Genomic DNA, 54268 nt, shown 5'->3' with positions numbered 1-54268 from the left:
CCGGGCTGGACACGGAGGGCGCCCACCGGCTCGTGAAGATCCGCGACAGCGCCTTCCACGGGACCGAACTGGCGCAGAGGTTGCGGCTTCAGGGCGTCAGCCGGCTCGTGTTGGCCGGCGTGTCCGGGCAGAACTGCGTCGCGCGGACCGGGGCCGACGCGTTCGGACACGACTTCAGGGTCGCCTACGCCCGGGAAGCCATCGGCTCCACCGACACCGATCGGGGATGGCAGGCGCTGGAGCTGCTCCGGGACGAACAACGCCAGCCCATGCTCACCCTCGACGAGCTGCGCGAATGGGTCCGCTGATCCATCCGTCGTCCCGGCCCCGGGGCACCGGGTATCCCACCGCGGTTACGGCGAGGGCTTGCCTCCGTTGACGTTGAGCGTCTCGCCCGCCACGTAGCTGGACTCGGCGGACGCCAGGAAAACGTACGCCGGTGCCAGCTCCACGGGCTGCCCGGCGCGCCCCAGCGGGGTGTCCTGGCCGAACGAGGGGAGCTTGTCCTTCGGCTGGCCGTCGGACACCTGCAACGGGGTCCAGATGGGCCCGGGTGCCACGGCATTCACCCGGATCCCGCGGGGCGCCAGCTGCTGCGCGAGGCCCTTGCTGAAGTTGTTGATGGCCGCCTTGGTGGAGGCGTAGTCCAGGAGGTTGGGCGAGGGGTCGTAGGCCTGGATCGACGTCGTGTTGATGATGGACGCGCCCTCGGGCAGGTGCTTGAGCGCGGCCCGGGTGATCGTGAACATGGCCACGATGTTGACCGTGAACGACTGCATCACCTGTTCCTCGTCGAGGTCCTCCAGGTTGTCGATACTGATCTGTTTCCCGGCGTTGTTGACCAGCACGTCCAGCCCGCCGAGCGCCTGGGCGGCCTCGTCGGCCAGTCCCGCCCGGTAGTCGGCGTCCATCAGGTCCCCCGGGAAGCCGATCCCGATCCGTCCCTCGGCCTCGATGAGCGAGATGATGGCGCGCGCGTCCTGCTCCTCGGCCGGCAGGTAGGCGATCGCGACGTCGGCGCCCTCGCGGGCGAAGGCAATGGCCACGGCCGCGCCGATGCCGGAATCACCGCCGGTCACCAGCGCCTTGCGCCCGCGCAGCCGTCCCGTGCCGACGTAGGACGTCTCGCCGTGGTCCGCGCGCGGCTCCAGCTTGGCGTCGAGACCGGGTTCGGGCTGGTCCTGCTTGGGCGGGGAGATCTTCGGGTGGCGCTCGACCGGATTGTCCAGCGTGAGTTGGCCGCCGTCGTTCTCCCGCGTATTGGGCGTGCGCATGTCGTCCATGGAGGATCTCCTCGTGGGTCGTGGCGTTGCTGCTGGCCAATCCGACGCTAGGTGAAAGCCACGCCGCAGGCAACGGATGGGGTCGGTCAGCGACCGGAAGTCTCCCATTGGACGTCGGCGGCGTCCTTGTCGGGGCGCCACCCCCGCCAGACCGCGTGCCGCAGCCGGCCGGAGTCCGTGCGTTCGGCGTACCTGACCTCCCCGACCAGACTGGGACTGACCCAGACCGCGTCGCGCCGGTCCGCATCCGGGACGCCGTCGGCCGCGGGCGTCTTGCGCTCCAGCCGCGCCAGGCGCTTCGCGGCGTCGCGCAGGTCCGCGTCGCTGAAGCCCGTGCCCACGCGGCCCGCGTAGGTCAGCGAGCCGCCGTCGTTCACGGCCACCAGCAGCGATCCGATGCCCCCGGACCGGCCGCCCGCGCCGCGCCGCCAGCCGATAACGACCACCTCCTGGTGCGACTCGTTCTTGATCTTGACCCAGTTGCGGCTGCGCCTGCCGGGCGTGTAGGTCCCGTCGGCCTTCTTGGCGATGACGCCCTCGAGCCCGAGCTCCAGGCTCGATTCGATCGCGTCCTCCACGGCGCCGGTGTGCGCGTCCGGCAGGTGGACGTGTTTTCCGGGCACGACGGCGGCAAACAGCTCGCGGCGCCGGTCGCGGTAGCCGGTGCGCATCAGAGCGCGCGGTGTGCCACCGCCGTCGACGCCGTCGCCCTCCGCGGGAAGCCGCAGCGCGTCGAAGACCATGAGGTGGACGGGCACCTTCTCCGCGGCCGCCGCGATCTCCCGGTCGGTGGCGAGCTTCATGCGCGACTGCAGCAGGCCGAAGCTGGGGCGGTGCTTGCCGTTCAGGGCGACGATCTCCCCGTCGAACACCGCGCCCTCCAGGTCCGCTCCCCCGGCCCCCAGCCCGGCGAGTTCCTGGAGTTCCGGGTACAGCCGCGTCATGTCGTTGCCGTTGCGGCTGACCAGCGTCACCCGGCCGCCGCAGACGCCGGCGATCGCGCGCACGCCGTCCCATTTCATCTCAAAGGCCCAGTCCTCGTCGGGATCCAGTCGCCCGGCCTTCCCAGCCGTGGCCAACATCGGTTCCGGCAGCTCCCCCGGGTCCGCCTCCACCGCCTCCGCGTCTTCCGGCCGCGCGCCGGACGGGGCGGAGGCGGTTCTTCCCCGGGTGCCGCGGACGCCGCCTCCCGCATGGTGCCGCCCCGGGTGCCGCTGCGCGGTCTGCCCGGGCTTCGCCCCCGGTTCAGGCTGCTCCTTCATCAGGTGGATGAGCCAGTTCTTCTTGTCTCCCATCCCCGGGGCGTTGATGAGCGCGTAGCGGCGCGGGACCCCGCCGAACCCGCCGTCCGAGCGGCCGTGGAGCACCACGATGACCTCCTTGCCCTCCCGCCACTTCTCCAGTTCGTAGGTGCCGGCGTCCCAGATGGTCACGTCCCCGGCCCCGTACTCGCCCTTGGGGATGCTGCCCTCGAAGCCGCCATAGTCCAGCGGGTGGTCCTCCGTCATCACGGCCAGCCGGTTCTCGCTGGGATCGAGCGGCGGGCCCTTGGGAACGGCCCACGAGACCAGGACGCCGGAGTGCTCCAGCCGGAAGTCCCAGTGCAGCCGCCGGGCGTGGTGCTCCTGGACCACGAACGTCGCCAGCTCCCCTTCCGCCAGTTCCCGCGCCGCCGGGGGCTCCGCGGGAACGGGTTCGGGCGTCTTCGCGGCGTCGCGCATCCCGCGGTACGTGGCCAGCCGGTCTGCCAGCGTCCCGTCGGACCCGCCGGCACCGGCCCGGCCGGTTCCGGACCCGCCGGCGCCGGGGTCGTCGCCGTCCGACGCGCGCCCGGCGGCCGCCCCGTGCCAGCCCTGGTCCGCGATCGGATCGAGTCCGCCGGCCACCCGCTCGAGGACTTCGTCGAGGTCCAGTTGCCGCAGCTTCGGGTCTTGGATCTCCTCCCAGGTCCTCGGCGCCGCGACGGTCGGGTGCGATCGGCCGCGCAGCGAGTACGGGCAGATGGTCGTCTTGTTCCCGTTGTTCTGGCTCCAGTCCACCAGCACCTTGCCTGTCCGCAGGACCTTCTTCATCGAAGAGACCACGAGGTCCGGGTGGTCCGTCTCGAGCGAGCGCGCCAATTCGTGGGCCACCTCGGACACCTGCTCGGTGGTGTGCCGGCCATCGAGCGGTGCGTACAAGTGGATCCCCTTGGAGCCGGACGTCACCGGAACCGCTTCCAGACCCATGTCGGCGAGCAATCCGCGGCACAATAGTGCCACCTCGGCGCACTCCGCCAGTCCCGCTCCCTCGCCTGGATCCAAGTCCAGCACCATCCGGTCCGGATTCAGCGGCTCGTGCTCGCGGGAGAAGCGCCACTGCGGCACGTGGATCTCCAAAGCGGCGACCTGGCTGAACCACGCCAGCACCGCCGGGTCGTTGACCAGCGGGTACGTGTTGACGTGGTCCTTGTGCTGGATCCCTGCCCGCGGCACCCACTCCGGCGCGGAGTCCTCCAGGTCCTTGCGGAAGAACACCTGCCCGGGTTCCTCCGCGGTGCCGACCCCGCTGACCCACCGCTTGCGCGTGGCCGGGCGCAACGCCGCCTGCGGCACCAGGACGTGCGCCACCTCGGCGTAGTAACGCAGGACGTCGGCCTTTGTGGTCCCCGTTTCGGGGTAAAGCACCTTGTCCAGGTTGGTGACCTTCAGCCGGCGGCCGGCCACGTCGACCATTTGGCCACCCGAGGATGCGCCCATGTGGGGACTCCCTTCCCTCGCTCCCGCTGCCGTTCCCGCTGCTGCTCCCACTGTGCCGCCTCCGACGCCCCGTCGCTAGGGTCACGGCCGGTGGGTACGCCCGTCCCCTCCCGATTACAACGCACGGGAAAAACGGTATGGTCTGTTCCACCGATCCCCGAGGAGGCATGCCGTGGCACGGATCAGCAACGTCCAGCGGAACCCGCACACCATCGAAGAGCCGCGGGCTTCCTCGCCGGCGCGCACCACGACGGCGGGGGCCTAGACGATGCGCGCGATCTGGACCGGCGCCGTCGCGTTCGGGCTCGTCAACGTCCCGGTGAAGGCCTACGGCGCCATCGAGGACCACGACGTCCAGCTCCACCAGGTCCACGACGCCGACGGCGGACGCATCCGCTACCAGCGCCGCTGCGAGGTGTGTGGCGAGAAGGTCGAGTACTCGAACATCCAAAAGGCGTACGACGACGGCGAGCGCACCGTGGTGCTCACGGGCGATGACTTCGACTCGCTGCCGGCGGAGAAGAGCCGCGAGATCGAGGTGGTGCAGTTCGTTCCGAACGGGCAGATCGATCCGATCATGCTGGAGCGCAGCTACTACCTGGAGCCGGACTCCAAGTCCCCGAAGGCCTACCTGTTGCTCCGCAAGACCCTCGAGGACACCGAGCTGACCGCCATCGTGAAGTTCGCCCTGCGGCAGAAGACCCGGCTCGGGGCGTTGCGCGTGCGCGGCAAGGTGCTGGTCCTGCAGGCGATGCTGTGGGGCGACGAGGTCCGCGAGGTGGACTTCCCCGCCACCAAGTCCCGGGCGAAGATCAGCGATCAGGAACTCAAGATGTCCGCGATGCTGGTGGAGCAGTTCGCCGGGGACTTCTCGCCGCTGGAGTACGAGGACGAATACCAGAAGGAGCTGCGGCTGCTCATCGAGGAAAAGCTCAAGCGCGGGGACTCGCTGGACACGGACGCGACCTTCGGCGATGCCGAGGCTGCCAAGGAGGAATCCGGAGAAGGATCCGGAGACGTGATCGACCTAATGGAGGCCCTCAAGCGCAGCATCGAGGGCAAGCGGTCCAAATCAAAGTCGAAGCCAGGGGCAAAGTCCACCTCACAGTCCAGCCCGCAGTCCAGGGAAAAGACCGCCAGGAAGAAGGGCGCGTAGGTGGCGCCACGCCTGGTCCGGGTCCAGCCGGGCAGCCCCGGGATCTCCCGCCGCCGTGCCGGGAAGGGGTTCACCTACAAGTCCGCCAACGGCCGCCGGGTCACGTCCGAGTCCACGCTGGAGCGCATCCGCGGGCTCGCCATCCCGCCCGCGTGGACGGACGTCTGGATCGCGCCGCAGGCCAATGCCCACATCCAGGCCACCGGGACCGACGTCGCGGGCAGGACGCAGTACCTGTACCACCCGCGGTGGCGCGAATTGCGCGACGCCGAGAAGTTCACGCGATCGCTGTCGTTCGCCCAATCCCTGCCCGCCGTGCGCCGCACCGTCACCCGTGATCTCGCGCAGGAGGCGGATCCCCGCCGTCGCGCGTTGGCAGCCGCGGTGCGGTTGCTGGACCGGGCGGGGCTGCGGGTCGGCGGGGCGGCCTACGCCGAGGAGAACGGGTCGTTCGGGGCGTCCACCGTCCAGCGCCGCCACGTCACTCTCGAGGGCGATTTGGTGCGCCTGGTGTTCCGCGGCAAGTCCGGCGGGGATTGGGACGTCGCCGTGGAGGATGCGGCGCTCGCCTCGTTTCTGGCCATGGTGCCGAAGACCCCGCGCGCGTCGCCGGCCATTTGCTACCCGGTGGTCGCTGGGCGGCGCAAGCGCTGGCAGGGCGTCAGCGACACGGACATCAACGGGTACCTCGCGGACGCGGCCTCGGCGCACATTTCGGCGAAGGACTTCCGCACCTGGCAGGGCACCGTGGTGGCGGCGCGGTCGCTCGCCCGGTCCCTCCGGGCCGGGGACAGCTCGCCAACGGCCGTCGCCGCGGCCATCCAGGACGCCGCGAACTGGCTCCACAACACCCCGGCCGTGGCGCGCGACGCGTATGTGGACCCGCGCGTCGTCAAACACTTCGAACAGGGACGGGCCGCCGACTTCACGCGCCAGGCCGACCGGGCCGTGCTGCGCCTCCTCACCGACGGCAAGGCATAGCCAAGACGTCCGCGGCCGGCTTCGGGTCGGCGGCGGACGTCTTCGCGGCGGCGGTAGAACCTATCCGGCGTCGAAGCGGTCCGGGTCAGGCTGCTTTTCCCGGGCGGCGTCGTTTCCGCTCCCGTCCGGCAGCGAGTCCTCCTCATAGGACTCCCCCGGCGCGCCCTCGCGCAACTCCTCCACCTCGTCCTCGGGCAGCGGCTCCGGCAGCGGTCCGTCCTCGTCGACCAGCAGTTCGGGATCCCGGAGCGGATCGTCCGCCTCGAGGGTCCGGGGATCGTCGGAGGAACCCTCCGGAACCGGCTGCGAGTCGCGGCCGTCCAACGGTTCCGCCTCGGGGGCGTCCTCGAGGGTTGGCGGCACGTTCTCCGGTGCGTCATTCACTGACATTCGTTCCTCCTTTGGCGAAGTCCAACTTGCTGGGCCCGGTCAGGCGCCGGTAGAGCCCGAATCCGGCCATGATCAGGCCGAACGCCACGCCGATCCAAATCGGACTGGCGAGCGTGCCCCCTTCGTCGCTGGCGCGGATCCACAGGTAGATCCCGAACAGCAGGGCAACCGCCAGTCCGACACCGAACAGCAACAGGCCGCGCGGCTGCGTGTCCACCGGCTCGGTCTGCGGGTTGGGCGGGTGGTTCGATCGGTCGAGCGAGGCATCTGGCTCTTCCATGGGTTCAGCTCCTCTGGTTGATGGCGCTCCCTGTTGGGGCCCCTTGGGTCCGGCGAATCACGACGTCACGAATTCCGCAGGGCCTTAATGAGGTCGCCTTTGTTCTTGTCCGAGTAGCCGTGGAGGCCTATCTCCTTCGCGCGGTCCTTGAGCTCGTCCACGGTCCAGTCCTCGTAGCTGCCGTGCTCACCACCGCGTTCGCCCACCTCGTCGCGCCCGTCGCGGGCCGCCGCGTTGGCGATCCGTGCGGACTTCTGTTTCGAGTTGCCCTCGTCTCGGAGCTTCTCGTACAGGTCCTCGTCCTTGATGCTGGGATTCCGGTCTTCGGCCATCTCACCACCTCCGTTTTCTCGGTGCCCCAAGCGTAGTCACACTGGTCAGGCCGTGGTCAAGGGTTATTGGCGGCGCCGTTCCCCGTATGGCCGCGCGAGCACCCTCCGGCGCTAAAGTGGCATGGGAATGGCGAATCGTCAGAACGGTAGCGGTTGCGAGAGGGGCACCCTTGGATAGTCGGCAGGTCCGGTTCTCCGGCCACGAAAAAGGTCCCGCCCGGACCTGGTGGCCCGAGGCCGGCGACGTTTTGAAGGCCGCCGGCCGCTGCGCCGGGGACCCGGAACCGGTGCTCCGGCAATTGCGCGCGGGACGCATGCCTCCCCCGCTTCTCGGGAACGGCGAAACGAAGGCGCTGTGGGAGTTTTTGGCCACGGTCGCGTCGGTGGACCTCGCCGCCGCCCGCGCCGTCGAGCCGCATTTCGACGCCGCGGCGATCCTCGCCCAGGCGGGGGTCCCTTGGGCGCCGGGAACCGTCTGGGGCGTCTACGCCGCCGAATCCGGGGACACGCGCCTTGCGGCGTCCCCCGGCGACGGCGGGACGTGGCTGTTGGACGGGGACAAGCCCTGGTGCTCGCTCGCCGGGCAGGTGGACCGCGCCGTCGTGACCGCCCATGTGCCGGACGGACGGCGGGCCTTCGCGACCGACCTGCGGCACGACGGCGTTGCGGTGCGCCCCGGCGCGTGGGGCGCCCACGGCCTGCGCGGGGTACCCAGCGGCCCGGTGGGATTCGACTCGGTGCCCGCGGAGCCCCTGGGCGACACCGGCTGGTACCTGCGGCGGGCAGGGTTCGCGTGGGGCGGAATAGGGGTGGCCGCCTGCTGGTTTGGCGGCTCCGTGGGACTTTACCGGACGCTTCTCGCGGCGTCCGGCCGGCGCGCGCCGGACCAGTTGGCGACGGCCTGGCTGGGCGAGGCGGACCGGTTGCTGGCCTCGGGAGCCGCGGTGCTGGAGCAGGCGGCCCGGGCCGTGGACGGCGGCGGAGCGGGCTGGCCGGAGGCGCACCGCGCCCGAGGGCACATCGCCGCGGTGTCCGCCCGGATACTGGCCATCTGCGGCGAGGCGCTGGGCCCCGCGCCCCTGGCCTTCGACGCGGAGCACGCCCGGCGGGTCGCGGACCTGACCCTATACACGCGGCAACACCATGGTGCCCGCGACGACGCGGCGCTGGGGTCCCTGGTGCTCGGCGGCGAGGGGCCCGGCGCATGGTGACGTTCAGCCACGACGACGACGGCACCCCGGAGGCCGGGTGGGCCGCGGCCGGCGCCCTCTCGCTGGAGACGCTGCCGGATACCACGGTCCCCGGGGCGGGCGGACGCCTGGTGGTCGTGGCCGCGCACCCCGACGACGAGTCGCTCGGGGCCGCCGGCCTGATCCATGCCGCGCTCGTGTCCGGCGCGGACGTGCGGGTGGTGTTGTGCAGCGCCGGCGAGGCATCCCATCCGGAGTCCCCCACCCACACGCCCGAACGCCTGGCCGCGATTCGGTTGGCGGAGTTCGCCGCCGCCATGGACGGACTGCGCCGCTCCGCGGCCGGCGCGCGTGGAGTGTCGGCGGACGGCACGGGGACGGGGACCCTCGAATGGACCAGCCTGGACCTGCCGGACGGGCGGATCGCCGAGCACCCCGGAACGGTGGAGACCGCGGTACAGGCAGCGGTGGAGACCGCGATGGCGGCCGAAGTGGAGGAGCACCTGCCCGGCGGCGCCGTCGCCACCACCGTGGCCGCAACCGCTCCGACGGCCACCATCGCCGCGACCTACCGGTTCGACGGCCACCCCGACCACGACGCCGTCGGCGCGGCGGCCGCACGCGTGGCGGCTCGGCTCGGCGTCCCCCTGCTGGAGTTCCCCATCTGGTACTGGCACTGGGCCGATCCCGCGGCCACCACCGAATGGACGCACTGGCACGGCCTGCGTCTGTCCGCCGGGGCCGCCGCGGCGAAGCGGGACGCGCTGCTGGCACACGCCTCCCAGGTCCGGCCGCTCTCCGACGCCCCGGGCGACGGCGTGCTGTTGTCCCCTGGCTTTCTGAGCCACTTCGACCGCCCCTCGGAGACGTTCCGCTGGAGCCCCGCCGGCCGGCGCGATTCCGGGTCCGCCGCCGCGGTCTTCGACGCCCTGTACACCCGCGATCCGGACCCGTGGTCCTACCTGACCAGCGAGTACGAGCGGCGCAAGCGGGCGGTGACGCTCGCCGCCCTGCCCCGGCGCCGCTACGCCTCGGCGTTGGAGGCCGGTTGTTCCATCGGCGTGCTGACGGAGTCCCTCGCGGAGCGCTGCGGCACGGTGGTCGGCCTGGACGCCAGCGCGGTCGCGATCGCCGAGGCGCGCACCCGGCTGGCGGGACTGGACAACGTCGAGCTGGTTCGCGCGGACCTCCCCGGCGGTTGGCCGGCGATGGCCCCTGGCTCCCTGGACCTGGTCGTCGTCTCCGAGATCGGCTATTTCCTGGGACCGGACGAACTGTCCGTCCTGCTGCGGCGGGCCGCAGCGTCGCTGGCCGACGGCGGGGACCTGCTGCTGTGCCACTGGCTGCACCCCATCGAGGGATGGGAACTCGACGGGGAAACGGTCCACCGCATGGCCTACGGGTTGCTGGGCTGGGAGACGGTGGTCCTGCACCGCGAGCGGGACTTCCTGCTCGAGGTGTTCCGGGCACCGGACGGGTCGGAACCGTGAGCGTCGGCGCCGTAAGCGCCGCCGACCCGATTCGCCACATGGCCGTGGTGGTTCCGTGCCGCAACGAGGAGCGGACCCTGGCGGCATGCATCGCGCATGTGCGCGGCGCCATGGACCGGCTCGCCGAAACCGCGCCCGGTTGCGGCGTAACGCTCACCGTGGTCCTGGACAGCTGCACGGACGCGTCGGCACTGATCGCCCGGGCGGCCGCGGACGCCGACCCGCGGATCCGCACGCTCGACGTCGGCTACGGGTCGGTCGGACGGGCACGCCGAGCCGGCGTCCACTCCGCGTTGGCGGTCGTGGCCGACGACGAACCCGCGTGGGTCGCCTGCACCGACGCGGACACCAGGGTGCCCCCGGTATGGCTGGAGCGGTTCCTCGAATTCGCGGACGACGGGGCCGACGCGGTCCTCGGCACGGTCGAGCCGGACCGGGCCGAACTCGGCCCGCGCAGGCACGCGGCCTGGTCGGCGAGGCACGTGAGAACGGACGGGCACGCCTACGTCCACGGCGCCAACCTCGGGGTCCGCGCGTCGTCGTACCTCGCCGTCGGCGGGTTCACGCACAGCAGGACGGGAGAGGACGTCGCCCTCGTCGCGGCGCTCCGGGCCGCGGGCCTGGACGTCCGTTCCTCCGGGGCGCTGCACGCGGTGACGTCCGGACGCCTGGACGGGCGGGCGCCGGGGGGATTCGCCGGCTACCTCGCCCGTCTCTAGCTCGCTGTTTCGACGCCGTCAGGCAACCCCGATCTGGTCTCCCTTGGGTCCCTTGCCGTCCGCGGCCGCCTGCGCCGCGCGCTTGATCTGGGACTGGCGGTCCTGGGTGGCCTCGTTGGTCAGGGCGGCCCCGGCCTCCGCGTCGCGGGTCAGGTTCTCGCCGGTTCCCGGGTCGAAGATGTGCAGGCGGCGGGTGTCCAGCCACAGCTCGGCGGGTTCGCCGCCCCGGATGCGGCTGGCGGCGTCCAGCGTGACCACGACCTGGGGCCGCAGTTCCTCGGCGTCCATGTCCGCGGCGAGACCCTGGAGCAGGTCCCGCACCTCCGGCGTCGGCTGGAAGTCGATGTAGCCGTACTGTTCGTTGCCGAGCCACTCGGTGTGGGTGAGCTCCGCCCGGAACTTGGAGCCGTTCTTCAGCTTGTGGTCCTCCACCAGCGAGGCGTCCTCGAAGAACTCGGGACGGATGCCGAGCAGGACCACGCTCTTGTCGCGGGCCACGGCCGCCTTCTCCTCCGGCACCGGAATGTTGCCGATCGGGGTTTCAAGGTAGTCGCCCTTCAGCGTGGCGGGAAGGAAGTTCATCGACGGGCTGCCGATGAACCCGGCGACGAACAGGTTGATGGGCTGCTCGTAGAGTTCCCGCGGCGAAGCGATCTGCTGCAGGATGCCCTTCTTGAGTACGGCGACCCGGTCCCCGAGGGTCATGGCTTCCGTCTGGTCGTGGGTCACGTAGACGCTCGTGGTGCCGAGGCGCCGCTGCATCTGCGAGATCTCGGCGCGCATCTGGCCGCGGAGCTTGGCGTCCAGGTTGGACAGCGGCTCGTCGAACAGGAACGCGTCGGCCTGCCGGACGATCGCCCGTCCCATGGCGACGCGCTGGCGCTGCCCGCCGGAGAGGTTGCCGGGCTTGCGCTCCAGGTGGTCGGTGAGCTCGAGCGTCTTCGCCGCCGTCGTCACGCGCCGGTCGACCTCCTCCTCGCTCAGCTTGCCCTTGTTCAGGCGCAGCGGGAACGCGATGTTCTCGTAGACGGTCAGGTGCGGATACAGGGCGTAGTTCTGGAAGACCATCGCGAGGTTCCGGTCCCGCGGCGCCTTCTCGTTGACGCGCTTGCCGTCGATCAGCAGGTCGCCGGAGGTGATGTCCTCCAGCCCCACGATCATGCGCAGCAGGGTGGACTTTCCGCAGCCGGAGGGCCCGACGAGGATGACGAACTCGCCGTCTGCGATGTCGATGGACACGTCGTTGACCGCGGGGAATCCGTCGTCGTACTTCTTGACGAGGTTGTTCAGTGTGATGGAAGCCATGGTTTTGTCCTTTGTGGTTCGCGGGCCCGGGCGTTAGCCCTTGACGGCGCCCTGGGTCAGGCCGGAGACGATCTGCCGCTGGAACAGCAGCACCAGCAGGACCACCGGAATGGTGACGATGATCGCGGCGGCGGAGATGGCCCCGGTGGGTGATTCGAACTGGGACGCGCCCGTGAAGAACGCGAGCGCGGCCGGCACCGGCCTCGCCGCCTCCGTGGACGTCAGCGAGATGCCGTAGACGAAGTCGTTCCAGGCGATGAAGAACGCGATGATCGCCGTGGTGAACACGCCCGGCGCCGCCAGCGGGACGATCGCCTTGCGGAACGCCTGCCACGTGGTGGCGCCGTCCACCTGGGCCGCCTGTTCCAGCTCCCACGGGATCTGGCGGAAGAACGCGGCCAGGGTCCAGATGGAAATCGGAAGCGTCAGCGACAGGTACGGGATAATCAGGCCCAGCCAGGTGTCGTACAGGCCGATGGTGCGCCAGACGTTGAACAGCGGCGTCACGATGGAGATCACCGGGAAGATGGACACGGCCAGGGCCGTGGTCAGGATGAGCTTCTTGCCCGGGAAGTCCAGCCGCGCGATCGCGTAGGCGCACAGGGTGGCCAGCACGACGGCGACGAACGTCGCGATCAGCGCGATGCCGATCGAGTTGCGCAGCGATGACAGGAACAGTTCCTGCGCGTCGCCGACGAGGATCTGTTCGTAGTTGATCCCCGACCACTTCGTGGGCAGGAACTCCCCGTTCGACAGATCGCTCGGTTCCTTGAAGGAGGTCGCGAGGATGGAGGCGACCGGGAACAGCGCGTAGATCATCACGACGACGGTGATGGCGGCCCAGATGAGCCGGGTCTTGGTTGACGAGGCTTTCATTATTTCTCCCCCCGGGAACCGGCCAGGTCCACCTTGAACAGCTTGATGGCGACAAAGCAGATGATCAGCACGCACAGGAACAGCAACACCGAGACGGCCGAGCCAAGCCCGATCTCCAACCGCCCGATCGATGTCCGGTAGGCGAGCAGGGAGAGCACCTCCGTCCCGAACGCGCCTCCGGTCATGATGAAGACGTTGTCGAATATTCGGAAGGCGTCCAGCGCCCTGAACAGGACGGCGACCATGATCGCCGCCTTCATGTTGGGCAGGATCACCCGCACCATCCGCTCCCACCAGGTGGCGCCGTCGACTTCCGCCGCCTCCGTGAGCTCGTCCGGGACCTGCGCGAGGCCGGCGAGGAGCAGCAGGGAGATGAACGGCGTCGTCTTCCAGATCTCCGAGGCCATGATGACGAACAGCGAGGACCACGTCCCGGCGAACCAGTTGGTGTCCTCGCTGATGCCCGGCACCCAGTCGAACCAGCTGTTGACGAAGCCGGAGTTGATGTCGAACGCGTAGAACCAGGCGAACGCGGAGACCACGGTGATGATGCCGTAGGGCACCAGGATCGCGGTGCGGACGATCCCGCGCAGCGACTTCAGGGCCTTGCTCATCACCAGCGCCAGCGCGAAGCCGAGGATCAGCTCCACCACCACCGTGATCACGGTGATGAGCATGGTGACGCCGAGGTCCTTCCAGAACAGCGCGTCGGTCAGGATGGTGCCGTAGTTCTTCAGCCCGATGAATTCGCGGTCCCCGGGGGCGGTGAGCCGGAAGTTGAAGAGGGAGTCCCAGAGGGCCTGCAGGATGGGGTACAGCGTGACCAGCAGCATGACGGCGAACGCGGGGCCGGCCAGCATCCAGCCCAGCCTGCGCTCGGCCCGCCGCCGTTCGCTGTACACGACGGGCGTGCGCGCGGAATGCCGCGCCTTGTCGCCGCCCTCGGTCCGGGCTTCGGTGGTGGTACTCACAGCAACCTCTCCCCTCGGAGGACGTCGACGATGAATTCGGTGGTGGATTCCGGCGTCCGGTCCGGGTTCACGCCCGACGGCGGGGCCCAGTTCTGCTGGATGCCCGTGGAGACCTCGTTGTAGTACGGCGTCTGGGGCCGCGGCGCGGACTGCTCCAGCGACTGGCGGATGGTGTCCGCCATGGGGAACTTCTCGACGATCGACGGGTCGTCGTAGGCCGTGGAGTCCGACGGCGGGTTGCCGTTGGTGACGAAGTACTCGACCTGGTTCTCCGGGGAGACGATGCATTCGATTGCCTGGTAGGCGAGGTCCGGATGCTCACTCTTGGAACCGACGCCCAGGTTGATGCCTCCCAGCGGCGGCGCGGAATCCTGTCCCTCCATGGTTTGCGGGTAGAGCGCCCAGCCGATGTCCTCCACCAGCGAATCGTCCAGGTTCCCCTCTTCGACGGCCCCGTTGGTCGCCGGCCAGACGAACGGCCAGTTGACCATGAAGGAACCCTTGTCGCCCTGCCACAGCAGCATGGACTCGTTTTCCGCCTGCGTGGGCAGTCCCGGGCTTCCCAGCCCGTCGGAGCCGATGGTTCCGACGATCTCCGCGGCCTTGCGGCCGGCCTCCGATTCGAGACCGAGCTGGAGTTCGTCGGCCGAAGCCTCCGGGTTTTCCAGGATCTGGCCGCCGCCGGATTCGACGAGCGCGTTGACCCATACGGTCATCGACTCGGCGAGGGCGCCCTGGACGCCCAAGTACTTGTCCTGGTCGCGCGCCGCGTCGATGATCTGGTCCCAGGTGACCGGCTTGGACATGTCCAGGCCGGCGGCCTCCGCCACGGACTTGCGGTACCAGAGGATCTGCGTGTTCGCCCAGAACGGCACCGTGACCACGGTGTCCTTCCACGTGGCTCCGGCGAGCGCTCCCTCCAGGGTGTTCGCCGTGGTGGCGGCGACCGTCTCCTCCGGCACCGGCGCCAGGAAACCCGGTTCGGCAAGCTCGGGAATGAACGGCGGATCGAGGCTCATGATGTCCATCGACGCGTCACCGGCGGCGAGACGGCGCGCTAGTTGCTCGCGCTGCGAGGACGCGTCCGAGGGCAGCAGCGACGTTTCGATCGTGTAGTCCCCGTTCGCCTGCGAGGTGCAGCGTTCGGCGATGGCGGCCTGGCCGCCGTCGTCCGGGTTGATGTACCACGTCAGCACCGGAGCGCCCCCGTCCGCGGGGGCGCATCCCGCCAGAAGCAGGCCGGCCATGGCCATGGCCGCGGCCGCGGTCTTCCGCCCCCGGCCGCTCGCCTCGGGTGGTCTGGATTGAATCGGCATTGGCACAGGCCTCCACATCTTCGCGAAAAGGCCGGCGGCATCCTGGTTTCGCCTTCAGCCCTACTGGTGACCCTAGAACGACAGCCGCCGTTTGACCACAGTTTCGCCGAATACGGGCGCGGCGACGTTGACTAGGGCCGGAGCACCACCTTGACGCAGCCATCCTGCTTCTTCTGGAACGTCGCGTAGAGCTCCGGACCCCGGTCCAGCCCGGCGGTGTGCGTCACCAGGTCGTCGAGACCCAACGGGTCCGCGGGGTCCTCCGCCAAGGGCAGCAGGGTGTCGGTCCAACGCCGCACGTTGCACTGCCCCTGCCGGATTTCGATCTGCTTGTCGAACAGGTCCAGCAGCGGCATCGGTGTCGCCTGTCCGCTGTAGACCCCGGTCACCGAGAGCGTCCCGCCGCGGCGCACGGCCTTGATGGCGGTGTGCAGGACCGCGGTCCGGTCCACCGACGCCGTTTCCATGGCGAGCTGGGCGACCTTGTCCGGAAGCAGTCCGGTGGCCTGTTGCAGGATGGTGGCCGTCGGCGAGCCGTGGGCCTCCATGCCGACGGCGTCGAGCACGCCGTCGGGCCCGCGCCGGGTCGCCTCCTGCAGCTCCCCGGCGACGTCCTTGGTGAAGTCCAACGTCTCGATGCCGTGGCGCGCGGCCATGTCCCGGCGCTCCCGCACCGGGTCGACGGCGATGACGCGGTAGCCGCGGTGCTTGCCGATGCGGGCGGCGAGCTGGCCGACCGGGCCGAGGCCGAAGACGGCGAGTGTCCCGCCCTCGGGCACGTTGGCGTAGTCGACTCCCTGCCAGGCCGTCGGCAGGATGTCGGAGAGGAAGAGGTACCGGTGGTCGGGCAGTTCAGTGCCCACCACCACGGCCCCGTAGTCGGCGTGGGGCACCCGCAGGAGCTCCGCCTGGCCGCCGGGGACGCTGCCGTACAGCTCCGAGAAACCGAAGAGGGCCGCGCCCTTGCCCTTGGCGCGGACCTGGGTGGTCTCGCATTGGGACTGGAGCCCGCGTTCGCACATCCAGCAGTGCCCGCAAGAGATGTTGAAGGGGATCACCACGCGGTCGCCCACCTTCAGGCGGGTGACGCCGGCGCCGACCTCCTCGACGATTCCCATGGGCTCGTGGCCCAGGACGTCGCCCGCGTTCATGTAGGGACCCATCAGCTCGTAGAGGTGGAGATCGGAGCCGCAGATCGCCGTCGAGGTGATGCGCACGATCGCGTCTCCCGGTTCGGTGATCGCCGGATCCGGTACGTCCTCGTAGCCGATGCTGCGCTTGCCTTGCCAAACGAGTGCCTTCATGGGGTCCTCCCGGTTCGGTTGCGTGGGCGGGCTCAATGCCGTGGGTGGGCCATCGCTCCGTCCCCGGCCGGCCATGGACGGGCCGGCCCGTGGGCAGTCAAACATCCGGGGGAGCGGGTGTGAAGACTTGCGTGCGCGGCCCGGTGTGTGGACGCGGCGGCACGCCGAAGTTTACACTGTAAAAACGGTGTCCCGCGCGAACCCGCGGGACCTGCGCACACCCGGAATCCCGTACCGAGGACGGGCGTGCACAAGTGTTTACTTTGACATGGACGCATGCAATGGTGGGCCAGCCCCCCGGGGCACCCGGTCCTCCGTTTCTAACGGCGCCGACCTGGTTTTCGGGGGCGCGCACCCGGCGCCGACGCGGGAGCCGTTCGTCACCGCCGGCGCGTCCGCCACCGACTCGACGAAGGAGACCCCATGCAGCTACCCGCCACCCGAGGTCCCATGACGCGAGCGCTCTTCGATGCGTTGGGGCGCAACGACTTAGCGGATCCCCTTCCGCACCTGGACGCGGCCCTTGACCGGTCCCTCCGTGCGCACGGGGACATCCTGTACGACGACGACGCGCAACTGGCGCTGCTGTGCCTCTACGAGCTGCACTATTCGGGCATCGACGACGTCAACGACCGCTGGGAGTGGCACCCCCCGCTGCTTGCCGCCCGGGCCCGGCTCGAGGAGGCCTTCGAGGGCCGGCTGCGGGACGGCGTGTCCGCCCAGGAACGTCTGCCACGCGGAGCCCAGGATGTGGCCGACCGCCTGTTCGCAATGGCTGCCGCCGGCGGGGGACCCTCCGTCTCCGACTACGTTGCCCGCCACGCGGACGTCCCCCAGCTCCGCGAGTTCCTGGTCCACAAGTCCGCCTACCAGCTCAAGGAGGCGGATCCACACACGTGGGCCATCCCCCGGCTCTCCGGCCGCGCGAAATCGGCGATGGTGGAGATCCAGGCCGACGAATACGGCGGCGGCCGGCCGGGCCAGATGCACTCCCAGTTGTTTGCCCGCACCATGCAGGGACTCGGGTTGCGCAGCGACTTCGGCGCCTACCTCGATTTCATCCCTGCCATTACGCTGGCCTCGGTCAACGCCATGTCGCTCTTCGGGTTGCAGCGGAGGCTGCGCGGGGCGATCGCCGGGCATCTGGCGATCTACGAGATGACCTCCTCCATCCCCAACGCGAAGTACGCGCGCGGTTTCCGCCGACTCGGCTTCGGTTCTCCCGTCACCGACTATTTCGACGAGCACGTCGAGGCCGACGCCGTCCACGAACAGATCGCCGGACGCGACCTCGCGGGGGGCCTCATCGAGGAGGACCCGCGCCTCGCCAGCGACGTCTTCTTCGGGGCGGCGACGGTGTGCCTGCTCGACGAACTCGTCGGGACGTGGCAGATGGAGGCGTGGGCCGTGGGCGGCACCTCGCTCCGGCTTCCCCTGCCCGCCTTGGAGGCCGCCTGATGACGGCCCGCCAGGAACCTGCTTCGATTATGGTCTGCCCGCGGGGTCCGCTGCTGGTGCGCGGCCCGGTGGAGCTGCTCGATGGCGACGGGAATCCGATCGAGAACCACCGAGAAACGGTCGCGCTCTGCCGCTGCGGCGCATCCGCCATCAAGCCCCTGTGCGACGGTTCGCACAAGCTCTCCAAGTTCGGGAAAGCACCCAAGGAACGGTCGTGAACCCGTCCCTCTGGCTCGCCGGGCGCGAACCCATCGCGGGAGATCCCACGTTCGGGCTGGACAACGAATTCTTCGACGCCGTCGTCGTCGGTGCCGGCATGACCGGGCTGACGACCGCCGTCGCGCTTTCCCGCGCCGGCCACCGCACGCTCGTCGTGGAACCGCGCTACCTCGGCGCGGGCACCACCGGCAATGCCACCGGCCAGGTCACGGTCCTGCACGGGAACCGGCTGGGCCGCATCGTCCGGCGCCATGGCCGCGCCACGGCGGCGTCCTTCCTGAAGGCGAACCTGGAGGCCATCGACTGGCTGGCTCGCTTTTGCGAGGAGAGCGGCGTCGAACTGCAGCGGCGTCGCGCGGTTTCCTTCTCCCAGACGGGCCAGGGCCTCGATGGCCTTGAGGACGACTTCCGCGCGCTAGGGGACGCGGGTCTCGCCCCCCAGCGGCTCGGCCCGGGCGACGTCGACCTGCCGTTCTGTTTCGCCGGCGGGATCGCGTTGCCGGACCAATACCAATTCGACCCCATGGACTTCCTGGCCGCGGCCGTGGACGAAGTGCGCAGGCTCGAAGGGATGGTCGTCACCGGCACGCGGTTGCTCGGCGTTGCCTCGGGACCGGTCGCATCCCTGGTTCTGGAGCCCACGCAGGAGCCACGCTCCCCCGGCATGCCCAAGACGCGCACGGTGCTCGCGCGCCGCGTCGTCGTCGCCGCCAAAACCGCAGCGCCCGGCGGGACGGCGTGGCCCGCCCTGGCCACCGCCGGACGCACCGGACGGGCCCATGCGGCGGCCTTTCATGCCACGGACCCCGCGGCGGCGTCCTACCCCAAGGACATGCTCGTGTCCGTCGACGGCCCGTCGCGGTCGTTGCGGACGGCGATGCCGGGAGACGGGATCGAACGGCTGATCGTCGGCGGCGGCAACGTGCGGCGGGGCCGCGACCGGGACGCGGGAAGGATTTGTGCGGAGATCGAGGACTGGACCAACCGGGCGTTCCCGGGGATGGTCCGCACGCACGCGTGGTCCGCCGAGGAGTACAACCCGGTGCGCGGTTTCCCCGTCGCCGGCCCCGTCCCCAATCCCTCGCGGCGCACCGAAACGGTCCTGGTTGCGACCGGCTACGCCAAGTGGGGCATGACGAACTCCGTGGCCGCGGCGTTGAAGGTCGTCCGGGCGACGGAGGACGGTGCCAAGGACAACGGCGACGGGCCGCTGGGCGCGGCTGCACCGGCCTGCACGGGAGATGTTTCCGACACGTCGGTTCACGACGCGGCGAGGCTCCCGTGCGCGGAGCGCGGGAGCCTCGGTATCGCCTGACCCCGGTTGCCGGGCGGCGCCCCTAGACGGACCGGGTCGGACCGCCGTCGAATGTCGAGCCGTCGACGTGGCCGCGCCAGCCTCCGGTTTCGCCGCCACGGGATTCGATGAACTTCTTGAAGTTCTTGAGGTCCGACTTCACCTGCATGGAGTCGATGTGCAGGGCCTGTCCCACCTTTTCGACCACGGTCTCGTCGTCCCACGTGATCCGCACGGAGACCCGGGTCCGCTCGCGCGCCTCGCCCGCCGGGTTCGCGCCCGTTTCGGGAGTGCCTGCCGTGGCGGGGACGGGCTGGAGGCCGGTGCTCAGATCCGGGGCAAGTTCCGCGGCGGGCGCAACCGGCGCGGTTCCTGCGTCGGGCTCGCGGTAGGGATCGTTTCCGCCGCCGAGGGCCTCGAAACGCACGACGCCGGCATGGCCCTTCCCCTCGACGCTCTCCCAGGCGACCACGCGGTCCGGTTCCTGCTCGACGATGCGGGTGTCGAATTCCCGTTCCACGCCGCCGATCTTGGTCACCCAGTGGTTCGTGGTCTCGTCCAGTTGCGTGACGCTCTCCACCCCACCCATGAATTCCGGAAAGGACTCGAACTGCGTCCACTGGTTGTATGCGGTGTTCACCGGTACGTCGACGCTGATTTCCTCTTCAACAAAGGCCACGTGATCCTCCTCGTTTTCCGTTCCCCCAGGGGAACATTTGCGGGATGTCGCTCTGTGCCAAACCGACGCTGGCCCACGCCAGAAGGCGGCGAGCAGTGCCGGTTCGCCCACCGTAGACAGGCCCACCCCACCTGCGTCAAGACCTGCGTTCTTGGTATTGCAGAGCCCGTATCGGCGTGCTTAGCTCTCCAGCGTCGGACGTTGTACCACTGATGTTTTCCGAGCGTCCCGACCCCGCCCGGGGTTGGAGCCGCCGGAAAGAAAGAGGAGAACCCATGAATTTCGGCCCCAGGATCCAGGGCGTCGACACGGGCGGGTAACCGCTTCGTGGGATGCACGTCAGGGCTTGCTCGTACACCCCCGAGATAAAACCGACCCATTGGAGACAGCACCATGAGCACACAGGATTTTTCGCGGGACCCGTCCCGCCCCACAACGACGACAGGCGGCACCGATCCGCTGGAGTCGGCAGCCGTTGTCCCCGACGATCCCTTCACCGAGCCGCCGGCCGGACCCCTGACCAACCACGGCGTCCAGGGCGCACCGTCCGCGGCCGGTACGGGCACGTCCGGTGGCACTGGCTCGTCCGGCGGCCAGGACACGAAGAGCGCAGCCAAGGACGAGGCCCGCCAGGTGGGCCACGAAGGCGCGGAGACCGCAAAGCAGGTCGGCCACACGGCGAAGGAGGAGGCCGGCAAGGTGGCCCAGGAAGCCAAGGAGCAGGCGCGCAACCTCGTCGGCGAGCTCGGCTCGGACCTCAAGTCCCAGGCCGGCGCGCAGCAGCAGCGCGCCGCGCAGGGGCTCCGGGCCATCAGCGACGAGCTTCGGAGCATGGCCGACGGTTCGCAGGCTGGCGGCACCGCGAGTTCGCTGGTGGGCCAGGCCGCGGGGAAGGCCGGCGACGCCGCCGAGTGGCTCGACGGCCGCGACCCCGGATCGCTGCTCGATGACGTCAGGGGCTTCGCGCGGCGCCGTCCCGGCGTGTTCCTTGCGGTGGCGGCCGGAGCCGGCCTGCTGGCCGGGCGCTTGGCACGCGGCATGACCGGACCGGACTCGAACGACGGCGGCGCCTCCGGCGGTACGTCGGGTTCGCCGGCGTCGTACTCGGGTGTGAACACGCCGCCGGAACCGGTCCGCCCACCCGCGGATACGTACCCGCCGGCGGAAACCTACGGCGCCAAGGACACCGGCTTCGAGTCCCCGACCGTGACCGGCGCGCAGTCCGGGACCGACGTCGGGGAGGCGGATCGTTTCCCGGTGGACCTGCCGGCGGACCCGGATCGGGGGTACCCGCGGCCATGAGCGACTACCAACAGGGCACGCCGACCACCGGTGTCCCCCCCGTTCCACCCACCGAGCGCGCGGAAAACTCCTCTCTGGGTGAGCTGTTCGGGGAGCTGACGCGCGACCTGTCCACGCTGATGCGCCAGGAAGTCGATCTGGCCAAGGCCGAGATGAAGGAGTCGGCGACCACCGCCGGAAAGGGCGCCGGGATGCTCGCCGGGGCGGGGGTCGCGGCGATCTTCGTCCTGTCGTTCCTCTCCCTCGCCCTGATGTGGGCGTTGGGTTCGCTGATGCACCTCGGCTGGTCCGCGCTGATCGTCGCGGCCCTGTGGGGCATCGCCGCCGCGGTGCTCGCCGCCGTGGGCAAGAAGCAGCTGAAGGCAGTCAAGGGCCTCCCCCAAACGACGGCCACCGTCAAGGAAATCCCCCCAACGATGAAACCAGGTGAGACCACGCCATGAGCCAGACACCAGATGAGATCCGCGCGGACATCGAACGCACCCGCCGGGAAGTCAGCTACGACGTCGACGCGCTGTCCGACAAGGTCAGCCCGTCCTCGATCGCCCACCGCCAGACGGACAAGGTGCGCGGGGCCGTGAGCAAGGTCCGCGACTCCGTGATGGGCAGCGCGGACAGCGCCAAGGGCACGACGTCGGACAAGTTGCACAGCGCCAACGATTCGGTGCACGGCTCGATGCACGACGCCGGACGCGCGGTGCAGGACGCCCCGCAGCAGGTCATCCAGCAGACCAAGGGCAACCCCTTGGCCGCCGGGCTGATCGCCTTCGGCGCGGGAATGCTGGCGGCATCGCTGGTTCCCGCCAGCCAGAAGGAGCGGGAGGCCGCCGCGGCCTTGAAGCAGAAGGCGGAGCCGCTGAAGGAGGAGGTGTCCAACGTCGCCAAGGAGGTGGCCGAGGACCTTAAGGAGCCGGCGCGACAGGCCGCCGAATCGGTGAAGTCGACCGCCACGGACTCAGCCGACAAGGTCAAGGGAGAGGCCCGGACCGGCGCGCACGACGTCGCCGATCGGGCCAAGGAGGCAAAGTCGAACGTGGGTTCCGCCGGTGGCGGATCCACCGGCGACTCGACGGGCGGCGGTACCACTGCCGGTGAAGGTTCCGAGAGCTGGGACGGCGCCGCGGGCGGGGACGGCCGCCACCTCTAGGCCGCCGCTTCCGCTCTCGAGGGCGGTGTTCCGGTCAGTGGACCGGGGCACCGCCCTTCGGGCTTTAAAACACCGGAGTGCTTTCACTCCAGCCCGTCGGTGGACGGCTTGAACCAGGCGTAGCCCCAGGGTCCGATCTCGAGGTCGACGACGCTGTCCTTCCCCACCACCAGTCCCCCGTCGGGAAGCCCACTGCCCAGAAGGCGGGCCAGCAGGTCCCCCTCCAGGCCCCCGGGGAGCTTGAACGACGTCGACACCTTATCCGGCGAAAGGTTGTGCACGGCGAGCAGATACGAATCGGGCGTGCGGGACACGTGTGCGAGGACCGCGGCCCTGGGCTGCTGCAGTACTTCGGCGGTGCCCCACCCCAGTTCGGGGCACCGCCGGTAGAGGTGGATCATGTTCCGGAAGAAGTGGAAGAGCGAGTCGGGGTCGTTCCGCGCGTCTTCGACGTTGACGCGGTCGGGACCGAATTTCCCCTCCACCATCGGCGCGGTGTAGTCCCCGGGCGGCGCCGTGGAGAATCCGCCGCCCTCGGCGGGCGTCCACTGCATCGGGGTGCGCACCGCCATCCGGCCCTCGATCTCGGCGTTTTCGGCCATCCCGATCTCCTCGCCGTAGTAGAGCGCGGGCGTTCCGGGGAGGGAGAACATCAGCGAGTACACCATCCGCAGCCGGTCCCCGTCGCCGTCCAGCATAGGCGGCAGCCTTCGGCGGAGCCCCCGGTCGAAGACCTGGTGCCGGGGCTCGGGGCCGAACGCCGCGAAAACCTCGTGCCGTTCGGACTCCGTGAGCTGGTCGAGGGTGAGCTCGTCGTGGTTGCGCACGAAGACCGCCCACTGGGACTCCCGCGGAATCTCAGGGCGCGCCTTCAGCGCCGCGGAGAGGGGTCCGGCGTCGTTCCTCGCCAGTGAAAGGTACAGGTTCTGCATCGCCACGAAATCGAAGATCAGGTCGAGCTCGGGGGCGCCGGGGCTGCCGAAGAGCGCGAGCTGCTCCTTGTACGGGAGGTTGACCTCGCCCAGGAGCACGGCGTCGCCGTTGCGCCGTCCCATGAACGCGCGCAGGTCGCGCAGGACCTCGTGCGGCTCGGACATCCCCTCGTCCTCGAGCTCGTCGCGCAGCCCAACGGTGAGCAGCTGGGGCACGGCGTCCACGCGGAACCCGTCGAACCCGAGACGCAGCCAGAAGCCGACGACCTTGGCGATCTCGTCGCGGACGGCGGTGTTCCCGAGGTTGAGGTCGGGCTGGTGCCGGTAGAAGCGGTGAAGGTACCACTTTCCGGCCTTGCGGTCCTTGGTCCAGATCCCCTTCTGCTGACCGGGAAACACCACCATCTCCGACGTGTCCCCGGGCTTGTCGGTGCGCCACACGTAGTAGTCGTGCTCGTCGCTGTCCGGGTTGGAGCGCGCCTCGACGAACCACGGGTGCTGGTTGGAGGTGTGGTTGACCACCAGATCCGCGATGACGCGGATGCCGCGGTTCTTCGCCGTGCGCAGCACCTCCGTCAGGTCCCCGAGGCTGCCCAGCCGGGGGTCGACGCCGTAGAAGTCCGTGATGTCGTAGCCGTCGTCGCGGTTGGGCGTGGGATAGAACGGCATCAGCCACAGGCAGGTGACCCCCAGCTCGGCGAGATAGTCGATCCGCCGGCCCAGCCCCTGGAGGTCCCCGATCCCGTTGCCGTCCGTGTCGAGGAACCTTTCGACGTCGGCGCAGTAGATGACGGCGGTCTTCCACCACAGGTCGGACGTGTCGGTGAGCTTCACGGGGTGTCCTTCAGTCGGGGCAGGACGTGCTCGCCGAAGGCCCGGATGAACGGCGCCTGTTCGGTTCCCACGTGGTGCAGGTAGATCTCGTCGAAACCCACGGCCGCGAGTTCGGCCAGCTTCTCCGCGTGCTCGCCGAGGTCGGCCGAAACCAGCACGCCGGAGCGGACGTCGTCCGGCGTCGTCCGCGTGGCCAGCGAGTCGAAGTGCGCTGTGGTCGGCAGGTCCCACGTCACCGGCGGCGACACCACGTTGGCGCGCCACTGGTCCATGGCGATGCCCTCGGCCTCCCGCTCGGTGGGCGCCCAGCACAGGTGCACCTGCAGGCACGCCGGGCCGGTCCCGCCCGCCCCGCGGTAGGACTCGAGGATGTCCCGGAGCTTCCCCACCGGCTGGTTGATGGTGATCAGCCCGTCCGCCCACGCCGCCCCGCGGGCCGCCGTCGCGGTGCTGACCGCGGGAACCAACATCGGCGGCGGGGTCGCCGGGACGTCCCAGAGCCGCGCGGATTCAACCGTCACCAGGCCGCGGTGCGTGACCTCCCCGCCGGCGAAGAGCCGGCGCATCACGTCGACGCACTCCTCGAGGCGGTCCTGGCGCACGTCCTTGGGCGGCCAGGGGTCGCCGGTGACGGATTCGTTGAGGTTCTCCCCCGTTCCGGTGGCCATCCAGAAGCGCCCGGGGAACATGACCGCCAGGGTGGCGGCGGCCTGGGCCGTGATGGCCGGGTGGTAGCGCTGGCCCGGGGCGGTGACCGTCCCGAAACGCAGCCCGGTCGAGGCCAGTGCCGCGCCGAGCCAGGCCCACGCGTTTCCGGAGTGCCCCTGGGCCTCGCTCCACGGGTGGAGGTGGTCTGAGCACATGGCCGCCCCGAACCCCGCCGCTTCCGCCAGCCGCACGTCCTCCAGCAGTTGCGCGGGCCCGATCTGCTCGTGCGAGGCGTGGAATCCGACGGTGGGCACGGTGTCCTCCTGCGTGGGAAGCGTCGGCGGAGAGAGCTACTGCCTCCGCCAGCGCCCACCGTAGCAACGCCGGGGCCCGCTGTGAACGCCTACTCGACGGTGAACTGGATCCGGTGCCAGCCGCTGGCTCCGTTGGGCACCGGATCCGCGCGGTCCTCGGTCTGGACCTCTCCGTTGCGGTCGACGGCGCGGACGGTGACCGTGTGCAGGCCTGGCGTCGCGTCCTCCCACTGGTAGGACCACTGGCGCCACGTGTCCACGGTCGCCTCCGCGGCCAGCGTGGCCTCGTTCCACTCGCCGTCGTCGAGGCGCACCTGGACGGCGTCGATGCCGCGCTGCTGCGCCCAGGCGGTCCCGCCGATCGCCACGGTTCCCGCCGGCACGCGGGCGAAGGAGCGGGGCACGTCCACGCGGGTGGCCAGCTTGATGGGTCCGCGCTCGTCCCACCCGCGGGTGGTCCAGTAGGCCATCTTGTCCTCGAAGCGCGTGACCTCCAGATCCACCACCCACTTGGTGGCCGAGACGTAGCCGTACAGTCCCGGGACCACCATCCGCACCGGGAAGCCGTGCTCCAGCGGCAGCGGCTCGTCGTTCATTCCGACGGCGAGGATGGCGTCGCGGTCGTCCGTCAGGACCTCGAGCGGCGTCGAGGCGCTGAAGCCGTCGATGCTGGTGGACAGGACCATGTCCGCGCCGTCGGTGGGGCGGGCGCGCTCCAGGACCTTGCGCAGCGGGTAGCCGAGCCACTTGGCGTTGCCGACGAGGTCCCCGCCGACCGGGTTGGACACGCAGGTCAGGGTCACGTACGTTTCGTCGAGCTCCATGGCCAGCAGCTCGTCGAACGTCAGGGTGAATTCCTCCTCGACCATGCCGTGGACGCGCAGTTCCCAGTCCGCCGGTTCGATCCGGGGGACGGCGAGGGCGGTGTCGATCCGGTAGAAGTCGGCGTTCGGCGTCACGAACTCGGGCATGCCGGGGATCTCGACGGCGACGCCGTCGGGCAAGGGTTCGACGTCGGTGCGCGGCGCCGGGAGCCGCAGCGCCTCGCGGGTCGCCCCGGCGGCGTTGCGGGCGCCGGACAGGGCCCGGCCGCTGGCGGCCATGGCGGCCGCACCCACCGCGACGACGCCGGTGGCGGCCAGGAACCCGCGGCGCGGGCTGCCGGACGGCGCGCGGGAAGAGGCTCCGGCGTCGTGCTGGGCGGGGTCTGCTTGGGTGGGTGTGGTCCGTGTGGGGGTGGTCCGGGCGGGCTTGTAGGCGGTGGCGCGCGCCAGGAGGAACCGGAGGGCGGCGAGTCCCGCGACGACGCCGGCGATCGTGGGCACCAGGTCCAGCGGTCCGGTGGCCGGGCGGGAAAGCACGGCGAGGGAGATCGCGACGCCGAGGCCGACGATGATCAGCGCGGCGGCCCGGAAGCTGCGGCGGGCCACGACGCCGGTCACGCCGGCGACCAGCGCGGCCACGACGCCGATCGAAATGAACAGCGCAAGCTTGTCGTTGGTGCCGAACGTCGCGATGGCGAAGTCCTTGAGCCACGGCGGGGTGATGTCGATGAACACGGCGCCCATGGCGACCACGGGCGAGGAGGCGGTCGCGAAGAACGCGGAAACGAGTTCGGCTGCGGCGAACAGGACGGCCGCGGAGGCGACCCCGGCGGCCGCGAACGGCCACGAACCGCGGGCGCCGCGGAGAATCCGCCTCGGTGTGGTGTCGGTGTTCATGGTGGAGCCTTCCGTTGTGCCGCTGCCGCCCGTAGCCCGGGCCTGTCGTCGACACCTTGGGTTCGGAACGGAGGCGCCCAACGGATTGCCGTTCCCTGCCTCCATGGTAGGCGCGCCCCGCAGCCGCGCGCCCGTCACAACGCAGCACGCAGACGGGGGAGGCAGCGCGACCGCGCTGGCTCCCCCGCTGTTCCCCCGGTTCCCCGCCCGCGGCGCATGACGCCGACGGGGAACGACTATGCGCGCGTGCGCTTGTGCGGAAGCACGAGCCCCAGGGCCAGCATGGCGGCGCCCAGGACGAAGTGCAGCCAGTTGTCCGCGGTGTTCAGCGGGACGAAGTTGGCCGGCGATTCCATCCCGATGACCATGCCGTAGATCCACAGCACCAGGTAGATGACGCCGCCGAAGACCAGGAACTGCTTCGAGGAGGCCGCGGAGCGCGAAAGCATCAGGCCGGCGACGCCGAAGAGCAGGTGGACGGCGTTGTGGAGCACGGAGACCTGGAAGATGCCCAGCAGCATGGCGCCGGAGTCGTGCCCTGCGAACGTGAGCTCGCCGATGTTCGTGGTGATTCCCGGGACGAAGCCGAGGATTCCGACGAGCAGGAACGCGGCGCCGACCGCGAGCGCGGCCAACTGGACCGGAGTGCGGTGTCGTTTCTGGGTATGGGTGGTAGCCATGTGAGTTTCTCCTTCGGTGCGATGCCGGACGGTGGTGCCGCCCAATAGGTACATAGTCACTTCGGAGCGAAGCCCCGAACGGATTGGATCCGATCGGGGCTTCTTGTGTTTGTTTTCGCGAAAGCGCAGGTCGCGGGCTACAGCTCCTGCAACATGATGGGTTCCGTGGTCGGCTCGGGCGATCCCGTGGAGGGTTCGACTGTGATCCCGAAGTGGGTCACCCCGGCCATTTCCCCGGTGACCATCCGCATTTCGCCGGCTGCGGTCGCCTCAATGCCCAGGAGGCCTGCCGGCGTCGCGCCGTTCGGCGAAATCAGCCACAGCTCGTAGGCCTTGTCCGCCGGCAACTCCGGGAGCCCGTGGGCGGACACGGCCATCATGCCCGCCGAGGGCGCGTAGGCCAGGTTGACGACGGCGCCGCCCTCCATCTGTTGGCTGGCGCTCTTCAGGTCGGAGGCCGCGAACAGGCGTGAGAGCTCCTCGTTGTCGCCGCTGACGGCGGCCAACTGCTCCTGCAGGCGGTCCTGTTCGGAGTTCTGTGTTGCGACGACGCCGGCCAGTCCGCCGGTGGCGACCAGCAGCACGCCCGCGGCGGCCGACAGCCAGCGCACGGTCCGCGGGTTCGCGGAACGGCGCTCGCGCTCGGCACCGAAGTCCACGACGTTGCCGCCGGTCGCGGGGTTCGCCGGGGCCGCGGGATTGACGCCGGAAGGGGGCCGGGTCGGCGCGTGCTGCTCGACGCCCTGCGCCCCGGCGCCGTGTGTGCCGGCGTCGTGGGTGCCGGTGTCGTCCGACTCGGCCTGCCGCTTGGCGCGAATCGCGGCCATCACGTTGTCCTTGACTCGCTGCGGCGGTGCCACCGGTTCCACGCCGAGGGCCAGCATCGCGGCGGTTTCCTCGAAGCTTTCGGCCTCCTCGCGGACCTCACGCGATTCTGCGGCGTGCGCCTCGAAGGCCTCGCGTTCTTCCTTGTCGAGCGCATTGAGTGCGTAGGCGCCAGTCAGGTTTTTCTGGTCGTTTTCCATCAGGCCGCTCCCAACGTGTCTCGAAGTTTGATCATTCCGTCGCGTATTCGCGTTTTCACCGTGCCCACCGGAACCTGCAGCAGTCCGGCGACCTCGCTGTGCGAGTATCCGCCGTAGTAGGCCAGCCGGATCGCCTCCCGCTGTGCCTCGCTGAGTGTTTCCAGCGCCTTGTTGACCCGTTCGCCGTCGGCCCGGAGCTCCACGGTGTCCTGGACGTCGTCGTAGGACTCCTGGAACTCCTTGATGCCCTGGCGCATGTCCCGCTCGCGGCTGGCCTGGCTGGCCCTGACGCGGTCGATCGCGCGGCGGTGGGCCAGCGTGCAGATCCAGGAGACGGCCTTGCCGCGGGCCGGGTCGAATCGCCCGGCCTGCTCCCACACCTCCACGAAGACCTCCTGCGTGACTTCCTCGCTCTGCGCCTCGTCCCGGAGGACCTTGCGGACCAGGCCGAAGACGATCGGCGAGACGTCGTCGTACAGTGCCTCGAAAGCCGATTCGTCGCCGTTGGCGACTCCTCGGAGCAGGTCTTCCTGCGTGGGCGGGGATTCCGCGTCCGCGACGCGGAGCCATGACATTCGCATGGAGTCTAGAGTCTCACGAACGACGGCGCTGCCGCACACCCTGCCGGGTGTCGCCGCGGCCCCGTGCCGCCCGCGGGCCCCATGCAGCGGGGCCGGCCCGAAGGACGTTCGTTCCTCCGTGCCGGCCCCGCTGACCATTGCTGTCGGCTACTACTCGGCCGGCGGCATCAGGACGGTGTCGATGAGGTACACCGTGGCGTTGGCGGTCTGGACGCCGCCGCAGATGACGCTGGCTCCGTTGACCATCAGTTCGTCGCCGCTGCCGGTGATCTCGACGTCGGCTCCCTGGACCGAGGTCTGCATTCCGACAACCTCGTCGGGGGTCAGCTGGCCGGGGATCACGTGGTAAGTGAGGATCGAGGAGAGCGTGTCGGCGTCCTCGACGGCGGCCGTCAGGTCGGCCTCGGGGATGGCGGCGAATGCGTCGTCGACCGGGGCGAAGACCGTGAATTCGTCGCTGTTGAGGGTGTCAACCAGGTCGACGTCCGGGTTCAGCTCTCCGGAGACGGCCGCTGTCAGGGTGGTCAGCAGCGGGTTGTTGGATGCGGCAACCGCTACCGGGTCCTGCGCCATGCCGGCGACGGAGCCTTCGCCGTCCGGAACCTGCTCGGCGTAGCCTTCGCAGCCGGGGCCGACGAGGTTGGCCGCGGGATCCATGGCCGCGCTCTCCGAGGCCGGAGCCGAGGTGGCGGCGGCCGACGAGCTGGCCGGAGCCGAGGATGCCGGCTCTTCCGGGGCGGTTTCGGTTCCTCCGGCGCAGGCCGTGAGTCCAAGGGACGCAACCGCGACCACACCGAGTGCCTTTGCGAACTTGCTGTTCATGCGCTTCATGGTGTTTCTCCTAATGCCTCGGCCCGGGGGCCGCCTGTTTCCCGACCTGTCGGTGCGGGCTGTCGAGGTGAGTTCGGAGCGGGTCCGGGATCGGATTGGATCCGGGTGAAAATCTTTTCAGGACCACGCGGCGGGCCCGGAACGACGTCGGCCGTCGCCCCGGTGGGTGAAGGTCTCCCTCGCCCTGTTCCTCGTTGTCATGGCCGCGCTGGTCACGCGGGCGCCGGCGTGGCGGCGCTGATTGTGGCGTTTGGTTTGTCGATCTACAAGCCGAAGGGCACCACCGGCTACGGGTTCACGGGTCGGCGGCGCGGATTCCGGTCGCGTCTGAACGGTCCCTGACGCTCCGGTGAACAGCGTCCGGTTATCCCTTTCCCGACCGGCCCCATGATGCAACGATGAGTTCATGAGTAACGAAAACGATGCCGGCACGAGCCGTGGAAGCAAACGCGCGTCGCCCGCGCGCAAGAACAACGATTTCGAACTGGGAAACAGCGACCTGCGCAACTTGTCGCAGCGTCGGCACGACACCGAGGAAAAGCTCGAGAAGCACCTCAAGGAACAGGAAGCCGCCCACCCGAAGCATCCGCAACACGACGGGCACCCCGTTCTGCCGGAGGGCGAGGCCCCCGTCGAACAGAAGTAGGGTGGCGGCCGAGCAGACGGAGGCCGATGGCCGCGTGGCGCGGCCCCGCCGCTAGGGGGTGGCCACGGGCTCCAGCGTCTCAATCCACATCGGCCCTTCGGCCGTGGACGCGCGGTCCGTGCTCTCCAGTAGCCCGTCTTCGCCGATCCGGTACACGCTGACGTGGTCGGATCGCTGGCCACACACCAACAAGAAGGAACCGGACGGATCGACGCCGGCTCCACGCGGTTGCGTCTCCGTGTCCGTGGTCCGCAGGAAGGTGAGCGTTCCGTTATCGGGGTCCACCGCGAACGTCGTCACCGTGCTGGAAGAGCGCTCCGTGGTGAACAGGTACCGGCCGCCGGCGCCCAGCTGGACGTCCGAGCACCAGATCGCATCCGGGCCCGGGTCGGGGCGTCCCGAGCCGCGCGCGTGGCCGGGAATCAGCCCCAGTTCCCCGGGGACGGAGCCGACCACTTGGATCTCCTCGAGCGCGCCCGTGCCGGCGTCGCGGGTGTACACGGCCACGGTTCCGGTCATCTCGTGGAGGGCGTAGACGACGTCTCCGGAGGCGGAAAACCGAAGGTGGCGCGGGCCCGAGCCCGGTGCCGAGTCGACGTGGCCGGCCTCCTCGAAGGCCTCCTCGGCGCGGTACCAGACGATCCGGTCGTCCCCCAGCGACGTCGCGTAGACGAACGCCCCGTCCGGGCTGGGGAGCACACAGTGCGCCTTGCCGCCCGGGGTCATCCGCACGGGGGCTCTGTCGCCCGGCGCGCCGTCCGCGTCCAGCGGCAGGGCCAGCACGACGTCGTCGTGGTAGGAGGCGTTGAAGAGCCACCGGCCGTGCGGATCCACGGAGAGGTAGGCGGTGCGGGCGTGGAGCGGTGCCGTACCGATGGCCGCGAGCCCCCCTCCGCTGCCCACGCGCAGGCTCGCGACCGCGGCGGCGTCCTGGTTCAGGCCGGCGTACAGCAGCCCCCGTGCCCGGTCCTGGGCCACCGACCCGACCGATGTCTGCCCCTCTTGCCGCCCGGACGGCGTCAGCTTCCCGGTCTCGGTGTCGAGTTCGAAGCCGTCGACGGAGTTGCCCGCCGGGCAGGAGATGTAAACGTTGACAGGGCTCATCGGTGCGTCCTTAGGTGGCGGCCGGTTTCCCGTCCAGCCTAGTACCGGCCGATCCGCACTAGTACATGTGCAGGCAGGCGCCGTAGCCGGAGAGGAAACGTCCGCCGCGGGCCCATGCCGAGACGACGTCGATGGCGTCCGCGCGCGTCAGCCACTGGTTGTCGCCCGGCGGCGTCCCGGGTTCGTTGCCCTCGTTTCCCATGAGTTGGGCGTACCGGAGGTTCGCTTCGTCCCCCTTGGTCTGCAGCACCAGCCAATCGCCGTCGCCCAGACGGTGGACCAGCTCCGGGATCCGGCCGACGTGTTCGAGGTCGTGCCAGCCGCTGTTCACGTCGCCGACATCCAGCTGCCATTCAAGCGGGACCTCCGGCTCGAACTGCGCCCATCAGTTGCTCCAGGGTTCGCAGGTCCGCCTGGGTGAACGTGTCTTGCCGGGGCGCCCCGAGCGCTGTCTCCATCATGGTTCCACGCTAGGGACCACCCCCGACACTTTGGCCGCGGGGGACGTGCCCAAAGCGTCGGCGCCGCCCGGTAGATTCGTTCTTGCCGAGGGCACCGAACCCGCACCACCGCCGCGGCCCACTGCACATCCCCCGCCGCACACCACAGAAGAGGACGCCATGCGCCCCGAGGAAACCGACCCGCAGGTCGCCGCCGCCCGCGCGGTAGCCACCATCGCGCACCGCGGCCAGACGGACCACGCGGGGGCGGACTACATCAGCCATCCGGCGCGCGTGGCCGGCCGCCTCACGGCTCCCGCGGAGGTGGCGGCCGCCTGGTTGCACGACACCATTGAGGACTGCGGCATCGGCGCCGACGAGCTCCTCCGCGCCGGCATTGCGGAGGACGTCGTCACCGCCGTCGTGCTGTTGACCCGTACGCCTGAAATGGGATCGGACGACTACTACCGGGCCATCCGCGCGAACCCTGTCGCCCTGGCTGTCAAGCTCGCGGACATCGCCGACAACACGGACCCGGAGCGCGTCCGGGTCCTGCGCGCCGGCGACCCGGTCAAGGCGGAGCGGCTGGCCGGCAAGTACAGGCACGCGCTCGAAATCCTCGGGGGCTGAGCCGGTGGACTGGTGGGAACCGCTGGTCGGTGTCCTCGTGGGGTTGGCGGCCGTGTACGCGGTGCTGCTGCTGGCGTTGTGGGCCTACGCCCGCCGGCACCCGGAAACCGTCGCCATGACCGACGCCCTACGCCTGCTGCCGGACCTGCTGCGCACCATCCGCCGCCTCGCCGCGGACCCGTCCATGCCCCGGTCCGTCCGCGTGAAGCTGGGCCTGCTGCTGGCGTATCTCTTGTTCCCGCTGGATCTGGTGCCGGACTTCCTGCCCGTGATCGGCTACGCGGACGACGTCGTCGTGCTCGCCCTGGTGCTGCGCTCGGTGGTTCGGTCCGCCGGGCCCGACGCGCTCCGCCGGCACTGGCCCGGGACCCCGGCGGGACTCGCCGTGATCGAGCGCCTCGCCGGAACCAATTCCGCCGCCCCATAGTCCCCGGCGCCCGCCCGTGAGACGGTGGGCGCATGGACCACGATTTCGATGCGATCATCCTGGGCATGGGCCCCGGCGGCGAGGTCGCCGCCAGCCAACTGATCGACGCCGGGCTGAACGTCGCCGTCGTCGAACGCGAACTCATCGGCGGCGAGTGCGGCTATTGGGCGTGCATTCCCTCCAAGACCCTGCTGCGTCCGGCGGAGGCGCGGTCCGAGGCCGATCGCGCGGCCGGCGTCGGCGGCGCCGCCCTGGATTGGCAAGAGGCCAGCGACTACCGGGACACCATGATCCGGCACCTCGACGACACCAAACAGGTCGATGGCTACGCCGACCAGGGTGCCACCGTGGTCAAGGAGGCCGGTCGGGCGATCGGACCGGGCCGCATCCTGGCCGGCGACCGCGAGCTCACCGCGAAGCACATCGTCGTCGCGACCGGCACCGTCCCCGTGCTGCCGGAGCTACCCGGCATCGACGACATCACGGCGTGGACCAACCGCGAAACCTACACGGCCACCACGCTTCCGGCCCGCGCGATCGTCGTCGGCGGCAGCGCAGTGGGGGTCGAGACCGCCACGTTCCTTTCGCGCTTCGGTGTAGAGGTCACGCTGGTGCACCGCGGCGGCGCGCTGCTCGGCCGCGAGGAGCCGCGCGTCGGCGAACTCGCCCTCGAATACCTCCGGGACGCGGGGGTGCGCGTCATCCTCGAGGCCTCGGCCTCCGGCGCGCGCCGCGACGGCGGCGAAAGCGTCCTGGAGCTGGAGCGCTCGGGCGGGTCCGGGAAGTTCGGGGACGACGGCGACGCGAGGGTCGCCGCCGACGTCGTCGTCTTCGCCACGGGGCGGAAGGCGAACACCGCCGACCTCGGCCTGGAGTCGCTCGGCGTGGAGCTGGGCACGAAGGGCGACGTCGTCGTGGACTCCCGCTGCCGGGCGGCCGACGGCGTGTGGGCGGTCGGCGACGTCACCGGCGTCATGCCGTTCACCCACGTCGCGAAGTACCAGGCGCGCGTCGCCACGGAGAACATCCTGGGCCGGGACCGCGAGGCCACGTACGGCGGGATCCCCCGGGTGGTCTTCGGAATCCCGGAGATCGCCGCCGTCGGGATGACCGGGCGGCAGGCCCGCGACCGCGGCCTGAACGTCCAGTCCGTGGAGCTCGACGCCGCCGCCGCGCTGGCCCGGCCGTGGACGTACGAGCGGGACCCGAAGGCGGTCCTCGGCCTGCTGGCAGACATGGAGCGGAAGGTCCTGGTCGGCGCGTGGGCCGTGGGGCCGCAGGCCGGCGAGTGGATCCACTACGCCGCGCTGGCCGTCCGGGCCGAGTTGCCGATCTCGCTGCTGCGCGACCAGGTGGCCCAGTTCCCGACGTTCCACGAGGCGTACCTGGCCGCGCTGGACAAGTTCGCCTTCTGACGGAAACCGCCCCGCGAGCGGAGCTTGCCCCGCGGCCGGCGACCTACGCGTAGGCGGGCACCGGCACAGGGACGGTGAGCCTGCCGTCGCGCATCGTCGCCACGGAGTCGGCGAGCGGGACGAATTCGGTGTCGTGCGTGACCATCACGGTCGCCACGGCGAAGTCGTCCGTCACCCGGCGGATCAGCCGGACGATCGACGAGCTGCGCTCGTGGTCCAGCGCCGCCGTCGGCTCGTCGACCAGCAGCACCTTCGGGGACCCCATGAGCGCGCGGGCGATGTTCACGCGCTGCCGCTGGCCGCCGGAGAGCTGGTGCGGGCGCTTGTTCGCCGCGTCCGTGAGCCCGACGACGTCGAGCAGCTCGGCGGCCTTGGCCCGAGCCGCGCGGAGCGGCTTTCCGCGGAGGTGGTCGCCCACCACCATCTGTTCGGCGGCGGTGAGCGATGCCAGGAGGTTCGGCTGCTGGAAAATGATCCCCACGCTGTTCCGGAGCAACTCGGAGCGCTCGGCGTCGCGGAGCGTCGAGGCGTCCGTGCCGCCGATGAGCACGCGGCCGACGGTGGGCCTCACGAGGGTCGCGGCGGTGGCGAGCAGGCTGGACTTGCCGGAGCCGGACGGCCCGACGAGCGCGAGCAGCTGGCCCGGCGCGACGGAGAGGTGGACGGAGTCGAGCGCCTTGAGGGTCCCGTCGCCGTCCGGGTACTCGAGGGTGACGCCGTCGAGCCGCAGCGCGGGCAGGTGGGTGGACGTGGACATGATCGAGATGGACATGGTGGCCTTTCGGTGGTGGATGGATGGTGGAAGGTCGGCGTCGGGCGCTGGTTGCCGCCAGGTGCCGATTGCCGCCGGACGCTAGTTGCCGCCGAGGGCGATCAGCGGGTCGACCTTGGTCACGCGTCCGACGGCGAGCGCCGCGCCCGCGAGTCCCAGGGCAACGATCCCGGCGACGGGAAGGAGCGTCGTGGCCGGTTCGATCAGGAACGGCGCGGCCCGCGCGGCGAGGAAACCACCGCCGACGCCGACCGCCCCGCCAAGCAGCGCGCCGGCCACCAGGACGACGGCGGCCTGGGTCAGGGCGTCGCGCAGGACGTAGCCGCCGGAGGCACCGAGTGCCTTGAGGACGGCGATGTCGCGGGTCCGCTGGACCGTCCACACCGTCAGGAACGCGACGATGACCAGGGCCGAGATCCCGTAGAGGAAGACCTGCATCATCAGCAGCGACCCGTTCTCGCTCTTGTAGGAGCCAAGTGCCTGGAAGGATCCGGTGCGGGTTACGCTCACGGTGTTTGCGGCCAGGTCCGCGGCTTCGGGGTCCACCGTTGGGGCGCCGGCCCCGGCGTCGTCGTACGTGACCGCGGCGACCGTGCCGAGCTGATCCGGGTCGCCGAGGTGGGCAAGCGAGGCCCAGGTGGGCAGTGCCGTCCAGACGACGCTGGTGTGCGAATACCACCGGTCCTCGACGATGCCTCCGACCCGCAGTTCGATTCCGCCGAGCGTCGCTCGGTCGCCGGCCTCCAAACCCAAGTCCGCGGCCACGGATTCGCCGAGGACCATGGCGTGTTCCCCGACCTCCAGCGGGGCCAAGGGGCTTCCCGCTTCGACGCCGAAGACGGCGACGTTGGCGGTGCCCGCGCCGCCGTCGTTCCCGGGCAGGCCCTGGAGGCGGTTCTGGCTGATGCCGAGCGGCTCGGCGCGGGCGACACCGGGCCGGGCGCCCCACGCCTCGACTTGTTCGGCACTGACTTGGCTTTCGGTGAACGACGCCGTGGGTTCGTTCCCGGCCGGGGCGCCGAACACGATCCGGTCCGCCGCGGCGCGGGAACCGTTGGCCCCGAGCCGATCGATCGCGGACGTCGACTGGTCCCCGAGTCCGGCGGTGAGGCCGGAGAGCATGACCAGGAGCAGGGTGATGAGGGCGACGACGCTTCCCATCAGGGCGAAGCGTCCCTTGGCGAATCGGAGGTCGCGGAGGGCGAGGAACACGGTGGACTTCTTCCGGTCGGGGTTTAGTTGGGGCTACCCCTCAACCCTCCCGCCGGGCGCGTGCGGAGGCATCGCGCCGACGGTTGATCCTCGGGAACCGTTCGGTGGGTTCCGGGGTCAACCATTCGGTTGATCCGCTCCCTTGCGAGGCGGCATAGGCTGGGACAATGCCTGCCGTGGAACCCCGAGACGCCGCCGAGTTGCCGGACGCGACGCCGCCGGACTCCGCACCCCAGAACTCCGCATCCTCGAACTCCGCACCCTCAGTCTCCGCGATCCTGCTGACCCTTCGGGTGGCCCTGCACCTGGGCTTCGCGGTCCTGCTGGCCGTGGCGATCCTCCGACTGCACCTCGGGGAGGCGGACGCCGGCAGTGGTTTCGGGGGCGGTTTCGGCGGCGGCCCGGTGTTCGGCGGCGGCGCACCTGCCCGCTACGCGTTCTCCGGCGCGGCCCTGTTGTTGGCGGGCGTGTACGTCGCGGGAACGGTGGTCGAAAAGCGGTTCGCGGAGGGGGCGTCGTCGTTCAATCCGCGTCGCCTCGGCGTCCCGTGGCTCCTGGTGGTCACGCTGATCTGGGCGGCCTTGCTCGCCGGAAGCCCCGACTTCTCCTGGCTCGCCTTCCCGCTCTTTTTCCTGCACCTGCACCTGCTGCCGCTGCGGTTGGCGCTGCCGGCGATCGCCGTAATGACGGCGGCCGTCGTCGCGTCGCAGTGGGCGGGCAGCGGCCTGCCCGTCCCCCCTTTGGCCGCGGTTCTCGGCCCCGTGGTCGGCGCCGCGTTCGCCGTCGTGATGGGGCTCGCCTACCGCGCCCTGTACCGGGAGGCGGACTTCCAGCGGCGCTCGGCGGACGAGCTGCGCCGCACCCGCGCGGCGTTGGCGTCCACCCAGCACGACGCCGGCGTGCTGGCCGAGCGCGAACGGCTGGCGCGGGAAATCCACGACACCCTGGCCCAGGGCCTCTCCAGCATCGTCCTGGTTTCGCGGGCGGCGGAGCGTTCGCTGGAGGACGGCGACGCACCCGCGGCCGCCGAGCGGATGGCCCTGGTGCGGCAGACCGCCTCGGACAACCTGACCGAGGCGCGCGGTTTCGTGCGCGGCTTGTCGGCGCAACTGGAGGAATCCTCGTTGGTGGACGCCCTGCGCCGGCTATGCCGCGCGACGGAGGCGCAGGCCGCCGCGCACGGGAGTCCCCTGTCGTGTCGATTGGAGCTGGACGGCGATCCCGCGGAGCTGCCCCCGCCGCTCGCCGTCGCGCTGCTGCGCGCCGCGCAGTCCAGCCTCGCCAACGTGCGTGAGCACGCCCGGGCGGGCACCGCCGTCGTCACCCTCGCCTCCCTCGGCACCGAGGTCACGCTGGACGTGTACGACGACGGCGCGGGCTTCGACCCGGCCGCGTTCCTCGGCGGGCCCGGCGGTGGGGCGGACCGCGCCGCCGATGCGGCGCCCGGAACCGACGGGCGCGGCTTCGGCCTGCGCTCCCTGGGCGACAGGGCCGCTTACCTGGGCGGAACCCTGAACGTCGAGTCGGCTCCGGGCGAGGGCACCGTGGTCGCCGTGCGGCTCCCCCTCGTCTCGGGTGCGGCAGTGGAGGGAGGTTCGTGAGCGCGGTGGTCCGCGTCCTGATCGTGGACGACCACCCCGTGGTCCGCGCCGGGTTGCGCGCCATGCTCACGGAGTTCGAGGGCGTCACCGTGGCCTCCGAGGCCGGCGGCGGGGAGGCCGCGATCGCCGAGGTCCAGCGCCAAATGGCGTTGAGCGAGCCGGTCGACGTCGTGCTGATGGACCTGCAGATGGGCGAGGGGATGGACGGCGTCGCCGCGACGGCGAGGATCCGGAAGCTCGAGGCCGCGCCGGCCGTGCTGATCCTGACCACGTACGACACCGACGCGGACATCCTCGCCGCCGTGGAGGCCGGCGCGAGCGGTTACATGCTCAAGGACGCGCCGCCGGAGCAGATCCGGCAGGCCGTGGCGGCGGCCGCCGCGGGGCAGACCGCACTGGCTCCGCGGGTCGCGGCGCTGCTGATGGGGCGGATCAGCAATCCGGCTCCGGCGTTGACCCCGCGGGAGCTACAACTGCTCGAGCTGCTCGCGACGGGCCTGCCGAACCGGCAGATCGCCAAGCGGCTGTATGTCTCGGAGGCCACGGTCAAGACTCATCTGGTACACATCTACGCCAAGCTCGGCGTCGAGAACCGCACGGCGGCCATCGCGGTGGCCCGGCGGCGCCACATCATCCGGCAGTAGGGCCGGGCGTGAGGGCCGACCGGAGCGCCGGGAGGGTCAGGCCCCGGCTTCGTTCTGGTTTGCTTCGCTCTGGCCCGCTTCGTTCTCGCTGCTGTCGGAGTACTCGGAGACGTCCTCCGGCGGCACACCGGTGCCGGGTGCCAGCCCGTCGATGTTCCGCAGTGTCCCGTCGAGGCGGTCCTCGGGGTCGTCCACGGTTTCGGGATCCTCGTCCGGCGAGCCTGCGGAGACGGGCGCCGCACCCAGGCCGCCTGGATTGTTCTCCGTCTCCGGGTCCGGCGCGGCGTCCTGCTGCTCGTCGGCGATGTTGTGCTCGGGCCGGTCGTCTTCGGAGACGAATCCGGACAGCTCCTCGTCGGGGCGGCCTTCGGTGGCGTCCATCGCGTGGTCGGTGGCGTCGGGGATTTCGTTGGTCATCGTCTTACCTTCCCATGGGCGGATCGGGTCAAAGCATGCGGAGCTGGACTCAGGCTGCGGCCTTCGCCGGCGCCGTCTCCGCTCCGGCGCCCTCAGCGATGAGCCGGCGGGCCTCCTTGAGCGCCCACCCGGAGTCCTTTTTGTCCAACTGTGCCAGGAGCAGGAGGTTGGCGATCCGCTGCTCGCGGCGGGTGTCGTCGGCCGCGCGCGCCATCTCGATCATCGCCAGCACGCGGGCATGTGCCCGCCGGCCGCGGGCCTCGGAGCCGCTGTCCTCCGCGTCGGTGTCCGCGAGCAAACCGAGTGCCTCGGTCAGGATGTCGTTCATGGTCAGCGTCCCCTTGGTCGTCGGCGCCACAGCACTGTGTCGCCCGTCATGCGATGGCCGTCACATCGACCCTATCCACGGCCCCCGACGGAATGAAACCGATGCGTCATAAGACGTGCGTCACACCACTGGCCGCTTACATGCGCTTTTTGGTGCGCGCCGTCGCCGGCGCCGTCCACGGATCCTCCGGCCAGGGGTGTTTCGGATAGCGGCCGCGCATCTGGGCGCGCACCTGCGCATAGGGCCCAGACCAGAACGACGCCAGGTCGTCCGTCACCGCCAGCGGCGCCCCGCCCGGGGAAAGCAGGTGGAACAACAGCGGCACCCGTCCATCCGCCACGCGCGGCGTGTCCGCCCACCCGAAGCACTCCTGCAGCTTCACGGCCACCACGGGCCTGCCGTCGCCGTCGACGTCCGGGTAGTCGATCCGCACCCGTGAACCGCTCGGCACCTCCAGCCGTTCCGGCGCCAGTTCGGCGAGCCGCGCGGCCTCGGGCCAGGGCAGCAGCCGGCGCAACGGATCCGCCAGCCGGACGGCACCGGCGGGCTTCCCGCCGGCGAGCGCCTCCAGTTCCGGCGCGAGCCAGTCGGCGAGGCGGGCCAGCAGCGCGGGTTCGGAGACGTCCGGCCACGGGTCGCCCAGTTCGCGGTGGAGCAGGGCCATGCGCCGCCGCAACCCGTCCGCGTCTGCGGACCATCCGATCACGCCCAGCCCGTCCTCCGCGAGGGCGCGGGCCACGGCGTCGCGCCCCTCTTCGGCCGTCGGCCGCACCGGCGTCGAGGACAGCACGATCGCACCGAGGACGCGTTCGCGCCGTGCCGCGATCCTGCCCTGCCGGAACCGCGCCTCCACGCGTTCGTGGAGCAGATGGGCGGCGGCGGCCGCGGCGGTGTCGGCCTCCAGCGGGGCCGCGGCGCGGATCACGGCGCCGGTCCCGGCGGCGTCGCGGCCCTGCGCGCGGGACACCTCGGCCACGGCGAGCCATTCGTGGCCGGCCAGCGGGCTTCCAGCCGGGAGGCCCGCGCGCGTGCCGGACGCGAGCAGGTAGCTCTCCCCCGCCTTCGACTCCACGCGGCGCGCCACCCAGCCGGGGAACGCGAGCGCCACCACGAATCCCACCGCCTCGCCCGCGGGGACGGGTTCGGCGGGGACGACGCCGGGCCCCTCCTGCCGCGCGAGCCCCTCCAGCCGCTTCGCCTCGTCCTTCCACCGCCGCGCCGCGGGTTCCCGCCCGGAGCGCAGCCCCGCGAGCAGTCGGGTGAGGTCCGCCCCGGGCGCGCGGAGGTCGCCGGAGACCAGAGCGACGGCCTCGGCCGCGGTCCGCCGGCCGACGACGGTGGCCCCGTCGAGCAGCGCGCGGGCCAGCCGGGGGTCGGCGGGCACGCGGGACAACGAACGGCCGAGCGCGGTGGCCCGCCCGTCGTCGTCGACCGCCCCGAGCGCCTCGAGTACGGCAACGGCGTCGGCCATCGCGGCGGCCGGAGGGGCGTCGGGCAACGCGAGGCCCTCGCCGCCGGGGGCTCCCCAACAGGCCAGGATCAGCGCGGCGCCGGCCAGGTCGGCGGCGGCGATCTCCGGCGTCGGGTGGGCGGGGGCGGCCCCGAACGTGCGCTGGTCGTAGCAGCGCACCACCGTTCCGGGCCCCTGTCGGGCGGCGCGGCCGGCGCGCTGGTCGGCGGAGGCGCGCGAGCAGGACACCGTGACCAGCCCGGACATCCCGCGGGTGGAGTCGCGGCGGGGCTCGCGGGCGAGGCCGGAGTCGATGACCAGCCGCACGCCCGGCACGGTCAGCGACGACTCCGCCAGCGACGTGGACACGATGATCCGCGGCGCGCCGCCGGACCCGCGGCCGGACACGGCGCGGTCCTGCAGCGCCGGCTCCACCTGCCCGTGAAGCTCCAACACCTCCGTGCCGGCGGACCGGCCGCGGAGCCGCGACGCCACGTGGGAGACCTCCCGCGCTCCGGGCACGAAGACCAGTGCGTCGACGTCGGCGTCCTCGGCGAGCGCCCCTGCGTGGGCCGCGGCGGCCGTGTCCGCCACGTGGTCCAGGAACGCCCGCGTCACCCCGCGCTCGTCCATCCGGGCCGCCGGCGCCGGCGCCCACCGCACGTCCAAGGGGTGCAGCGCGGACGGGCAGTCGACGACGGCGGCCGGGCCGGCGCCGTCGTGCGCTCCGATCAGCGCGGCGAAGCGCGGGGCGTCGAGCGTGGCGGACATCGCCAGGAGCGTGAGGTCCCCGCGGAGCTGGCGGACCTCGCCGAGCAGCCCGACGAGCAGGTCGGTCTCGAGGCCGCGCTCGTGGACCTCGTCGATGATGACCGCGGCAGTGCCGTCGAGGCCGGGGTCCGCGAGGAGGCGGCGCAGGAGGATGCCGGGGGTGACGAATTCGACGAGCGTGTCCGGGCCTGCGTGGCGCTCGCCGCGGACGGTGTATCCGACGCGGTCCTTCAGCGGCGTGCCGTCCAGCGATGCGAGGCGCCGGGCCGCCGAGCGCGCGGCGACGCGACGCGGTTGGGTGACGACGACGCGCGGGCGGTTCACGGTTCGGCGCGGCGAGGAGGTTTGCGTCGATTGCGCCCCGGCGACGAGATTCGCGACGAGCGGCGGGACGAGCGTTGTCTTGCCGGTTCCGGGCGGTGCCTGCACGACGGCGGTGCCCGCCTCCCCGCCCGCGCCCAGTGCCGCGGCGAGGTCGTTCAGGGACGCGGCGAAGGTCAGGCCGGCGCCGATGGAGGGGAGGTCGAACGGTGCACTGTGCGCGGGGTCCTGCGGGGCGGGAGTCACCCGTCCATTCTGCCCGCCGCGGGGTTGGCCCCCGCCGCCGCCGTGCCAGGTGCCGCCGCCGTATCGCGCGCCGCCGCCGTACCGTCGTGAACGGCTTTGCGGGACCGCCCGCGCAAACCCCCTTGTCAGCCCACCGCGGTGCGCTCAAACTCGCTCAGGACAGTTCAAAACCGCTCACGAAGGGCACGGCTTAGGACGAGTTCCGGGGCGAGTGCTGGGACGAATGGGCCCGGCCGGACTTCCGAGCGGCCCCGCCCTCAGTACTCGCCCCTCATGGCTCCGGAACGGCACGCATACGATCCCGCGGACTCCCCCATGGACGCCTTGGGGAACCTACACTCGTCACATGGCACTGATCCACCAAGCCGAGCTGCGGCCCTCGAAGCGTGAGCTCGTCGCGGCCTGGTTGCCGGCACAGCCGTGGTTCCGGGGAGGCAATCTGGCGTCGCTGGCTCGCGTGGGCGCCTACCGGTTCGACGACCCCGACGGCGAGGTCGGCGTCGAAACGTTCCTCATGTCCCTGGACGGCACGGTCTATCACTTGCCGCTGACCTACCGGGCGGCTCCCCTGGACTGCGCCGAGGAGTGGCTCGTGGGCACCATGGAGCATTCCGTTCTCGGTCCGCGATGGGTCTACGACGGGTGCGGCGACCACGTATACATCGCCGCACTGGTGGGCGCTATGGTGGCGGGCCAGCCGCAGGCGCAGGAAGTCACCGAGGTCAACGGCGGCACGGAGGTCCGACAGCCGTCGGTACTGATCAAGAGCCTGGGACCTGTTCTCCCGCTCGCCCCGCGCATGGGAATCCGCAGCCCGGTCACCGAGGACGAACACACCGTCGTCCGTTCCGGGGACCTGGTGCTGTCCGTGTCCCGGGTCCTGTACCTGGGAGGGCACATCGGCGGCAACTGGGCGCTGACCGCAACGTGGGCCGGTCGGCAGGAACCGGTCCAGCTCGCGTCGCTGAACCACGAGGGCAACTGACCGGAATTCGTTTCCGCCTTCGACGACGACACGCACCCCTATTGCGACGCCCTGGACCGTGGTATTCCGGATTCATGACGACTCATAGCAAGGCATTGGCCGCCGTCGCAGGCGGAACGCTGGCTGTCGCCCTGTTGGCGGGCTGCAGCAACAACACCGGTTCGGACGCGGCCGACGACGGTGCGGCAGGCGGTCCCACGGCCGCCCCTTCATCGCAGGACAGTTCGAGCCCCGCAAGTGCGTCCGCGTCCGAATCGGCGTCCGGCTCTGCGACGGAATCCGCCAGCTCGTCGGCGCCAGCGAGCGCCGAGGGAGGGGATGCGATCGCCACCGCGATCGAGACCGTCGAGGCCGACGGCGGCCAGGCGGTCGGCATCGAGCGGAAGGACAACGGGGGCGGACGCTGGGAACTCGAGGTCCTAGACGGCGAAGAGCTCTTCCAGATCGAGGTCGACTCCTCGGGCCAGAACCCCGGGGCTCGCGAGCCGGAGGACACGGACGCCGGCGAGTTGGACCGGATCCGGTCCGCCACCGTCCCGCTCGCCGAGGCTCTCGAGACAGCCCGCGGCGAGGCCGCCGACCAGGATCTCCTGAAGGCGGAGATCGAGGACGAGGACAACGTCGTCGTGTGGAAGGTCGAGTTCGGCACGGACGGCGAGGAGATGATCGAGGTCTTGGTCGACGCCGCCAGCGGCGAGATCGTCAAGTAGGTTCCGGCTTCCCCCTGTTGTCCACGTCGTTGTCCACGTCCCTCTAATTGTCCATGGCGCTCTGGTTCTCCACCTCCCCCTAGTTGTTCACGACGAACGCGGGCCTGCAGATGTGTGCGATGCCGGCGAGGATGGTGACCTTCGGCGCGTCGGGGCAGCTGTTCTCTGCCTCCCAGCCGATGAACTTCGATCCGTCGGCGGCCCGCGCCTCCAGCCGGACCTCCGTGCCCGCAGGGAAGAACGCGTTGCTGCAGGTGCCGGATGTGTCATTCGAGGTGAAGATGCAGTCGATGCCCGCGGGCGACGACGTGACGCGCCCCGACCCGGTTCCACCACGGGACAGCGAAACGCTTCCGGTGGTGCTGCTCTGTTCGTTCGTGACTGTCAGCGTCGAGGAACGAGTCACACCCTCGGCCGTGGCGATGATGGTCGAGGATTGGCTGTTGGTGACGGCCACCGTGGCGACTTCGAAGCTGGCCCTCGTCGCTCCTCCCGCAACGGTCACGGACGGGGGAACGGTTGCGACGGTCGTGTTGTTGCTGCTCAGGAAGACGGTGAACCCGCCGGAGGGCGCGGCCGCCGTGAGCGTCACCGTACCGGTGACCGGATTGCCACCCACCACGGTCGTCTGGCTCAGCACCAGCGTGGACAGCGCGGTTTGGGTGGTCGGGGGCGGGCTGCTCGGCGGCGGGCTACCTTGCACGGTGCATCCCGAGAGTCGCGCCGAGGTTGCCGTGGCCGAGCCGTCGTTGACGTCCACCGTGCAGTCGGCCGGGGCAACGAAGGACGATCGGTCGATTTTGAAGCGGCCCTTCCCGTCGCTCGTGCCCATGGCGATGCCGTCGACCGTGATGGTCCGGCTGGCGATGGCCGTGCCTTCCAGCCGGAGGGAGGTGCCCGTGAGTTCGGCCCGGGACACCGAGACCGCGGCGGCGGCCGGCGTGGCGAGGAACAGTGGGAACAAAAGCAGTGAAACCAAGAGAAGACCGATGGAGCCGAGATGATCCGGGGCTCCCTTCCGGGAACGCGTTTTCATGGTTATTCCTTAGAAACCTGGCGCGTGCCGGAGGGCAGGAAACCCGCGGCCGTGGCCTCGATGCCTTAAGGCTACGCCCGGGATTCTGGCGCGACAACGGCCTGCTGGCGCCACGGTTTCCGCATGCGCTTCCTAGCCGTTTTCCCCGGCGGTTCCGGGTCCCCGGGGATCCGGCCGAGCACCCTTTCCACCGGCCGGTGGCCCGCCCGTGCCGCCTGCGACCGGCGCCGGGGTGGTGTCCACACCGGCGGTGAGGCGGACCGTGTAGCCGTCGGCGGTCCCGGCCGTGGTGGCGCCGAGTTGGCTGGCGCCGCCGTCGTCCCCGAAGACGTTGTCCGACTCCAGCGTGACTCCGGCGAGGGTCCGGGCGGAGGATTCGTAGCCCGCGGTGGCGTAGGCGACTTCACACGCCCCAGGCGGGAGAGCGACCTGCGAGGTGGCGATCGCGTTGGCCCCGTCCGTGATGGAATCGCGGTCGGGGTAGACCTCGAAGTGGATGTGGGGCCAGCGTCCGGGATAGCAGGCGGGGAAGACTCTGGTGAAGGTGACTTTGCCGTCGTCGTCCGCGATTTGGACGCCGCGCAGGTAGTTCTCCGACTCCACGCCCGATGAGTACATGGAATAGCGCCCTTCGCAGTCGCAGTGCCAGACGTACACGGCGACGCCGGCGAACGGGACGCCGCCGTTGGCGAGGTCGGTGATCGTCAGTTCGAGCGCCATCGGGACGCCCTCGGCCGTGGTGGTGGATTCGCCGAAGCTGGTGCGGATGTCGCTGCGCACGATGCCGCTCTCCCCCAGCACGTCCGGTCCGTTGGAGCCGTCCCCGGGATACGGGCCGGCGGTCTCGTCGGGAATCTCGCCGCCGGATGCGCCCGCCGTCGCGGAGGACGAGGACGACGTCGTGCCCGTCGCCCCGCAGGCCGCCAGTCCGAACGCCACGGTGCCGAGGCCGAACGCCTGCAGGACGTTGCGGCGGTGCAGCAGGGTGTCGACGTCGAAGCCGAGGCCCTGGTCCTCAATGTCCTCGTCAGGTCGGGGCAGCGTCCGGTTGCGGACGCGGGCCATGCGGTCCGCGGGGCAGTTCGCCGGGACCCGCCGCGGGCCGTTCGACGGATTGTGCGCTGAGTTGCCCGCCGGGCTATGCGCCGGCTTGTGCGGTGAGCTTTTCGCCGAGGTGTTGGTGTTCTTCATGGCGTCTTCTCCCGTGCTGTTCGACTGGTCTCGAGCCTAGGAGGCCGTACTGTGGCGAAACTGTGGCGGATCTATCGGCCCGCTGTCAGGACGTCCGACCGACGGCGGCGAGGATCGCCTCCCCGAGGTCCGCCGGCCGGGTGAACTGCGGCCAGTGCCCGGTGGGGAGGTCCACCATCTCAAAGTCCTTGATGCGCTTGAGTTCGGACGGATACGGATGGTCTTCGTCCATCAAGCCCCGGAGCATCTCGGACGGGAACTCGCAGGTGATCACGGTGGCCGGGATGTCGTAGCGGTGCTCGTCGGCGAGTCGCTGCCGGTCCTGCGCAACCCCGCGCGGCTCCGGAATGGCGCGGGTGCGGAAGGCCTCTTTGATCTCGCCGGTCAGCCCGACCAGGTCCTCGTCCCCGAACACGTCCCAGTCCGGCAAGGGGACTTCGTCGCCGTCGGCCGGGAGCTCGTAGTTGATGAGCCCGCCGTCGCCGAGAGGGACGCAGTCCACGTACACGGCGCGCGCCACGCGGTCAGGCCTCGCGTCCACGGCGCCGTGGATGATGGCCCCGCCGCCCGAGTGCCCCACCAACACCACAGGGCCGCCGTCCAGGCCATCGACCACGGCCGTCACGGCGTCGATGTGGTCGCGCAGACCAATGCCGGCGCGTGGCGCGTGCACCGAATCCTTGCCGGGCAGGGTGAGTGGGTGGACGCGGTGCCCGGCGGCCGTCAGCGGCGGTGTCACTTCGTCCCACGAGGACGCGTCCAGCCAGAATCCGGGTACCAGGATGATGTCCATGTGCAGACGATACCTCCGTGCTAGTCGAAGAGCGCAAGGTGCAGCTCCGGATGGAAGTAGGTGTTGCGAAGCGGCCGTCGATCGGGGTCCACACGTGCTGGCGGGATCCAGAATGGGACGCCTTTGATCATCCGTATCTCCCACTCCCCGTCATGCAGCAGGTGGTGGTGGAAAGGACAGACGAGGGCGCCGTTCGAGCAGTCGGTCTGGCCGCCGCGCGACCACCATTCGACGTGGTGCGCCTCGCAGGCGTCGCCGGGCACCGGGCATCCGGCCGAGGTGCATCCTCGATCCCTCGCGTACAGGATTTTTCGCTGTTCCTCGGTGAATAGCCGTTCGGACCTACCCGCGTCAAGCACTTGTCCGGCGCTGCCGAGGACGACGGGGATGATCTCCGCGTCGCAGGCCATCCGGCGGATGTGCCGGGGGTTGATGGTGCCGCTGTGGACGGCTTCGGAAATCTGCTTCCCGCGCTCGGCGACCTGTCCGAGGAGAGTCTGGTAGTCGATGATGACCATGACCTGCGGGCGGTTGCCGCCGTTGCGCGGAAGCTTGTTCGTGGCGAGCGCGACGCCGAGCGCGCCGAGTAGCCCGTCCAAAAGACGCTGGGGGCGGGTGCGCGGATCCTCCGGCGCCTGCACGGCTTCACCGTCGGCTGTCTCGGCGTAGGTGTCCGCGTCGGCCATGCTGCCAGTCACGGCGCCAGTCTCGGCGTCGGGCGTCTCTGGCTCTGACGCGGTGGCGGCCCCCGCGTCAGTCTCATCCTCCGGTCCACTGATCGGAGACCCCGTTGCGTCGGGTGCCGCCTTGCGAGGGCCGGTGCGAGGATTGGCCGCCGGTGCGCAGGCGGCCAGCAGCTGTTCGGCCTGCGCGTCGTCCATGATCAGCTTGATGATGCGCATCCCGAACTTGCGTCCGCAATCGAAGACGCCCTGCATGAGTTTTTTGGTTTCCTCGGAAGGTTCCTTGCCGTCCTGGTCCAGACGGAGTTCCCACACGTCCGCGACCTTGTGCATGGTCTCCGGCCCGGCCTGAAGCGCCGTTTCCACGAGGCTCGTCTCCATCGCATCGAGTTCGCGCTGGCCGCCTTCCGGGAGCTGCTTGGCAACGGGGGTGACGCGCGCGAGCTTTCCGGCAATCTGACCGGCGAGCGTGGCCGACAAGTCCCCCGATTCGACGGCCCGCGCGGCGACGGGATACCTCGGGGGCAGCGTTTCACCGGTCAGGGACTTGCTCGGAAGGACGGCGTCGGCGACCTGAAGGCGCTTGCGTGCTTCGGCTTGGCTGATGAGGAGGGTCTTGGCGAGATAGTCGGCCGTCGACTTGTACTCGGCGTGGCCGCCCGCCGCCTTCGCCGCGCCGAGCAGGGTGATGTTTTCACGATCCGCGGCCTGTGCCGCGACAATCTGGGCACGCTGGACCTCGTGGTGCAACCGCTCGATCTCGGGAAGCAGCGCAGCAATTTCATCGCGGCTCAAGGGGTGGGACGAGAAGGCCTCGGTCGCTCCGCGCACCAAAGTCCCCAGCGACCGGAAGTCCGGTCCTTGGGTCGTCACCTCCGCCACCGAGGAAGTCATACATCCATCTTGTTCGAATATGTCTTCGATTTGAATCGCTTCCGGTCCAATGGGGACAACCGATACTTCTCCGCTCCTTGTGGAGGTCGAGTGGCCCATCGCCGCTCGCCACAACCACCGAGGGCCCCCGGTTCGCCGCCGGTGGGGTCGCGGCCGCGGCGGATCCTTCGATCCCTTGCGCATCCCCGACCGGACGAGGATCGTAACCCGGAGCACCAGCCGTCCGCGCAGAGCGGCAGCACACCCAGAACGGAGATCCAGATGAGCATTCCACCATCCGAGCCGGCCCCGTCCACGCCCGATCCCGGCCGACCGTTCCCGGATCCGTCGCCCTTTCCCCAACCGATGCCCGGGCCGGAGCCCTCGCCCGAGCCGGGACCCTCGCCGGACCCCGCGCCGGACCCGGGCCCGTCCCCCGTGCCCGAGCCGGAGATCCCGCGCCCGGACCCCACGAGCCCGCCGCGCGACGCCTGATCCGAACGCCAACACCACGACAAAACGACGCCGGTGCGGTCGCCCACCACGAGGCAACGTACGACGCCGACGCCTTGCCAACGGCACGACGGTGACGGCGGCGCCTCCTCGCCACTCTGGACCTACGACTCGAGTTGGCGATGGCGCGGACGCCCGAAGCGGGGCGGCAACGGTATTGACTTAACGGGCGTCCATCAATTCAGCGCTTCCACGTCTCCTTCACGGCTTGGGCCACCTTCCGGTAGACCACTCTGGCCTCGGGCCCGGACGCGACCTTGTACAGTTCCTGGGCCGTGCCGAACACCTGCTTGGCCTTGCGCTGAATCTCCGGATCGCGGGCCAATCCCGCCGCGCGGTCCCTAGCGGCCAAGGCCCTGTTCCTCGCGTGCGCCAAGCGCCCGGCGTCCGCGGCGCCTCCGCCAAACTGATTGTTGCCCATGTCGCTCACGGCCATCCCTCTCGGTTGTAATAACACCATCGTAGGCATGACAGCCCCTGTCGGCTTGTCTTCATGTGGCTTGGGAGAACTCGCGGCGGATTCGCCGGCTTGGACATCATCATCAACGGCGCAGACGGCTTGATTAGTGGCACCCTGCGCGGGAACGACGGCTGGTTCAAGGACGCATAAGGTCGCGATTCAGGAGGCGTTGACAGTGGCGAAGCCGGCGTGGGCCAGGCGGGCCGTAATTTGGACGGGCAAGGTCTGGGAGGTTGGCAGTGGGCCGTATTCGCCACGGTCCAGACCCGCTTTACGTTATTCATCAGATCGGCGGATCACCTGGCTGTCCGATATCAATGGCAAGAGCTAGTGTCATGTTCCATGGGGGAACAAGCGCGAATCGCGCTCACTATGGCAGAAAGACTCGCCGTGCAGTATCCGGCGGATCGGATCTTTTCGAAGACACCGGAACCGGGGCTGACACTCGTTCCAATGCTCCCTCGTTTCCGGCAGCCCAGAAATGGTCTTTTGGCAACCGCGCTCGCGAGCAGGTCCAAAGCTTCCGACATAGAGGTGAAGGTTCGCGGCCGGGTGGCGTGGCCAGCCGTAGAGCTCCGAAATCTGTCAGCTGCTCAGGCTAAAAAATTAGCCAAGGACACGAAGTTCGTTTGGCACGCTGGTCCGCGCGGCTGGAACGTGTGCTTCGCGGGGTCCCGCGGCTTTTCACCCGTTCGGTCGACGGCGGATTTAGTCCCTTCCGGGGAGTCCGGATTCGGAGCGGTGAGCCGCGGCGCCGGACTCGCAGCTGGCGCTCCTCCTTGGAAGAGCGCCCGGGTTCCCGGATGGCACTCGTCAGCCCTGGGAGCAAACTGTGATTGCGGCAGTGCAATCCAGCTGCTCGATTGGTGGCACCCAGATGCACTGCCCACCAGGAACAACCACGTCGCATTCTGCCCGCGCGGTTGTTATGCCCCTAGTCCGGTCGCCACCCGTTGGAAACGCATACTCCAGCATCGACGGGAATTCGACGCCAGCCTTGCCACGCAGAACCGTAAGGGGCGCGAATATAAGATTTACACAGTTGAAGTATCAGGCCTGTCCACTGCTGCCAAGACGGTCTATGTGGGTCAGACCAGCAAGTCGATCGACGAACGACTCCGCGAGCACGGCGATCCGAACCACCCTCGACCGGTCAGGATCTTCAACAAGAAGAACGGCGGAAAAGTCGGCGATCTTGTATCGCTGCCGATGCTGCAAGACATGCGCCTTCTGAGTCTCTCCGCTGCCCTTACCGGTGAGTCCTGGGTGGCGGAGGCCCTGCGGTTGAAAGGATTGCGGGTCGAAGGTGGGCATTAGGACAAGCCTCATGATTTTTGCTGCGCCGAAGCGGGCCAGAACATGACCATGAACATGCCGATATCCGAACACGGCGTTGAAGGGACACTGGGTAACCTCCGGAACCGGATACCCGGTCAGGCGGCGATGAGTGCCTGTCTCGAAATTCACCGGAACGACCCCGAACGCTCGTGGTTGCGGCGGGTATTCGGAGCCAGTCCACTCAGTACCGAGGCGTGGCCCTGGTACCAAGGTGCACTCGGCGAGGCCCGCGTGGGTCGGTTGCTCCAAAACATCGGTCCCGAATGGACGGTCCTGCACGCTGTGCCCGTGGGATCGGACGACTCCGACATCGACCACGTCGTCATCGGGCCCGCCGGCGTGCTCACGCTGAACACCAAACACCACGCCGGCCAGGCCATCTGGATCGCAGGGAAGACCGTCCTCGTGTGCGGAAAGAAGCAGCGCTACGTCCACGCTGCCACCCATGAGGCGACGCGCGCGGCCAAGCTGCTGTCCGCCGCGTCCGGACAGGATGTACAGGTGTCCGGCGTGCTCGTCTTCGTCGGGGCCAAAAACCTCAAGGTGAAGGACCGCTTCCCCGCCGTGGCCGCCGTCACCGACGGCCAGTTGTTGCGGCACCTCAAGCGGCTCCGGCCAACCCTCACGCCCGCACAAGTTGCCGCCGTCGGCGCCGCTGCGGCTCGACCCGAAACGTGGCACAAGAATCCCACACCAGCAGATTCGCCCGCCGCAGTCTCCGGCAATTTCGCAGCCCTGCAATGGCGCGTCCGCGGGGCGCGTCGCCGCCGCATGGCGTGGGCAGGCGTCGCCTTCGCCGGATTCCTGGGAGCCGCGGCCTCCTTGCCGACTGCTCTGCCATTACTCGCGGATATGTTCGCAGCCCGATAGACAACGCAATGGCTCGACGCCGGTGCCGTATAGGTTAGCGCCCGCCCGCCGGACCTCGCGATGCAGGGCCATCCGGCGCCGGCTCACCCGAGGTCGGCTCCTCGCCCTCGACCTCCGAGCCCGCTTGCCGGGCCGCCCGAACCTTGGGATCCTGCGGCACCTCGCCGTGCGGCGGCGGGTTGTAGTACTTCTTGTACCGCTCGTCCTCGTGCTGGTGGTTGCCCACTGTGTCCTCCCTCGTGTGGTCCCGTGCCTCCACGGTGGCACCGCCGTTGCCCGTCTTCAACAGCGCGCGTTGACTCGGTGGAGATACTCCCGAACGGGTGCGTGCCAATTTAGAAACGCCCACGAAACTCCGGCGGTCTGTTCTGGCACCAGGCCTGCTGGGTCGATGATGCCTGTGGAGGTCTAGTGGCCCTTCACCGCCCGCCACGAGCGCGGAGGGACTGTCCGGTCCACCCACCGATGACCGGGTCCGAGCCCTCGCCTGAGCCGGGCCCGTCCCCCGTCCCCGAGCCGGAGATACCGCGCCCGGACCCCACGATCCCGCCGCGCGACCCCTAGTCCGGACACCCAACGCCGAAGGCCCAATGCAGGAGACCCGACGCCGAACGCCAGCACCTCAACAGAACGACGCCGGCGCGGTCGCCCACCGTGGGGGCCGAGCCGGCGTCGACCGCTCAGGCGAGGGCGGACCGCGCCCGGCGCTGGAGGCCGTTCCCGCCAACTGCTTCACCTTCCGCTGGGCGTTGGCGTCCTTGGCGAAGCCCGCGGATGAAAGATGCCCGGGACGTGTCCGCGCGCTTTCCCGTTCTCGGACGGGCCCAATCGGACCGGCCCTTTGGGACCTGCCTGCGTCGTCTCGCGCGCGGCGGTTTGCCCGTCAGGACTCCAAAACCGCCCGGGCGAACGCCCGTTGCACGGGGTTGGGTCCCGCGGACCAGCATCCCGTTGCCCCGGGCCCCACCCCCACCACGCGCAGGACCTGGCCCAGCGGCTCCGGCAGCGCCGGCGCGTCCCGTACCGTCAGCGGCTCGCCGTCGCGGCGTTCGTAGCCCAGCATGCCCAGGCCCTCCAGCGCGCGGTCGATCCACTGATCGCGGCTTGCAGCACCCTCGGCCGCGACGATCAGCCAAAGCATCGCGTAGTGCCGCTGGACGGCGTTCGCCTTCCGGGGAACGGCGCGCCTCACCAGGTGGCTCCACAGGGAGCCGGTGGAGCGCGCCACCCGGAGTCCGGCCGCGGTCGCCACGAGCCGCCGCCCCTCGGCGCGTAGCAGGCCCGCCCGGATGGCGGCCTCGCGCAGGAACAGGATGCTGTGCGTATTGACCTCGGTCTTGCCGCCGAGACGGACGCTGCTCTCTTCCTCCCAGCCGAGGCCGGCGATCACCGTGCGCAGGGCGGCGGGCGTCAGGTATTCGGCCGCGGTCAGCGGCAGCCCGTCACCAGCGCACGCCTGAACCAACCAGCGGAAGGGTTCGACGGCGCCCGCCGCACCAACCGGCGCCGAGGCCGGGACAGCATCCGGCTCGCCCAGCGGGTCGACGCCCGCGCGGTGTAGCGCTGCCGCGAAGGAGAACGCGGGGTAGTCGTCCAGGTCAGCCAGCCAACGCGCCGCCAGGTGTCCGAAATCCCCCGGCGCGCCCACGGGCACGACGCCGGCATCACCACCATCCCACCCGTAGGGCCTGCCCAAGGCGAAGCAGACCGCGGAGCTGGCGGCACCGACGTCGTACACCTCGGGTTCGAAGGGCGTCCAGTAGGTGTCCTGCGCGTCGATCCACTCGGCCACCTCGGCGGCGTCGGGGTCCTCGGGTCGCGCCCCGGCAAGAGCGCGCGCCTCAAGCGCCGCGTACCAGCCGTGGAGACCACCCACGTCCTCGAGCGGAACGCGCAGGGCACCGTCGAGCACCAGCGCTTCCGGATCCTCGACGTTCGCGGGACGTTCGGACACGAGGCGGATGGTGTGCATCCAACCATCGCCGAAGTCGTATTCGTACCAGAGCGTGTCGCCGGCGAGGCGGAGCGCGCCCGCGACCGTCTCGCCGGTTTCGGGGAACTGGTTCGGTCCGTCCTCCTCGAACCGTTCGAGGGCGCCGCCGATCTCGGTCATTTGCCAGAATCGCGTGTCCCGTAGCTGATGCCCGCGGGGAGTGGCATAGGGGTCGCGGTCCATGAAGTGGTGCAGGTGCGAGTCGGTCCAGCCGAGCGCGGCCTGCAGGACCCGGTGGAAGCGGTCCAGCCCCATGGCGGCGTCGATCTCCAGCGTCCGCCAGATAGCAGGTTCCGATCCGACGAGCTCGACGTGGACGGTCAGAAGCGTGCGTTTATCCATGGGTCAAGTCTGCCGGACGCGCCCGTGACCGTCTCGTCAACCCCGAGACCCGCCCGCTAGT

55 protein-coding genes (1 of these 55 cut by a window edge) are annotated in these 54268 nt (G+C 70.2%); 23 read left to right on the top strand and 32 right to left on the bottom strand.

The features are described from left to right. Window positions 1-308, top strand: partial view of a cysteine hydrolase family protein gene (locus ACHAAJ_RS07630; protein WP_435727441.1) — the 3' portion only. 244 nt of this gene lie to the left of the window's left edge; 308 of the gene's 552 nt are visible here — the last part of the coding sequence; its start codon lies beyond the left edge, outside the window; it ends in the stop codon at window positions 306-308. Window positions 309-353: 45 nt separating this feature from the next. Here ACHAAJ_RS07630 and ACHAAJ_RS07625 read toward each other — a convergent pair whose 3' ends face one another. Further along, window positions 354-1283, bottom strand: coding sequence for an SDR family oxidoreductase (locus ACHAAJ_RS07625; RefSeq protein ID WP_435727439.1), 930 nt, complete (start codon window positions 1281-1283; stop codon window positions 354-356). An 86-nt stretch (window positions 1284-1369) separates the two neighbouring features. Continuing rightward, window positions 1370-4021, bottom strand: a complete 2652-nt coding sequence (locus ACHAAJ_RS07620) for an ATP-dependent DNA ligase (RefSeq protein ID WP_435727437.1) — start codon at window positions 4019-4021, stop codon at window positions 1370-1372. A 268-nt stretch (window positions 4022-4289) separates the two neighbouring features. Here ACHAAJ_RS07620 and ku point away from each other — a divergent pair, with 268 nt between their 5' ends. Both ku and ACHAAJ_RS07610 read left to right on the top strand, forming a co-directional pair. Continuing rightward, on the top strand, window positions 4290-5177 hold the full coding sequence (gene ku, locus ACHAAJ_RS07615; protein WP_435727436.1) for a non-homologous end joining protein Ku: 888 nt from the start codon (window positions 4290-4292) through the stop codon (window positions 5175-5177). Next, a complete protein-coding gene (locus ACHAAJ_RS07610; protein WP_435727434.1) occupies window positions 5178-6158 on the top strand; it encodes a DNA topoisomerase IB in 981 nt (326 codons plus the stop codon). 60 nt (window positions 6159-6218) lie between these two features. Here the strand turns inward: ACHAAJ_RS07610 and ACHAAJ_RS07605 are convergent, their stop codons facing one another. The 3 genes from ACHAAJ_RS07605 to ACHAAJ_RS07595 form a co-directional block, all read right to left on the bottom strand. Continuing rightward, window positions 6219-6548 (bottom strand): hypothetical protein, encoded by a 330-nt coding sequence (locus tag ACHAAJ_RS07605; RefSeq protein ID WP_435727433.1) that lies wholly within the window; start codon window positions 6546-6548, stop codon window positions 6219-6221. After that, entirely contained in the window at window positions 6535-6828 is a 294-nt protein-coding gene (locus ACHAAJ_RS07600) for a hypothetical protein (protein WP_435727431.1), read from the bottom strand. Before ACHAAJ_RS07600 ends, ACHAAJ_RS07605 begins: the two co-directional genes overlap by 14 nt. A gap of 65 nt (window positions 6829-6893) precedes the next feature. Next, on the bottom strand, window positions 6894-7160 hold the full coding sequence (locus tag ACHAAJ_RS07595) for an SAP domain-containing protein (protein ID WP_435727429.1): 267 nt from the start codon (window positions 7158-7160) through the stop codon (window positions 6894-6896). Window positions 7161-7330: 170 nt separating this feature from the next. On the opposite strand from ACHAAJ_RS07595, the gene ACHAAJ_RS07590 reads away from it, so the two are divergent. The 3 genes from ACHAAJ_RS07590 to ACHAAJ_RS07580 are packed head-to-tail and all read left to right on the top strand — an operon-like array spanning window position 7331 to window position 10559. Next, complete coding sequence (locus ACHAAJ_RS07590) at window positions 7331-8371, top strand: acyl-CoA dehydrogenase family protein (protein ID WP_435727427.1); 1041 nt, start codon at window positions 7331-7333, stop codon at window positions 8369-8371. Next, complete coding sequence (locus tag ACHAAJ_RS07585; protein ID WP_435727426.1) at window positions 8365-9840, top strand: PIG-L family deacetylase; 1476 nt, start codon at window positions 8365-8367, stop codon at window positions 9838-9840. The genes ACHAAJ_RS07590 and ACHAAJ_RS07585 overlap by 7 nt, the downstream gene beginning before the upstream one ends. Next, window positions 9837-10559, top strand: a complete 723-nt coding sequence (locus tag ACHAAJ_RS07580; protein WP_435727424.1) for a glycosyltransferase family 2 protein — start codon at window positions 9837-9839, stop codon at window positions 10557-10559. Before ACHAAJ_RS07585 ends, ACHAAJ_RS07580 begins: the two co-directional genes overlap by 4 nt. Window positions 10560-10577: 18 nt before the next feature. Here ACHAAJ_RS07580 and ACHAAJ_RS07575 read toward each other — a convergent pair whose 3' ends face one another. From ACHAAJ_RS07575 to ACHAAJ_RS07555, 5 genes are all read right to left on the bottom strand, one after another. Next, on the bottom strand, window positions 10578-11864 hold the full coding sequence (locus ACHAAJ_RS07575; protein WP_435727422.1) for an ABC transporter ATP-binding protein: 1287 nt from the start codon (window positions 11862-11864) through the stop codon (window positions 10578-10580). A gap of 33 nt (window positions 11865-11897) precedes the next feature. Beyond that, the gene (locus ACHAAJ_RS07570; RefSeq protein WP_435727421.1) at window positions 11898-12740 is read right to left on the bottom strand and encodes a carbohydrate ABC transporter permease; all 843 of its coding nucleotides are present in this window, start codon (window positions 12738-12740) and stop codon (window positions 11898-11900) included. Next, window positions 12740-13711 (bottom strand): carbohydrate ABC transporter permease, encoded by a 972-nt coding sequence (locus ACHAAJ_RS07565; RefSeq protein WP_435727419.1) that lies wholly within the window; start codon window positions 13709-13711, stop codon window positions 12740-12742. The genes ACHAAJ_RS07570 and ACHAAJ_RS07565 overlap by 1 nt, the downstream gene beginning before the upstream one ends. Further along, window positions 13708-15027, bottom strand: a complete 1320-nt coding sequence (locus ACHAAJ_RS07560) for an extracellular solute-binding protein (RefSeq protein ID WP_435727417.1) — start codon at window positions 15025-15027, stop codon at window positions 13708-13710. The genes ACHAAJ_RS07565 and ACHAAJ_RS07560 overlap by 4 nt, the downstream gene beginning before the upstream one ends. Before the next feature lie 131 nt (window positions 15028-15158). Then, window positions 15159-16331: a zinc-dependent alcohol dehydrogenase gene (locus tag ACHAAJ_RS07555; protein WP_435727415.1), complete on the bottom strand. Its 1173-nt coding sequence runs from the start codon at window positions 16329-16331 to the stop codon at window positions 15159-15161. Window positions 16332-16754: 423 nt separating this feature from the next. Between ACHAAJ_RS07555 and ACHAAJ_RS07550 the strand changes: the two genes are divergently transcribed. Genes ACHAAJ_RS07550 through ACHAAJ_RS07540 form a run of 3 tightly spaced genes read left to right on the top strand, consistent with a single transcriptional unit; the run spans window position 16755 to window position 19323 of the window. Continuing rightward, window positions 16755-17789 (top strand): iron-containing redox enzyme family protein, encoded by a 1035-nt coding sequence (locus tag ACHAAJ_RS07550; RefSeq protein ID WP_435727413.1) that lies wholly within the window; start codon window positions 16755-16757, stop codon window positions 17787-17789. Beyond that, window positions 17789-18007 (top strand): CDGSH iron-sulfur domain-containing protein, encoded by a 219-nt coding sequence (locus tag ACHAAJ_RS07545; RefSeq protein WP_435727411.1) that lies wholly within the window; start codon window positions 17789-17791, stop codon window positions 18005-18007. The genes ACHAAJ_RS07550 and ACHAAJ_RS07545 overlap by 1 nt, the downstream gene beginning before the upstream one ends. Then, window positions 18004-19323, top strand: a complete 1320-nt coding sequence (locus ACHAAJ_RS07540; protein ID WP_435727410.1) for an NAD(P)/FAD-dependent oxidoreductase — start codon at window positions 18004-18006, stop codon at window positions 19321-19323. Before ACHAAJ_RS07545 ends, ACHAAJ_RS07540 begins: the two co-directional genes overlap by 4 nt. Before the next feature lie 22 nt (window positions 19324-19345). On the opposite strand, the gene ACHAAJ_RS07535 is transcribed toward ACHAAJ_RS07540, so the two are convergent. Next, the gene (locus ACHAAJ_RS07535; RefSeq protein ID WP_435727408.1) at window positions 19346-19981 is read right to left on the bottom strand and encodes an SRPBCC family protein; all 636 of its coding nucleotides are present in this window, start codon (window positions 19979-19981) and stop codon (window positions 19346-19348) included. Window positions 19982-20374: 393 nt separating this feature from the next. Here ACHAAJ_RS07535 and ACHAAJ_RS07530 point away from each other — a divergent pair, with 393 nt between their 5' ends. Genes ACHAAJ_RS07530 through ACHAAJ_RS07520 form a run of 3 tightly spaced genes read left to right on the top strand, consistent with a single transcriptional unit; the run spans window position 20375 to window position 22430 of the window. Further along, a complete protein-coding gene (locus tag ACHAAJ_RS07530) occupies window positions 20375-21283 on the top strand; it encodes a hypothetical protein (RefSeq protein ID WP_435727406.1) in 909 nt (302 codons plus the stop codon). Further along, a complete protein-coding gene (locus tag ACHAAJ_RS07525; RefSeq protein WP_435727405.1) occupies window positions 21280-21726 on the top strand; it encodes a phage holin family protein in 447 nt (148 codons plus the stop codon). The genes ACHAAJ_RS07530 and ACHAAJ_RS07525 overlap by 4 nt, the downstream gene beginning before the upstream one ends. Beyond that, entirely contained in the window at window positions 21723-22430 is a 708-nt protein-coding gene (locus ACHAAJ_RS07520; protein ID WP_435727403.1) for a DUF3618 domain-containing protein, read from the top strand. Before ACHAAJ_RS07525 ends, ACHAAJ_RS07520 begins: the two co-directional genes overlap by 4 nt. A gap of 83 nt (window positions 22431-22513) precedes the next feature. On the opposite strand, the gene ACHAAJ_RS07515 is transcribed toward ACHAAJ_RS07520, so the two are convergent. The 7 genes from ACHAAJ_RS07515 to ACHAAJ_RS07485 form a co-directional block, all read right to left on the bottom strand. Then, window positions 22514-24196: an alpha-amylase family protein gene (locus tag ACHAAJ_RS07515; RefSeq protein ID WP_435727401.1), complete on the bottom strand. Its 1683-nt coding sequence runs from the start codon at window positions 24194-24196 to the stop codon at window positions 22514-22516. Further along, on the bottom strand, window positions 24193-25158 hold the full coding sequence (locus ACHAAJ_RS07510) for a TIGR03885 family FMN-dependent LLM class oxidoreductase (RefSeq protein WP_435727400.1): 966 nt from the start codon (window positions 25156-25158) through the stop codon (window positions 24193-24195). Before ACHAAJ_RS07510 ends, ACHAAJ_RS07515 begins: the two co-directional genes overlap by 4 nt. A gap of 89 nt (window positions 25159-25247) precedes the next feature. Then, the gene (locus ACHAAJ_RS07505) at window positions 25248-26879 is read right to left on the bottom strand and encodes a molybdopterin-dependent oxidoreductase (protein ID WP_435727398.1); all 1632 of its coding nucleotides are present in this window, start codon (window positions 26877-26879) and stop codon (window positions 25248-25250) included. Between the two features lie 236 nt (window positions 26880-27115). After that, window positions 27116-27559, bottom strand: coding sequence for a DUF4383 domain-containing protein (locus tag ACHAAJ_RS07500; protein WP_435727396.1), 444 nt, complete (start codon window positions 27557-27559; stop codon window positions 27116-27118). 137 nt (window positions 27560-27696) lie between these two features. After that, entirely contained in the window at window positions 27697-28584 is an 888-nt protein-coding gene (locus tag ACHAAJ_RS07495) for an anti-sigma factor (RefSeq protein WP_435727394.1), read from the bottom strand. Further along, window positions 28584-29159 carry an ECF RNA polymerase sigma factor SigK gene (sigK, locus tag ACHAAJ_RS07490; RefSeq protein WP_435727392.1) on the bottom strand — a complete coding sequence of 192 codons (576 nt, stop codon included), beginning with the start codon at window positions 29157-29159 and terminating at the stop codon, window positions 28584-28586. The genes ACHAAJ_RS07495 and sigK overlap by 1 nt, the downstream gene beginning before the upstream one ends. Window positions 29160-29315: 156 nt before the next feature. Beyond that, window positions 29316-29996 (bottom strand): fasciclin domain-containing protein, encoded by a 681-nt coding sequence (locus ACHAAJ_RS07485; RefSeq protein ID WP_435727390.1) that lies wholly within the window; start codon window positions 29994-29996, stop codon window positions 29316-29318. Window positions 29997-30402: 406 nt separating this feature from the next. On the opposite strand from ACHAAJ_RS07485, the gene ACHAAJ_RS07480 reads away from it, so the two are divergent. After that, window positions 30403-30642, top strand: a complete 240-nt coding sequence (locus ACHAAJ_RS07480) for a hypothetical protein (protein ID WP_435727389.1) — start codon at window positions 30403-30405, stop codon at window positions 30640-30642. A 51-nt stretch (window positions 30643-30693) separates the two neighbouring features. Here the strand turns inward: ACHAAJ_RS07480 and ACHAAJ_RS07475 are convergent, their stop codons facing one another. Together ACHAAJ_RS07475 and ACHAAJ_RS07470 are read right to left on the bottom strand one after the other, a co-directional pair. Then, window positions 30694-31746 carry a lactonase family protein gene (locus ACHAAJ_RS07475; protein WP_435727387.1) on the bottom strand — a complete coding sequence of 351 codons (1053 nt, stop codon included), beginning with the start codon at window positions 31744-31746 and terminating at the stop codon, window positions 30694-30696. A gap of 58 nt (window positions 31747-31804) precedes the next feature. Then, window positions 31805-32077: a hypothetical protein gene (locus ACHAAJ_RS07470; protein ID WP_435727386.1), complete on the bottom strand. Its 273-nt coding sequence runs from the start codon at window positions 32075-32077 to the stop codon at window positions 31805-31807. A gap of 289 nt (window positions 32078-32366) precedes the next feature. On the opposite strand from ACHAAJ_RS07470, the gene ACHAAJ_RS07465 reads away from it, so the two are divergent. The 3 genes from ACHAAJ_RS07465 to ACHAAJ_RS07455 are packed head-to-tail and all read left to right on the top strand — an operon-like array spanning window position 32367 to window position 34658. Next, a complete protein-coding gene (locus ACHAAJ_RS07465; protein ID WP_435727384.1) occupies window positions 32367-32816 on the top strand; it encodes an HD domain-containing protein in 450 nt (149 codons plus the stop codon). Between the two features lie 4 nt (window positions 32817-32820). Beyond that, window positions 32821-33243 (top strand): YkvA family protein, encoded by a 423-nt coding sequence (locus tag ACHAAJ_RS07460; RefSeq protein ID WP_435727383.1) that lies wholly within the window; start codon window positions 32821-32823, stop codon window positions 33241-33243. Window positions 33244-33275: 32 nt separating this feature from the next. Further along, the gene (locus ACHAAJ_RS07455; protein WP_435727382.1) at window positions 33276-34658 is read left to right on the top strand and encodes a dihydrolipoyl dehydrogenase family protein; all 1383 of its coding nucleotides are present in this window, start codon (window positions 33276-33278) and stop codon (window positions 34656-34658) included. Window positions 34659-34701: 43 nt separating this feature from the next. On the opposite strand, the gene ACHAAJ_RS07450 is transcribed toward ACHAAJ_RS07455, so the two are convergent. After that, window positions 34702-35430: an ABC transporter ATP-binding protein gene (locus tag ACHAAJ_RS07450; protein ID WP_435727381.1), complete on the bottom strand. Its 729-nt coding sequence runs from the start codon at window positions 35428-35430 to the stop codon at window positions 34702-34704. Window positions 35431-35511: 81 nt separating this feature from the next. After that, window positions 35512-36642, bottom strand: a complete 1131-nt coding sequence (locus ACHAAJ_RS07445; RefSeq protein WP_435727380.1) for an ABC transporter permease — start codon at window positions 36640-36642, stop codon at window positions 35512-35514. Window positions 36643-36809: 167 nt separating this feature from the next. On the opposite strand from ACHAAJ_RS07445, the gene ACHAAJ_RS07440 reads away from it, so the two are divergent. Next, window positions 36810-38243, top strand: coding sequence for a sensor histidine kinase (locus ACHAAJ_RS07440; RefSeq protein WP_435727379.1), 1434 nt, complete (start codon window positions 36810-36812; stop codon window positions 38241-38243). After that, entirely contained in the window at window positions 38240-38887 is a 648-nt protein-coding gene (locus tag ACHAAJ_RS07435; RefSeq protein ID WP_435727377.1) for a response regulator, read from the top strand. The genes ACHAAJ_RS07440 and ACHAAJ_RS07435 overlap by 4 nt, the downstream gene beginning before the upstream one ends. 36 nt (window positions 38888-38923) lie before the next feature. Here the strand turns inward: ACHAAJ_RS07435 and ACHAAJ_RS07430 are convergent, their stop codons facing one another. The 3 genes from ACHAAJ_RS07430 to hrpB form a co-directional block, all read right to left on the bottom strand. Next, window positions 38924-39304 (bottom strand): hypothetical protein, encoded by a 381-nt coding sequence (locus ACHAAJ_RS07430; protein ID WP_435727375.1) that lies wholly within the window; start codon window positions 39302-39304, stop codon window positions 38924-38926. A gap of 49 nt (window positions 39305-39353) precedes the next feature. Next, complete coding sequence (locus tag ACHAAJ_RS07425; RefSeq protein ID WP_435727374.1) at window positions 39354-39632, bottom strand: hypothetical protein; 279 nt, start codon at window positions 39630-39632, stop codon at window positions 39354-39356. A 136-nt stretch (window positions 39633-39768) separates the two neighbouring features. Then, entirely contained in the window at window positions 39769-42420 is a 2652-nt protein-coding gene (gene hrpB / locus ACHAAJ_RS07420; protein WP_435727372.1) for an ATP-dependent helicase HrpB, read from the bottom strand. 346 nt (window positions 42421-42766) lie between these two features. Here hrpB and ACHAAJ_RS07415 point away from each other — a divergent pair, with 346 nt between their 5' ends. Both ACHAAJ_RS07415 and ACHAAJ_RS07410 read left to right on the top strand, forming a co-directional pair. Then, window positions 42767-43405, top strand: a complete 639-nt coding sequence (locus tag ACHAAJ_RS07415) for a CG0192-related protein (RefSeq protein ID WP_435727371.1) — start codon at window positions 42767-42769, stop codon at window positions 43403-43405. A 74-nt stretch (window positions 43406-43479) separates the two neighbouring features. Beyond that, window positions 43480-44115 carry a PepSY domain-containing protein gene (locus ACHAAJ_RS07410; RefSeq protein WP_435727370.1) on the top strand — a complete coding sequence of 212 codons (636 nt, stop codon included), beginning with the start codon at window positions 43480-43482 and terminating at the stop codon, window positions 44113-44115. A 79-nt stretch (window positions 44116-44194) separates the two neighbouring features. On the opposite strand, the gene ACHAAJ_RS07405 is transcribed toward ACHAAJ_RS07410, so the two are convergent. From ACHAAJ_RS07405 to ACHAAJ_RS07390, 4 genes are all read right to left on the bottom strand, one after another. Then, entirely contained in the window at window positions 44195-45151 is a 957-nt protein-coding gene (locus tag ACHAAJ_RS07405; RefSeq protein ID WP_435727368.1) for a hypothetical protein, read from the bottom strand. A gap of 132 nt (window positions 45152-45283) precedes the next feature. Beyond that, the gene (locus ACHAAJ_RS07400) at window positions 45284-46216 is read right to left on the bottom strand and encodes an intradiol ring-cleavage dioxygenase (RefSeq protein ID WP_435727604.1); all 933 of its coding nucleotides are present in this window, start codon (window positions 46214-46216) and stop codon (window positions 45284-45286) included. Between the two features lie 211 nt (window positions 46217-46427). After that, entirely contained in the window at window positions 46428-47135 is a 708-nt protein-coding gene (locus ACHAAJ_RS07395) for an alpha/beta fold hydrolase (protein WP_435727367.1), read from the bottom strand. A gap of 20 nt (window positions 47136-47155) precedes the next feature. Further along, window positions 47156-48712 carry an HNH endonuclease signature motif containing protein gene (locus ACHAAJ_RS07390; protein WP_435727366.1) on the bottom strand — a complete coding sequence of 519 codons (1557 nt, stop codon included), beginning with the start codon at window positions 48710-48712 and terminating at the stop codon, window positions 47156-47158. A 261-nt stretch (window positions 48713-48973) separates the two neighbouring features. On the opposite strand from ACHAAJ_RS07390, the gene ACHAAJ_RS07385 reads away from it, so the two are divergent. Then, window positions 48974-49186: a hypothetical protein gene (locus ACHAAJ_RS07385; RefSeq protein ID WP_435727364.1), complete on the top strand. Its 213-nt coding sequence runs from the start codon at window positions 48974-48976 to the stop codon at window positions 49184-49186. A 199-nt stretch (window positions 49187-49385) separates the two neighbouring features. On the opposite strand, the gene ACHAAJ_RS07380 is transcribed toward ACHAAJ_RS07385, so the two are convergent. Beyond that, entirely contained in the window at window positions 49386-49625 is a 240-nt protein-coding gene (locus tag ACHAAJ_RS07380; protein WP_435727362.1) for a hypothetical protein, read from the bottom strand. 1122 nt (window positions 49626-50747) lie between these two features. Between ACHAAJ_RS07380 and ACHAAJ_RS07375 the strand changes: the two genes are divergently transcribed. Continuing rightward, complete coding sequence (locus ACHAAJ_RS07375) at window positions 50748-50981, top strand: hypothetical protein (RefSeq protein ID WP_435727361.1); 234 nt, start codon at window positions 50748-50750, stop codon at window positions 50979-50981. Window positions 50982-51023: 42 nt separating this feature from the next. Continuing rightward, entirely contained in the window at window positions 51024-51872 is an 849-nt protein-coding gene (locus ACHAAJ_RS07370; RefSeq protein ID WP_435727359.1) for a nuclease-related domain-containing protein, read from the top strand. Between the two features lie 34 nt (window positions 51873-51906). Here the strand turns inward: ACHAAJ_RS07370 and ACHAAJ_RS07365 are convergent, their stop codons facing one another. Both ACHAAJ_RS07365 and ACHAAJ_RS07360 read right to left on the bottom strand, forming a co-directional pair. Further along, window positions 51907-52158: a hypothetical protein gene (locus tag ACHAAJ_RS07365; RefSeq protein ID WP_435727357.1), complete on the bottom strand. Its 252-nt coding sequence runs from the start codon at window positions 52156-52158 to the stop codon at window positions 51907-51909. 597 nt (window positions 52159-52755) lie between these two features. Beyond that, window positions 52756-54207, bottom strand: coding sequence for a plasmid pRiA4b ORF-3 family protein (locus ACHAAJ_RS07360; protein ID WP_435727355.1), 1452 nt, complete (start codon window positions 54205-54207; stop codon window positions 52756-52758). Between the last annotated feature and the right edge of the window lie 61 nt (window positions 54208-54268).

Origin of the sequence: Arthrobacter arnarulunnguaqae, from assembly GCF_051262515.1 — a bacterium.
In the GTDB taxonomy this organism is placed as follows: Bacteria; Actinomycetota; Actinomycetes; order Actinomycetales; family Micrococcaceae; genus Arthrobacter_N.
Note: the sequence above shows the minus strand (reverse complement) of the source record. Positions and strands in the feature narration are given on the sequence as shown.

Bases quoted from the DNA above. Each gene is read 5' to 3' on its own strand.
- ACHAAJ_RS07455 (WP_435727382.1), top strand. From the start codon at position 33,276: ATGGACCACGATTTCGATGCGATCATCCTGGGCATGGGCCCCGGCGGC.
- ACHAAJ_RS07575 (WP_435727422.1), bottom strand. From the start codon at position 11,864: ATGGCTTCCATCACACTGAACAACCTCGTCAAGAAGTACGACGACGGA.
- ACHAAJ_RS07520 (WP_435727403.1), top strand. From the start codon at position 21,723: ATGAGCCAGACACCAGATGAGATCCGCGCGGACATCGAACGCACCCGC.
- ACHAAJ_RS07385 (WP_435727364.1), top strand. From the start codon at position 48,974: ATGAGCATTCCACCATCCGAGCCGGCCCCGTCCACGCCCGATCCCGGC.
- ACHAAJ_RS07485 (WP_435727390.1), bottom strand. From the start codon at position 29,996: ATGAAGCGCATGAACAGCAAGTTCGCAAAGGCACTCGGTGTGGTCGCG.
- ACHAAJ_RS07500 (WP_435727396.1), bottom strand. From the start codon at position 27,559: ATGGCTACCACCCATACCCAGAAACGACACCGCACTCCGGTCCAGTTG.
- ACHAAJ_RS07600 (WP_435727431.1), bottom strand. From the start codon at position 6,828: ATGGAAGAGCCAGATGCCTCGCTCGACCGATCGAACCACCCGCCCAAC.
- ACHAAJ_RS07495 (WP_435727394.1), bottom strand. From the start codon at position 28,584: ATGGAAAACGACCAGAAAAACCTGACTGGCGCCTACGCACTCAATGCG.
- ACHAAJ_RS07550 (WP_435727413.1), top strand. From the start codon at position 16,755: ATGCAGCTACCCGCCACCCGAGGTCCCATGACGCGAGCGCTCTTCGAT.
- ACHAAJ_RS07405 (WP_435727368.1), bottom strand. From the start codon at position 45,151: ATGAAAACGCGTTCCCGGAAGGGAGCCCCGGATCATCTCGGCTCCATC.
- ACHAAJ_RS07560 (WP_435727417.1), bottom strand. From the start codon at position 15,027: ATGCCGATTCAATCCAGACCACCCGAGGCGAGCGGCCGGGGGCGGAAG.
- ACHAAJ_RS07480 (WP_435727389.1), top strand. From the start codon at position 30,403: ATGAGTAACGAAAACGATGCCGGCACGAGCCGTGGAAGCAAACGCGCG.
- ACHAAJ_RS07505 (WP_435727398.1), bottom strand. From the start codon at position 26,879: ATGAACACCGACACCACACCGAGGCGGATTCTCCGCGGCGCCCGCGGT.
- ACHAAJ_RS07430 (WP_435727375.1), bottom strand. From the start codon at position 39,304: ATGACCAACGAAATCCCCGACGCCACCGACCACGCGATGGACGCCACC.
- ACHAAJ_RS07555 (WP_435727415.1), bottom strand. From the start codon at position 16,331: ATGAAGGCACTCGTTTGGCAAGGCAAGCGCAGCATCGGCTACGAGGAC.
- ACHAAJ_RS07525 (WP_435727405.1), top strand. From the start codon at position 21,280: ATGAGCGACTACCAACAGGGCACGCCGACCACCGGTGTCCCCCCCGTT.
- ACHAAJ_RS07585 (WP_435727426.1), top strand. From the start codon at position 8,365: ATGGTGACGTTCAGCCACGACGACGACGGCACCCCGGAGGCCGGGTGG.
- ACHAAJ_RS07625 (WP_435727439.1), bottom strand. From the start codon at position 1,283: ATGGACGACATGCGCACGCCCAATACGCGGGAGAACGACGGCGGCCAA.
- ACHAAJ_RS07570 (WP_435727421.1), bottom strand. From the start codon at position 12,740: ATGAAAGCCTCGTCAACCAAGACCCGGCTCATCTGGGCCGCCATCACC.
- ACHAAJ_RS07440 (WP_435727379.1), top strand. From the start codon at position 36,810: ATGCCTGCCGTGGAACCCCGAGACGCCGCCGAGTTGCCGGACGCGACG.
- ACHAAJ_RS07400 (WP_435727604.1), bottom strand. From the start codon at position 46,216: ATGGCCCGCGTCCGCAACCGGACGCTGCCCCGACCTGACGAGGACATT.
- ACHAAJ_RS07370 (WP_435727359.1), top strand. From the start codon at position 51,024: ATGACCATGAACATGCCGATATCCGAACACGGCGTTGAAGGGACACTG.
- ACHAAJ_RS07475 (WP_435727387.1), bottom strand. From the start codon at position 31,746: ATGAGCCCTGTCAACGTTTACATCTCCTGCCCGGCGGGCAACTCCGTC.
- sigK (WP_435727392.1), bottom strand. From the start codon at position 29,159: ATGTCATGGCTCCGCGTCGCGGACGCGGAATCCCCGCCCACGCAGGAA.
- ACHAAJ_RS07595 (WP_435727429.1), bottom strand. From the start codon at position 7,160: ATGGCCGAAGACCGGAATCCCAGCATCAAGGACGAGGACCTGTACGAG.
- ACHAAJ_RS07395 (WP_435727367.1), bottom strand. From the start codon at position 47,135: ATGGACATCATCCTGGTACCCGGATTCTGGCTGGACGCGTCCTCGTGG.
- ACHAAJ_RS07425 (WP_435727374.1), bottom strand. From the start codon at position 39,632: ATGAACGACATCCTGACCGAGGCACTCGGTTTGCTCGCGGACACCGAC.
- ACHAAJ_RS07380 (WP_435727362.1), bottom strand. From the start codon at position 49,625: ATGGGCAACAATCAGTTTGGCGGAGGCGCCGCGGACGCCGGGCGCTTG.
- ku (WP_435727436.1), top strand. From the start codon at position 4,290: ATGCGCGCGATCTGGACCGGCGCCGTCGCGTTCGGGCTCGTCAACGTC.
- ACHAAJ_RS07620 (WP_435727437.1), bottom strand. From the start codon at position 4,021: ATGGGCGCATCCTCGGGTGGCCAAATGGTCGACGTGGCCGGCCGCCGG.
- ACHAAJ_RS07360 (WP_435727355.1), bottom strand. From the start codon at position 54,207: ATGGATAAACGCACGCTTCTGACCGTCCACGTCGAGCTCGTCGGATCG.
- ACHAAJ_RS07530 (WP_435727406.1), top strand. From the start codon at position 20,375: ATGAGCACACAGGATTTTTCGCGGGACCCGTCCCGCCCCACAACGACG.
- ACHAAJ_RS07415 (WP_435727371.1), top strand. From the start codon at position 42,767: ATGGCACTGATCCACCAAGCCGAGCTGCGGCCCTCGAAGCGTGAGCTC.
- ACHAAJ_RS07465 (WP_435727384.1), top strand. From the start codon at position 32,367: ATGCGCCCCGAGGAAACCGACCCGCAGGTCGCCGCCGCCCGCGCGGTA.
- ACHAAJ_RS07545 (WP_435727411.1), top strand. From the start codon at position 17,789: ATGACGGCCCGCCAGGAACCTGCTTCGATTATGGTCTGCCCGCGGGGT.
- ACHAAJ_RS07390 (WP_435727366.1), bottom strand. From the start codon at position 48,712: ATGACTTCCTCGGTGGCGGAGGTGACGACCCAAGGACCGGACTTCCGG.
- ACHAAJ_RS07605 (WP_435727433.1), bottom strand. From the start codon at position 6,548: ATGTCAGTGAATGACGCACCGGAGAACGTGCCGCCAACCCTCGAGGAC.
- ACHAAJ_RS07450 (WP_435727381.1), bottom strand. From the start codon at position 35,430: ATGTCCATCTCGATCATGTCCACGTCCACCCACCTGCCCGCGCTGCGG.
- ACHAAJ_RS07410 (WP_435727370.1), top strand. From the start codon at position 43,480: ATGACGACTCATAGCAAGGCATTGGCCGCCGTCGCAGGCGGAACGCTG.